We start from the raw sequence: 56,509 nt of genomic DNA, 5'->3' as shown, positions 1-56,509 counted from the left end.
ACGAAGCCCTCGGCCTGCATGGCGGCGAAGCCGATGCGGGGCAGGTCGGCGGGGGCCCGGTAGACCACGAACCGCGGTTCCCAGCGCGGCTGGAACTTGGCGTTGAACTTGTACAGCGACTCGATCTGGAACCAGCGCGAGAGGAACACCAGCAGCCCGCGCCAGGCACGCAGCACCGGGCCGGCGCCGATCTTCTCCCCGCGCGCGAGGGCGGAGCGGAACATCGCGAAGTTCAGCGAGACCCGGGTGATGCCGAACCTCCCGGCGGCCTGGAGGGCGGCGACGATCAGCAGCTCGTTCATGCCCGGGTCGGCGGAGCGGTCGCGGCGCATCAGGTCCAGCGAGACGCCGTCCTCGCCCCACGGCACGAAGTGCAGGATCGCCTTCAGGTCGCCGTACTCGCCCGGCTCGTCGTCCTGCTTGTGCGCGGTGGCGATCAGGCAGTCGCCGTCGGCCGGGTCGCCGATGCGGCCGAGCGCCATGGAGAAGCCGCGCTCGGTGTCCGTGCCGCGCCAGTCCTCCGCCGCCCGGCGGATCCGCTCCAGCTCGGTCTCGCCGAGGTCACGGATGCGCCGCACCCGGGTTTCGTAGCCGGCCCGCTCGATGCGCTTGACCATCTGGCGCACGTTGCGCATCGCGCGTCCGGCGAGCGAGAAATCCGCCACGTCCACCACCGCCTCGTCGCCCAGTTCCAGGGCGTCCAGGCCGGTCTCGCGGGTCCACACCTCGCCGCCGGTCTCCGAGCAGCCCATGACGGCGGGCGTCCAGGAGTGGGCCCGGGCCTCGTCCATGAAGCGTTCGATGGCGCCCGGCCAGGCCTCGACGTCCCCGATGGGGTCGCCGCTGGCGAGCATCACACCGGAGACGACCCGGTAGGTGACCGCGGCCTTGCCGCTGGGCGAGAACACCACCGCCTTGTCGCGGCGCAGCGCGAAGTGGCCGAGCGAGTCCCGCCCGCCGTGCCTGGCCAGCAGGGCGCGCAGCTTCTCCTCGTCCTCGTCGGTGAGACGGGCGGCCGGGTGCTCCGGGCGGAAGGCCAGGTAGATGGTGGTCACCGCGGTGATCCAGCCGAGGGCGCCGAGGGAGAAGGCGACCGTCCAGGACGTGTTGCCCTGGTAGTCGACCGGGCCCTCGAAGCCGAACAGGCCGTAGATGACGTGCGTCAGCCGGTCGGCCAGGCTCGGGTCGCCGATCGTCCGGCCCGGGTGGACGCTGACGATGACGAGCCCGAGGAGGACCGAACCGGCGCTCATGAGCACGAAGTTGGCGAGCGCGCGCCACCGGCTGCGCGGATCGGGCAGGGCGGCGAACTGGTCCCGGTGGCGCAGCAGCGGCACCAGCAGGGCGACCGCGATGAGCGCGCCGACGAGCGAGTGCCGGTACGCGAACTGGGCCGCCGCGCCCGCCGGGAGCAGTGCCACCGCGGCCCGCCACGCCCGGCGCTTGCGCCGCTTGAGCCCGTGCGCGAGCAGCAGCAACAGCACGCCCGCGCTGAGCGAGAGCGCCGCCGCGAACGGCCCGAACGAGCCCGGCAGCACCTCGGCCAGGGCGTGCATACGGCTGTGCCGGAAACGCGGGAAGACACCCGCGGCGATGTCCAGGAGGCCCACGAGCGTGGCCGCCCGGCCGACCAGAACGGGAACGGCCTCGGGACGCGGACCGCGCAGCAGGCGCCGCCCGCGGCTTGCCCGGCCCGGAACCCCGTCCGACACTTCCCCATCTATCCTGACAGACATCGCATCCCGTAGTTCGGCGAGAGACCTTGATTCCGGTGCCATCGGGGCATCCGGCGACATTGCGCCCTCTAGGACGGTGTCTGGGGGAGGGAGGTTCACTCCCCATCGGAAAGTCGGGTCAAAGGCCAAGGAAAGCCCCGGGCAAGCGCGCGCACCAGGCGTGGGTACGGCACGGGCGGAAAGCGCGGACAGGAAACAGCCCATGGGTCTCACGAGCAACAAAGTGCTGTGGCTGGCGATAGTGATCGCCGCCGTGCTGTTCATCGGCACGGTGTGGCTGTGGCCGCGCCTGGCCCGGCAGCACTGGCGGTCCGTCAGCGGGCGGGTGGGTCTGCTGCTGGCCACCCAGGTGGCGCTCTTCGCCTCCGTCGGCCTCGCCGCCAACCAGGCCTTCGGCTTCTACGCCAGCTGGGCCGACCTGTTCGGCACGGAGACCGGGCAGGGCGTGGTGGTCGACCACTCGGTGCACGGCAGCGGCGGTCCGCTCCAGGTGGTCTCCACCTCCGAGGTGCCCGGCGTGCGCGCCACGCGGCCGGAGCGGGGCGGGCAGATCCAGAAGGTGGACATCGTCGGCCGCAGGACGCACATCGCGACACCGGCGTACGTGTACCTGCCGCCGGAGTACTTCCAGCCGCAGTACCGCACGCGCACCTTCCCGACGACCGTCGTGCTGACCGGCTACCCGGGCACCGCGCGGTCGCTGGTGGACAAGCTGAACTACCCGAGCACCGCGCAGCGGCTGGCCAGGGACGGGAGCGTGCAGCCGATGATCCTGGTGATGCTCCGGCCGACCGTGGCGCCGCCCCGGGACACCGAGTGCGTGGACATCCCGGGCGGGCCGCAGACGGAGACGTTCTTCGCCAAGGACCTGCCGGACGCCGTCCTCGGTCACTACCGGGCCGGCAAGCGGCCGGGCGGCTGGGGCATCGTCGGCGACTCCACCGGCGGCTACTGCGCGCTCAAGCTCGCCATGCACCACCCGCGCGTGTACGCGGCCGGCGCGGGCCTGTCGCCGTACTACAACGCGCCGATCGACCCCACCACCGGCGACCTCTTCCACGGCGACGCCAAGCTGCGCCATCGCGCCGACCTGTTCTGGCTGCTGCGGCACGAGCCCGCGCCGGACACCTCCCTGCTCGTCACCAGCAGCAGGGAGGGCGAGCACAACTACAAGTCCACGATGGACTTCATCCAGCGGGTGCGGGCCACCGACCGGACCCGGATCTCGTCGATCATCCTCGACAGCGGCGGTCACAACTTCAACACCTGGCGGCGCGAGATCCCGCCCACGCTCCAGTGGATCAGCGGGCGGCTGACCGACCACTGAACCGGCGTACGGTCTGACGCCTCGTGAGGCCCCTGGTGTGGCCGTGTTTTTACGGGCCTGGGCCCACGATCCGCCTACGCGCGGTAAGTTTCTGGCCATGCCACGTGGACGCCACCGCCATTCCTCTCCCCTGCACCGGCTGTTGCCTCCCTCGGCGATCGCCGGCGTCTCCGTCGTCTGCGCGTCGGCTCCCTGGGTGTTCTCCGAGGCCACGCTGTTGCGCGCACTGGCCGCCGCGGCAGCGGCGACATCGGTCGTCGGCGCGTTCGTGATGCGCCGCTGGGACGTGCAGGCGGGCCGGCGGGTCGCCGAGCTGACGCGCGCGCGTGCCGGCGACGAATGGCGCTTCGAGGAACGGGTCGCCGAACTGGAGACCGACCTGGAGGAGTCCCGCGAACTGCGCGCGAAGCTGGAGCAGCGGCTGCGCGCCAAGCGCGCCGAGCTGGCCGGCCTGCGCAACGAGCACGCGGCCCTGCTGCGCCGGTACGCCACCGCCGAGACCGAGCGGGCCAGCGCCCTGGAGGGCCGCCGGCTGCTGGAGCTCGAGGCGACGGCGCCGGAGCCGGCCCCCGCGCGCCCGACGGCCCCCGCGCTGCCGCCCGCGCGCGGCGGCGAACCCTCCGGATCCGCCGGGGCCGCCCCGGCGGCACCCGCGGTGTTCTCCCCCGAGGGCGCCCGGCTGTACCGGCGGGCCCTGACGGCACTGGCCCGCTTCGAACGGCAGACTTCGGGCGAGCCCGAGGACGGTCCGGAGGGCCGGCGGGGCACGGCCACGGGGTCCGTTTCGGAGGGGGACGAGTCCGGGGCTGCCGAGGCCGGGGTTGCTGAGGCTGGGGCGACCGAGTCCGGGGTTGCCGAGTCCGGGGTGACCGAGGCCGGTTCGGGAGAGGCCGTGTCCCGGGAAGCCGTGACCGGGGAGGCCGTGACCGGGGAGGCCGGGGCGGTGGAGCCCTTGGCGGGGAAGTCTGGGGTGGTGGACCTCGGGGCGGGGACGTCGGGCGCGCTGGAGCCCGGGGCTGCTTCCGCCTCCGTTGCCGGGGTGCCCTCCGCGACCACCGGCCCCGCCCCCGAGGCCCAGGCCCCCACCTCCGGCACCCTGGCCGCTTCCGACTCCCCGGCCGCTCCCGACTCCCGGCCCGGTAGCGGCGACCCGGCGCGGGGCGGCGCGGACCGTCCGCGCGGTGCCGTCGACGCCGTATCCCCGGCCGGCGGGCCCGTGGTGCCGCCCGCCGGGAACCCCGGTGTGCCGTCGGCCGTGGCCGTCGTGCCGGCCGCGCCCGCGCGGCGGCCGGTGACCGAGGGCGGGTTCGACTTCTTCGGCACGCAGAAGGGCACCCCGAAGGCCGCGCTGGACTCCGTGCAGAACGAGGACCTGGCCGACGTCGTGGGCCCCGAGGCGCTCGCCGTGCACAAGGCCGAGGCCGAGGCCGGGTTCAAGCCCGCCGACGAGCGGTCCCGGGGGATCGGTCAGATCATCGACCTGACCGCGCACGACGAGACCGAGCAGATCGACGTCCAGGGGCTGCGCAGCGCGGCCTCCTGAGCCACCGGCGACAGCACCGCGACGGGCCCGGTCTCCCCCCGAGGGAGCCGGGCCCGAGGCATGCCGGCCCGCGGATCCCGCGCCGGTCAGCCCGCCGTCATCCAGCGGTCCGGCGGGGCGTCCCTGCGGCCCGTGCGGGACCTCTCCGCCTGCTCGGCGAGGAGCCGCGCGGCCTCCCCGGCGTCGCGCAGCCGGGCCGTGACGGTCTTGTCGGCGCCGGTGTCCACGTGGACGTCGGCGAGCCCCCAGCGCCGCTCCCAGGGCCCCTGGGTGAGCCGTACGCTCTGCACCTTGGCGTGCGGCACCAGCGAGAGCCGGCGGCACAGCAGGCCGCTGCGGGCGGCGAACACCGGGCCGGTGACCGCCAGCCGGTGCCCGCGCCACCACACCGGCACGCACCAGCGGGCCCGGCGCGGCGCGGGCGACAGCTCCGGCGGCACCGACGCCCCGGGCAGCACGCGCGCGAGGACCGCCTCGGCGATCGCGCGCGGGGCGACCGGCACCAGCACGGAGTTGTCGGATCCGGCCACATCGAGTTCGACCCGGACCCAGTCGCGCCGCCGCCACAGCAGCGGTTCCACGATCCGCACCGTCTGCACCCGGCCGGGCGGCACCGTCTCGTGGGCGCGGTCCAGCAGCCCGCGGTCGATGCGCAGCCCGTCCGGCGACTCGCTCACCGTCCAGTCGAACTCGGTGACGAACCGGCCCGCGCTGCTCGCCCCGGCGGTGCCGAGCAGCGGCAGGGCGGTGACGAGGACCGTCCACACGTTCTCCGTGAAGAGCCACAGCACGGTGGGGACGATCAGCGCGGCGCACAGCGAACCCCAGGTGGCGCCCGTCAGCACCAGGGAGCGCGCCAGCTCGCGCGGGGGCACGCGCAGCAGGACGTGCGCCGGTGCCTCTCCGACCTCACGCGCCGTCTCGGGCGCGAAACCGGCAGCGCGCGCGAGCAGCTCCGCGCGCAGGGCGCGCGCCTCGCGCTCGCTCAGAAAGGCCAGCTCGTCCTTGTCGTCGGTGCCTACGACGTCGATGCGCAGCTTGGCGACGCCCGCCACGCGCGCGAGGAGCGGACGGGAGACGTCCACGGCCTGGACGCGCTCCAGCCGGATGTGCGCGGTGCGCCGGAACAGCAGCCCGGTGCGTATCCGCAGCTCGGTGTCGGTGACCGCGTAGTGCGTGAACCACCAGGACAGGAAGCCGTAGAGGCCGGCCGCCGGCACCAGGACCGCGATGCCCAGCAGGAGCATGGTGTCCGTGAGCCGGGCGAGCTGCTCCTGCGCGCCGTTCGGGTCGTGCACCGCCCAGCCGGCCAGCACGGCGAGCGGCGCCCACGCCCGGCGCAGGGGCGTGACCGGGTGCAGCCGGCGCTCGACGACGGGCGCGCGCCCGGCCACGCCGGTTTCCGGATCCTCGCCCCGCCCGGGTATGCCGTCGTTCGCGCCCTCGGGCCGCTCCGGGGACGTCACAGGCCCGCCGATCGTGCCTCGCCCAGCTCGGTGAGCCGGTCGCGCAGCCGTTCCGCCTCGGCCGGGTCCAGGCCGGGGATGGTCGCGTCGGTCGCGGCGGCGGCCGTGTGCAGTTGTACGGTGGCCAGCCCGAAGCGCCGCTCCACGGGCCCCGAGGTCACCTCCACCAGCTGCATCCGCCCGTACGGCACCACCGTCTCCTCGCGCCACAGCACACCGCGGCTGATCAGCAGGTCGTCGGCGCGCTCGGCGTACCGCCAGGAGCGCCAGTTGCGTTCCAGCAGCCGCCAGCACGCGGCGGCGCACGCCGGTGGCAGCAGCGCGCACGCGGCCCACGCCGGGCCCGCGAGGAGTCCCGGCAGCAGCCCGGCCGCCACCGCGAGCACCCCCGCCCACACCGCCAGCAGCAGCCGCCGCACCCGCAACAGCCCCGGCTCCAGCCGCCGCCACACCGGCTGGTCCGCCGGCGCTCCGGTCCCGTCCAGGCTCCCCGTTTCCATGCGCCCAGCGTACGTAGGGGAAACTGGGCCCATGACTCCTACGACGGAGACCACGGTCGGCATCGGCGGTGCGGCGGAGAGCACCGACATGGTGCTCAACATCGGTCCCCAGCACCCCTCCACGCACGGTGTGCTGCGGCTCAGGCTCGTGCTGGACGGGGAGCGCATCGTGCGCGCGGAGCCGGTGATCGGCTACATGCACCGGGGCGCCGAGAAGCTCTTCGAGGCGCGCGACTACCGGCAGATCATCGTGCTCGCCAACCGCCACGACTGGCTGTCGGCGTTCTCCAACGAGCTGGGCGTGGTCCTCGCCGTGGAGCGGATGCTCGGCATGGAGGTCCCCGAGCGGGCGGTGTGGACGCGCACCCTGCTCGCCGAGCTGAACCGGGTGCTGAACCACCTGATGTTCCTCGGCTCCTACCCGCTGGAGCTGGGCGGGATCACGCCGGTGTTCTACGCGTTCCGGGAGCGCGAGGTGCTCCAGAACGTCATGGAGGAGGTCTCCGGCGGGCGCATGCATTACATGTTCAACCGCGTCGGCGGCCTCAAGGAGGACCTGCCGGCGGGCTGGACGGCGCGCGCGCGTGAGGCCGTCGCCGCGGTGCGCTCGCGCATGGACGTCTTCGACGACCTGGTGCTCGGCAACGAGATCTTCCGGGGGCGCACGCGCGGGGTGGGGGCGCTCGCGCCCGAGGCGGTGCACGCCTACGGCGTGAGCGGGCCCATCGCGCGCGCCTCGGGCGTCGACTTCGACCTGCGCCGCGACGAGCCGTACCTGGCCTACGGCGATCTCCAGGACGTGCTGGAGGTGGTGACCCGCGCCGAGGGCGACTGCCTCGCCCGCTTCGAGGTGCTGCTGGCGCAGACCCACAACGCCCTGGACCTCGCCGACGCCTGCCTGGACCGGCTCGCCCAGCTGCCGCCCGGGCCGATCAACCAGCGGTTGCCGAAGGTGCTGAAGGCGCCCGAGGGACACACGTACGCGTGGACCGAGAACCCGCTCGGCATCAACGGCTACTACCTGGTGAGCAAGGGCGAGAAGACCCCGTACCGGCTGAAGCTGCGCTCGGCCTCGTACAACAACATCCAGGCGCTGACCGAGCTGCTGCCGGGAACGCTGGTGGCGGACATGGTCGCGATCCTGGGCTCGATGTTCTTCGTGGTCGGTGACATCGACAAGTAGGCCGCGCCGGACCCGCCACGGGCCTACGCGTCCGGGCCCAGGGGGTCCGGGACGCCGACCGGCTGGAGCAGCCAGCCGAAGTCGCCGAGGCCGCCCGCCGCCGTGAGTTCGGCGGCCTCCCCGGCGCTCGCGAGGGCCCGTACGTAGCCGGCGGGGTCCGTGGAGGCCAGCGCGAGCGGGGGGCGTGCGCCGGTGATGTCCAGGGCGCGCAAAGCGGCGCGCTGCGTGAGCAGGCGCGGGCGGGGGAGTTCGCGCGCTGTCCCGGGAGTCCCGTGCGCCGCCTCGGAGGAGGACGCCCGCGCCGGAGCCGACGGCGGGTGCGGCGGGTACGGCGGGTTCGCCGGGTGCGGCGCGCTCGCTGCCGCCGCGCACGCGTCCAGCGCGACGTGCGCCGTGATGTCGCACGAGCCGTCCGGCACGGGCGCCGTCTCGCGCCCCTCCCGGAAGCCGGTGAGCGTCCCGAAGGGCGGGCGCGTGTCCACGGTGTGCGCGTAGTCCACGGCCACCGCGAGCCCCCGTGCCAGCCGTGCCACGGCCGACGCCCAGGCCTCGTCCCGGGGCAGCCCGATCTCCGCCCGCAGCCCCTCCTCGGCCGGCAGCGGCCACCAGCGCGCGAGCCAGTCGGCCGCCGCCCCCGTCACCGGCTCCCCGAGCCGCTCGGAGCCGTCCCGCGCGACGAGCACCAGCCGGGGCACACCGGCCGCGTCCACCTCCACGACGTCCACGGGGACGTTGTCCAGCCACTCGTTCGCGAACAGCAGCCCGGTAACCCCCTCCGGGATCTCGCTGCGCCAGACGATCCGTTCGTCCAAGCCGGCCGGGCGGCCGGCGATCTCGACGGCGTACACGCGCGTGCGCGCGGCCACCTCGGCCGGCAGCGCGGCGAGCACCCCGCGGGCCAGCTCGCCCCGCCCGGCGCCCATGTCGACGAAGTCCAGCACGGCGGGCCGGCCGAGTGCCGCGTCGACCCGGCACAGCAGCCGGGCCACGGCCCGTGCGAACAGCGGGGAGGCGTGCACGGAGGTGCGGAAGTGGCCGGCCGGTCCCTCCGGGCGCCGGTAGAAGCCGCCCGGCCCGTACAGCGCCGCCCCGGCCGCCGCGCGCCAGCCGCGCGGGCCGGGGTCCCCGGGGAGCGCCCCCGTCGTCTCATCCGTCACGGAGCCAGACTAGGCGCACAGGTGATCACGGCATCCACCTTGCGGAGTACGCGCGCCCGGCGCGGATCGGCCCTCCGGTTGACCCCTACACGCACCCGGTTTCCCTACGCTGGGTTACGTGCAGCGCCTCTATGACTTCCTCCGTCGCCACCCGACCTGGGTCGACACCTTCTGGGCCGTCGTCCTGTTCGGGATGTCCGGGATGAGCGAGGTCAGCATGGACGGCTCGCCGCATCACCACGGGTCGCTGCCCGCCGGTCTGGCCGTGTCCGCCGTCCTGTGCGTGGTCGTGGCGCTGCGCCGCCGCTTCCCGGAGCCGATGCTGCTGGCCGCCCTGGCGACCGGGCTGGCCCAGCTCGTCCTGGACGTCCAGACGACCGTCGCCGACTTCGCCATGCTGGTCATCACGTACACGGTCGCGGCGGTCGGGGCGCGCTGGGCCTCCCGGCTCGCGCTCGCCGTCAGCTTCTGCGCGGCGGCCGCGGCCCAGATCCGCTGGCCGCAGGAGCAGGCCAGTTTCGCCGGGCAGGTCGCCATCGCGGTCTTCCAGACGGTGCCCTTCGCCCTCGCCTGGGTGCTCGGTGACTCCATGCGCACCCGGCGCGCCTACTTCGCCCAGCTGGAGGAGCGCGCGTCCCGCCTGGAGAAGGAGCGCGAGGCGCAGGCGAAGGTCGCGGTCGCCGCCGAGCGCGCCCGTATCGCGCGCGAGCTGCACGACGTGGTCGCGCACAACGTGTCGGTGATGGTGGTGCAGGCCGACGGTGCCAACTACGTCATGGACACCGCGCCCGACCAGGCGAAGAAGGCCCTCGAGACGATCTCCTCCACCGGCCGCCAGGCCCTGGCCGAGATGCGCCGCCTGCTGGGCGTGCTGCGCACCGGCGAGCACCAGGAGACCGGGGAGTACGTCCCGCAGCCCGATGTCGGGCAGATCGACGACCTCGTCGAGCAGTGCCGCAGCTCCGGTCTGCCGGTCGACTTCAAGGTGGAGGGCACCCCGCGCCCGCTGCCCAGCGGGGTGGAGCTGACGGCGTACCGGATCGTGCAGGAGGCGCTCACCAACACCCGCAAGCACGGCGGGCCGGGCGCGGGCGCGAGCGTACGGCTGGTCTACTTCGACGACGGCCTGGGCCTGCTGGTGGAGGACGACGGCAAGGGCGCCCCGCACGAGCTGTACGAGGAGGGCGGCGCCGACGGCCGGGGGCACGGCCTGATCGGCATGCGCGAGCGCGTCGGCATGGTCGGCGGCACGCTGGACGCGGGACCGCGCCCCGGCGGAGGATTCCGCATCAGCGCCCTGCTGCCGCTCAAGCCGGCGCACTGACCTCGTCGCGCGCCCCCGCGCGCCCCACCGCCCCGCCAAGACGGCAACCTAGAAGACACGGAAGAGGACCCATGACGATCCGCGTGATGCTCGTCGACGACCAGGTGCTGCTGCGCACCGGGTTCCGGATGGTGCTCGCCGCCCAGCCGGACATGGAGGTCGTCGCGGAGGCGGGCGACGGCGTGGAGGCCCTCCAGGTGCTGCGGTCCACCGCCGTCGACGTCATCCTGATGGACGTCCGGATGCCGAAGCTGGACGGCGTGGAGACCACCCGGCGGATCTGCTCCGAGCCCGACCCGCCGAAGGTGCTCATCCTGACCACGTTCGACCTGGACGAGTACGCCTTCTCCGGGCTGAAGGCGGGCGCCTCCGGCTTCATGCTGAAGGATGTGCCGCCCGGCGACCTGCTGGCCGCGATCCGCGCGGTGCACAGCGGTGACGCGGTCGTCGCGCCCTCCACCACCCGGCGGCTGCTGGACCGCTTCGCGCCGCTGCTGCCCGCCACCGGCAAGGAGCCCCGGCACAAGGAGCTGGAACGGCTCACGGAGCGCGAGCGCGAGGTCATGGTGCTGGTCGCGCAGGGCCTGTCCAACGGCGAGATCGCGGCCAGGCTGGTGCTGAGCGAGGCGACGGTGAAGACCCACGTGGGCCGCATCCTGACCAAGCTCGGCCTCAGGGACCGGGTGCAGGTGGTCGTCCTGGCGTACGAGACGGGACTCGTGCGCGCGGGCGGCCACGGCTGACGGGAACGCCGGGCTCCGGGCGGTGGTTCGGCGTGGGGCCTCCTCGGCCGGTGCTGCGGGTTGCTCGGCGCGGGACACCTTTGGCCGGCTCCGGCCGGTGCTCAGCGCAGGACGCCCTCGATGAAGTCGCTGCCCAGCCGGGCCACCGCGGTCAGGTCCAGCTGGTGCTGGACGTACCGGCCGCGACGGCAGTCGGTGATCAGGCCCGCCTTCTTCAGCACCGACAGGTGCCGGGATATCTCGGGCGCGGTCATGCCGTGCGCGTCGGCCAGCTCGCTCGTGGTGTGCGGGGCGCGCGCGAGGTGCCGGCAGAGCCGCATCCGCACCGGGTGCGCCAGTGCCTCCAGCCGGCGCGTGAGCTGCTCCACGGACGGGCTCTGCGGCCGGGGACCGCTCGCCGGATAGGTGATCGTCGGCTGCCAGCCGTACCGGTGCAGGACCATCAGGTGCGGCCAGCCGAGGCTGGTCGGCACCAGCACCAGGCCGCCGTCGCCGGTGGCGGTGCGGCCCACCAGCAGCTTGTCGACCGTGATCACCCGGCCCTCCTCGTCCAGCGACACCGCCCCGGACAGGGAGGCGAGGGCTTCCCCGAGCCCCTTGCGGCGCAGCAGCTCGGTCTTGTGCCGGGCGTCCGCGGCCAGCTGGGGCTGGATACGGGCCCAGGTGTCGGCGAAGAACGCGTCGTCGCAGTCGAGCATCAGCTGCCGGAACCAGGCGCGCACGGCCGGCGGGTCCGTCAGCAGGCGGCGGGTGAACCGCTCCTGGACGGACCCGCGCGCGGCGGCCAGCTCCAGGGAGCGCCGGCGCAGCTCCGGATCGTCCAGCGGTCCGGTCTCCTGGACGTCGTAGCGCAACTGGCAGGTGAACTCCAGCGCCGCGTGGACGAACTGTTCGTCCGTCAGTTTGTCCAGCAGGTCCAGCTCTTCGGCGAGCGTGGCCCCGGGCATCGCGCGCCCGCCCGGGATGCCGGCGAACGGGGCGAAGACGTCCGAGAACGTCGTACGCCACAGGAAGTCCGCCTCGCACAGCCGGTCGGCCAGGCAGGGCTGAAGCCGGGAGGAGACGGCGGTCGCCCAGCCCCGCAGGTCGGGATGGTGGCCGGGCTCGCTCAGCGCGTGCAGCGCCATCCCCAGCTCCGCCAGCGGAGACGGCACGACGGCGACCCGCTCCAGGGGCAGTCCGGTGATGTCGATGGTCACGCTCATGCCCCCATCGTGCACCCGCCCACTGACAACGCCCCCGACGATTGACGGCTGCCGTCAATCGACGGGACAACCACGCGGGGCGGGCGGCAGGCTGAGGACACCGGGGCAGCCGCGGAGCCCGATCAGTCACCCGATCAGCCAACGTCCCGAGAAGGCGATCCGCCATGAGCATCACCCAGCAGTACCTCCTCGACAGCTACCGCGCCCGCCTGCACGGCGAGCCCGAACCGCCCGCGCCGGGCCGGCACGACCTGGACGCGCTGCGGGAAGTGCGGGAGTACCGGCGCTTCAGCGCCGTCGTCGCCGAGCGCCCGGCGCGCGGCCGGCTGCGGTACGCCCTGCGCCGGTGGCTGAGCCCGAGAACGCTGTGACGGCCCGCGCGGTGTGCCGTGGCGTGTCACGGCCATGGCGCGCGAGTGCCACAGCGCACCCGGCTCCCGCGTGCGGCCCCTTCCGCGCGCCGGTCAGGCGCCGGGCAGCCGGCGTGTGAAGTCGGCGACGGCCGCCCGTACGTCGTCCGCCGTCCAGTCCAGGCCCTCCGCACGCACCGAGACCTCGGTGAAGGCCAGCCCCGGACCGCCCCGGTCCCAGGCGTCGGCGAAGAGGAACGTGCCCGTCTCCTCGGCCTGGGACACGGCGGCCTCCATCAGGACGTCGGCGTCGTACGGCAGCCAGACCCGGAACTCGTTGGTGTGCGGCTCCTCGGGATGTACACGGGCCCACGGCACCCCGGCCTCCGTCAGACCCTCGCGCAGCGCGGCGGCGACCACGCGCGCGTGCCGCACGTACTCCGGCAGCCGGGGCAGCTCGCGCTCCAGCCCGACGAGCGCGGACAGGACGGTGGGGAACTGCTGGTAGACCGTGCCGCCGTACCGGTGCCGCCAGGTCCTGGCCTCCTCCACCAGCGTCCTCGGGCCCGCCAGCGCGGCCCCGCCGAAGCCGTCGAGGGACTTGTAGAACGACACGTAGACGCTGTCGGCGAGGCCCGCGATCTCCGCCAGGGGCCGGCCGAAGTGGAGCGTGCACTCCCACAGGCGCGCGCCGTCGAAGTGCACCACCGCGTCCCGCTCCCGCGCGGCCTCGACGACCTCGGTCAGCTCCTCCCAGGCGGGCAGCACGAAACCGGCGTCCCGCAGCGGAAGTTCCAGCATCAGCGTCCCGAAGGGCTCGGGGAAGTCGCGTATCTCGGCCGCCGTGGGCAGCCGGGGCTCCCCGGTCACGCGCACCGGCCGCAACCCGCTGACCTGGCTGAAAGCGTGCCGTTCGTGCACCTCGGGGTGGGCCAGGGCGTGCAGGGCCACCGTCGGGTTCCCGGTGCGGCCCGCCCAGCAGCGCAGGGCCACCTGCTGGGCCATCGTGCCGGTCGGGAAGAACGCGGCGGCCTCCGTACCGAGCAGGTCCGCGACCCGCCGCTCCAGGTCCTCCACGATCCCGTCGCCGTAAATGTCCGAGTACCGGTCCAGGTCGTACACCCCGGGCGCCGCGTCCAGGACCGCCAGCCGCTCGCGGACCGTGCGCCGGAACCCCGGCCGGCACAGCACCCGTCCGGCCTTCGCGAAGGCGGCCCTGCGCCGCTCCCGCATCCGCTCCGCCGCCGTGGGCTCCGCGCCCGCCCCCCGGTCGCCGGCCTCGTGTTCGTCAGGTACCACCGCATCAGTCATGGACGGATCATGCCGCCCCCCGCGCGCGCGGGCAGTCGGTTTTCCGCGCCGCAGCGTGTGGGTTTCCGTGCCGCAGCGTGTGGACAAACCCACAGCCTGTGGACAACCGGCCGCCGCCCGACCCGATAGCGTTAACATGACGAGAAATCGTCCGGTACCCAGAGCGGACTGGAACGGGAAGGCCGCCGTCGCGTGAGTACAGTCCACCAGCCAGACCTCAAGGACCGCCCCGCGCGGCTCACCGTCGGTGTCGTCGGCGCCGGCCGCGTGGGCCCCGCGCTGGCCGCGTCCCTCCAGCTCGCCGGGCACCGCCCGGTGGCCGTCTCCGGAGTCTCCGACGCCTCCCGCAGGCGCGCCGAGGCCATGCTCCCCGACGTCCCCCTGGTGTCGCCCGCCGAGGTGCTCCAGCGCGCCGACCTGGTGCTGCTCACCGTCCCCGACGACGCCCTGCCCGGCCTGGTCGCCGGCCTCGCCGGGACCGGCGCGGTACGGCCGGGACAGCTGCTGGTGCACACCTCCGGCCGGTACGGCGCGAAGGTCCTGGACCCCGCCCTGCGCGCGGGCGCGCTGCCGCTGGCCCTGCACCCGGCGATGACCTTCACCGGCACCCCCGTGGACGTGCAGCGTCTCGCGGGCTGCTCCTTCGGCGTCACCGCGCCCGAGGAGCTGCGGCTGGCCGCCGAGGCCCTGGTGATCGAGATGGGCGGCGAGCCGGAGTGGATCAGCGAGGAGAACCGCCCGCTGTACCACGCGGCCCTCGCCCTCGGCTCCAACCACTTGGTGACCCTGGTCGCCCAGGCGATGGAGCTGCTGCGCACGGCCGGCGTCGGCGCGCCCGACCGGATGCTCGGCCCGCTGCTCGGTGCCGCCCTGGACAACGCGCTGCGTTCCGGCGACGCCGCCCTGACCGGCCCGGTCGCGCGCGGGGACGCCGGCACGGTCGCCGCGCACATCACCGAGCTGCGCGCGCACGCCCCGCAGACCGTGGCCGGCTATCTCGCGATGGCCCGCGCGACCGCCGACCGCGCGTTGGCGGCCGGCCTGCTGAAGGCGGAGCTCGCCGAGGACCTGCTGGGGGTACTCGCCGACGGGGGCCAGACGGACCAGGGGGACGACGGCACGACCGGCACCGAGGGGAACGACCGATGACCACCGCCCTGCTGAGCACCGCCGAAGAGCTGCACGCGCGCGTGCGCCGCGGCCGCCGTGCCGTCGTGATGACCATGGGCGCGCTGCACGAGGGCCACGCGACGCTGATCCGCTCCGCGCGCGGGATCGCGGGCCCGGACGGCGAGGTCGTCGTCACCGTCTTCGTCAACCCGCTCCAGTTCGGCGCGGGCGAGGACCTGGACCGCTACCCGCGCACCCTGGACGCCGACCTGGAACTCGCCGGGCGGGCCGGCGCGGACGCCGTGTTCGCGCCCTCCGTGGATGAGGTGTACCCCGGCGGCGAACCCCAGGTGCGGGTCTCCGCCGGGCCCATGGGAGAGCGCCTGGAGGGTGCCTCGCGGCCCGGTCACTTCGACGGCATGCTCACCGTCGTCGCCAAGCTGCTGCACCTCACCCGCCCCGACGTCGCCCTGTTCGGGCAGAAGGACGCCCAGCAGCTGGCCCTGATCCGGCGCATGGTGCGGGACCTGAACTTCGGCGTCGAGATCGTCGCCGTACCGACCGTGCGCGAGGAGGACGGGCTCGCCCTGTCCAGCCGCAACCGCTACCTGTCGCCGGACGAGCGCCGGACCGCGCTCGCGCTGTCCCGCGCGCTGTTCGCCGGCCGGGACCGGCACGCCGCCCAGGAGGCACTGCGCGCGCGGGCCCGGGAAGTGCCCTCCACGCACGCGCGTGCCGAGGCGCTGAGCGCCATAGGCGAGTCCCGCGCGGCGGCCGACGCGCACGCCGTGGCCACCGCCGCGCCCGGCGGCCCGGCGGCCGTGCGCGCCGCCGCCGGCCAGGTGCTGGACGAGGCCGCCCGTCTCGACCCGCCGCTGCGGCTGGACTACCTGGCGCTGGTCGACCCCGCCGACTTCACCGAGATCGGCGACGACTTCACCGGCGAGGCCGTCCTCGCCGTCGCCGCCCGGGTCGGCTCGACCCGGCTGATCGACAACCTTCCTCTCACCTTCGGAGCCGCCTCGTGACCAGCACAGGCATACGACTGCACGCGCCCGCTCCCGGCTGGGCCATCTCCGCGGACGTGGTCGTCGTCGGCTCCGGGGTGGCCGGCCTGACCGCGGCCCTGCGCTGCCAGGCCGCCGGTCTCACCACCGTCGTGGTCACCAAGGCCCGGCTGGACGACGGCTCCACGCGCTGGGCGCAGGGCGGCATCGCCGCCGCCCTCGGCGAGGGCGACACACCCGAACAGCACCTCGAGGACACCCTCGTGGCCGGCGCGGGCCTGTGCGACGAGGAGGCCGTACGGATCCTCGTCACCGAGGGCCCCGACGCGGTCCGGCGGCTGATCTCCACCGGCGCCCACTTCGACACCGACGACGCGGGCGACATCCAGCTCGGCCGCGAGGGCGGCCACCACCGGCGCCGCATCGTGCACGCCGGCGGTGACGCCACCGGTGCGGAGGTCTCCCGCGCCCTGGTGGCGGCGGTACGCGCGCGCGGACTGCACACCATCGAGAACGCGCTGGTCCTGGACCTGCTGACGGACGCCGACGGCCGTACGGCCGGTGTCACCCTGCACGTGATGGGCGAGGGCCAGCACGACGGCGTGGGCGCCGTGCACGCCCCCGCGGTGGTCCTCGCGACCGGCGGCATGGGCCAGGTGTACGCCGCGACCACCAACCCCTCGGTGTCGACCGGCGACGGCGTGGCGCTGGCGCTGCGCGCGGGCGCCGAGCTGTCCGACCTGGAGTTCGTGCAGTTCCACCCGACCGTGCTGTTCCTCGGCGCGGACGCGGAGGGCCAGCAGCCGCTGGTCTCCGAGGCGGTGCGCGGCGAGGGCGCCCACCTGGTCGACGGCGACGGCGTGCGCTTCATGGTGGGCCGCCACGAACTGGCCGAGCTGGCCCCCCGGGACATCGTCGCCAAGGGCATCCTGCGGCGGATGCTGGAGCTGGACGCCGAGCACATGTACCTGGACGCCCGGCACTTCGGCGCCGAGATGTGGGAGCGGCGCTTCCCGACCATCCTGGCCGCCTGCCGCGCCAACGGCATCGACCCGGTCACCGAGCCCATCCCGATCGCCCCGGCCGCCCACTACGCCTCCGGAGGCGTCCGTACCGACGCCCACGGCCGCACCACCGTGCCCGGCCTGTACGCGTGCGGCGAGGTGGCCTGCACCGGCGTGCACGGCGCCAACCGGCTCGCCTCCAACTCCCTGCTCGAAGGGCTCGTCTACGCCGAGCGGATCGCCGCCGACATCGCCGCCGAGCGGGCGGACGACGGCCTGCGCGCGCGCGTGCCCGCGCCGGTCCCGCAGCCGGACCGGCCCGCCCACCCGCTGCTGGCCGCCGAGTCCCGGTTCGCCATCCAGCGGATCATGTCCGAGGGCGCGGGCGTGCTGCGCTCCGAGGAGTCCCTCGCCCGGGCCGCCGACCAGCTCCAGCGGCTGCACACCGAGGCCCGCCAGGCGCTGGAGGAGAACGGCAAGACCGCCGAGCCCGGCGTGGACACCTGGGAGGCCACCAACCTCCTGTACGTGGCCCGGGCCCTGGTCGCCGCCGCCCGGCTGCGCGAGGAGACCCGCGGCTGCCACTGGCGCGAGGACCACGCCGACCGCGACGACACCCACTGGCGCCGCCACATCGTCGTACGCCTCGACCCCGACCGGTCGCTGGCCGTACGCACCACCGACACCGCAGACTTCCCCCCGACCCGGCCGACCCAGCGCCCCCAGGAGCAGTGACAGACGTGAGCACCGACGACCTTCCTCTCGCCCCGACCGGCGGCTGCGGCGACGGCTGCGGCTGCGCCGCCGAGGGTGACGAGGAGTACCTGGAGTGCGGGCTGGACCCCGCGCTCGCCGAGCTGCTGGCCGCCGCCGGGCTCGACCCCGTCGAGGTCGAGGACATCGCCACCGTCGCCATCCAGGAGGACCTGGCCGGCGGCGTGGACGTGACCACGGTCTCGACCATCCCCGAGGAGGCGGTGGCCACCGGCGACTTCACCGCGCGCGAGGCGGGCGTCGTGGCCGGCCTCCGGGTCGCCGAGGCCGTGCTCTCCGTGGTCTGCACGGACGAGTTCGAGGTCGAGCGGCACGTGGAGGACGGCGACCGGGTCGAGGCCGGGCAGAAGCTGCTGTCGGTCACCACGCGCACCCGCGACCTGCTCACCGCCGAGCGCAGCGCCCTGAACCTGCTGTGCCGGCTGTCCGGCATCGCGACCGCCACGCGCGCGTGGGCGGACGCGCTGGAGGGCACCAAGGCGCGCGTGCGCGACACCCGCAAGACGACCCCGGGCCTGCGCGCGCTGGAGAAGTTCGCCGTCCGCTGCGGCGGCGGCGTCAACCACCGCATGTCGCTGTCCGACGCGGCCCTGGTGAAGGACAACCACGTGGTCGCCGCCGGCGGCGTCGCACCGGCCTTCAAGGCCGTACGGGAGGCCTTCCCGGACGTGCCGATCGAGGTCGAGGTCGACACCCTGCACCAGCTGCGCGAGGTGGTGGACGCGGGCGCCGACCTGATCCTGCTGGACAACTTCACGCCCGTCGAGTGCGCGGAGGCCGTCGGCATCGTCGGCGGCCGGGCGCTGCTGGAGGCCTCCGGCCGGCTGACGCTCGCGAACGCGCGCGCGTACGCCGACACGGGCGTGGACTTCCTGGCCGTCGGCGCGCTCACCCACTCCTCGCCGATCCTGGACATCGGCCTGGATCTGCGCGAAGCGGAGTAACGGCCATGCTGCTCACCATCGACGTCGGCAACACGCACACCGTCCTCGGTCTGTTCGACGGCGAGGACATCGTCGAGCACTGGCGCATCTCCACGGACGCGCGCCGCACGGCGGACGAGCTCGCGGTGCTGCTCCAGGGCCTGATGGGCATGCACCCGCTGCTCGGCGAGGAGCTGGGCGACGGCATCGACGGCATCGCGATCTGCGCGACCGTGCCGTCGGTGCTGCACGAGCTGCGCGAGGTCACCCGGCGGTACTACGGCGACGTCCCCGCCGTGCTGGTCGAGCCGGGCGTGAAGACGGGCGTGCCGATCCTCACCGACAACCCCAAGGAGGTCGGCGCCGACCGGATCATCAACGCGGTCGCGGCCGTCGAGCTGTACGGCGGCCCGGCGATCGTCGTCGACTTCGGCACGGCGACCACGTTCGACGCGGTCTCCGCGCGCGGGGAGTACGTCGGCGGGGTGATCGCGCCCGGCATCGAGATCTCCGTGGAGGCGCTGGGCGTCAAGGGCGCGCAGCTGCGGAAGATCGAGGTGGCCCGGCCGCGCAGCGTGATCGGCAAGAACACGGTCGAGGCCATGCAGGCGGGCATCGTGTACGGGTTCGCCGGCCAGGTCGACGGGGTGGTGGACCGGATGGCCCGGGAGCTGGCCGACGACCCGGACGACGTGACGGTGATCGCCACGGGCGGGCTCGCGCCGATGGTGCTGGGGGAGTCCTCGGTGATCGACGAGCACCAGCCGTGGCTGACGCTGATCGGGCTGCGCCTGGTCTACGAGCGGAACGTCTCCCGGCTCTGAGGCGGCGCCGGCGCCCTCGCGGGCGCCGGCCTGCTCCGGGGCGCCCGGCCGTCTCGCCGGTGGCCCCGGACGGGGGAACCGCGGAACGACACGCGGCGAAAGAGCATCCCGATCTGCGGCTTTTGTCCGATTAGCGATAGCGTCGCCGCATGCCCACGCCATACGGATCCCGCGGCGGCATGGCGTTCGGCGCGGAGGAGCTGCGTGTGCTCCGCCGCGCCCTCGCCCTCGCCCTCCACCCCGGCCACGCCTCCGCCGAGGACGTGCAGGACTGTCTCCGGCTCGCCGAATCGCTGGACGAGGCGCTGAGCGAGGGCGCCAGGCTGCGCGCCTTCCTCGTGGCCGATCTGGGCCGGTACCGGGCCGCTCTGCCGGGTACGGCCGCCGGATATCTCACCCTGCTGGAGGAGGCCCTCGGGGCCGGGCACCGGCCGACGCCGGACGATCTCGCCGCGCTGCGGGCGCTGCGCGGCAACCGGGTGGCGGCGGCGCTGCTGGACCGCTGCCAGACCCTGGCCGAACAGGACGTACGGGCGCGCTTCGCGCAAGGGGCGCGCAGGGTGCCGGCGCCCGCCGTGCCGCCCGCGCGGACCCGTCTGCTGGCCCTCGCGGGCGGTGCGGCGGAGCCCGGGGCGCGACGGGAGGACGGGGCGGCCGAGGAGCCGCCGGTGCCTCCGGCGGAGCGGCCGGGCCGGGAGCCGGGAAAGGGGAAGCCGGGGGAGCCGAAGCGGCCCATTCCCACGCCGGGGGAGGTCTTCCCGCGCCGCAAGCCGGCACCGCCGGCCGATCCGCGGCAACTGGCCGCGGTCTGACCCGGCCTCCGGCCGGGCTCGCCGTTCCCGCCCGCACCCCCTGTGCCGCTTTCGCGGCGGGGTGCGGGCGGCCCTGTTCGTGGACCGGGTGCCGTCGCCGGCCCCGGGCCGGTGGAGGCGTGTCGGGGGCCCGGGACACGTGGCGGGCGGTTCGCGCACCCCGCCCCTTTCGCCCGTTCCCCCGTGGCTACTCTGGAGGCATGGACTACGTCTCCGCGCTCGTGCCCCCGGTCGTCATGGCCGTGTTCTTCGTCGGTGTGGTCAGGGTGATCGTGAAGACCCAGGGCGGGGCCGCCAAGGCCAAGGAGGACGCGGCCGTCGACGCCGCGCTCGCCCGCGCGGAGGCCGCGCCCGAGAGCCCCGCCGCCGGCGCCTGAGCGGAACCCCCGGTCGGACAGAGCCCCCGCCGAGCCCCGCCTCGGCCCGGGGCGCCTCCCGCGTGCCCCCGGTCGTCCCGGTGTTCGCAACGGGTCCGCCCTTTCGACCGTGCGCCCTTTTTGATCAGGTTTGTGGCCATAGCGCACGTCCGGCACGCGATGGGGTGGTTCTCCCACTATTGTTCTGAGCTGTGCCTCGCCCATTGGGAGAACTCGAAGACGCGGTCATGACGCGGGTGTGGAAGTGGAACCGCCCGGTGACCGTTCGGGAAGTCCTGGAAGACCTCCAGCGGGAACGTTCGATCGCGTACACCACCGTGATGACCGTTTTGGACAATCTCCATCAGAAGGGCTGGGTGCGCCGTGAGGCGGAAGGCCGGGCCTATCGATATGAGGCCGTGTCGACACGCGCCGCCTACGCCGCGGCCCTGATGAACGACGCCTGGTCCCAGAGTGACAACCCGGCCGCCGCTCTCGTCGCCTTCTTCGGCATGATGAGCGAGGAACAGCGCCAAGCCCTCAGGGACGCCGTACGCATCGTCCAGGGCCCGGAAGAAACCCGGGAAGCGCCCGAAGCCAGGCAACCGGAAGCCGCCGAAGCCCGGCAAGAGGAGAACCCCGGCTCGGCAGAGGACGCCGACGGGCGATAGCGTCCGCTCATGTCAGCAGAGCGTCCCGAAGTCTCCGCAAAAGCCATCACCGTCCGGCGGGCCCGGACCAGCGATGTCCCGGCCGTGCGCCGCCTCCTCGACGCCTACGTCCGCGACCGCATCCTGCTCGACAAAGCGCCCGTCACGCTTTACGAGGACATCCAGGAGTTCTGGGTCGCCGAACGCGATGACAACGCCGAGGTGGTCGGCTGCGGTGCGCTGCACGTCATGTGGGAGGACCTGGCGGAAGTGCGCACTCTGGCGGTGAAGCCCGGCCTCAAGGGCGCCGGCGTGGGCCATCAGTTGCTGGAGAAGTTGCTGGAGACCGCGCGCTGGCTCGGCGTTCGCCGGGTTTTCTGCCTGACCTTCGAAGTGGACTTCTTCGGGAAGCACGGCTTCGTGGAGATCGGCGAGACGCCGGTCGACACCGATGTCTACGCGGAGCTGTTGCGTTCCTATGACGAGGGCGTCGCGGAGTTCCTCGGTCTCGAACGAGTGAAGCCGAACACCTTGGGCAACAGCCGGATGCTTCTGCATCTGTGATCGCCAATGCCCTGGTGCCCTATGTCCGAAACGCGCATGTTTCCGGGCGGGGCCGGGGTGCGGAGTCGACGCCGAGGGTTTGTGTTTTTCCGGCAAAAGCGGTTTGCTTTCCGACGTACTGCAGTACTGCATATAACAGGGGCGGCGAAACGGCGGACGCCGCACACCCCTGGTCCTCAACGTTATCGATGAAAGGAAATGCGGTGGCACAGAAGGTTCAGGTCCTTCTTGTCGACGACCTCGACGGCGGCGAGGCGGACGAGACCGTGACGTTCGCGCTGGACGGCAAGACGTACGAGATCGACCTCACGACCGCCAACGCGGACAAGCTGCGCGGTCTTCTGGAGCCCTATGTGAAGGGCGGACGCCGTACCGGTGGCCGTGCTTCCGGCGGGCGTGGAAAGGCGCGTGCCGCTTCCGGCGGCAACCAGGACACCGCGGCCATCCGCGCCTGGGCGAAGGAGAACGGTTACGAGGTCAACGACCGGGGCCGTGTCCCCGCGTCGATCCGTGAGGCCTACGAGAAGGCCAACGGCTGATCCCGCCGGCCGGCGGGACGCCCGGCACACCCGCGCCGCAGCCGGACCCGGTGACAGTGCGCTGCCACCGTGTCCACCAGCCGTACGAGATCGGGGGCGCTCCCCTCGCGCCCCACGGCCGGCGCGGCCGTCACACCCGGCATGCCCGGCATGGCCGGCAGCGAGGTCTCGACGTCCTCGCGTCCCGGCCCGGGGGGCCGCAGCCACACGGCGGCCCCCTGCGCTGACGCCGCCCGCCCGGACGCGCCCCCCGCGGGGCCGGCCGGTGCCGGAGCCTCCAGCGTGCCGCCGGGCCCCAGGGCCCGCAGGTCCAGGCAGACGGGGCCCCACTCCAGCCACTCCAGCAGTCCGGGCAGCTCCTCCGCGCTGCCCGCGGCCACCAGCAGCTCCATGCGGTCGCCCCGGAGGATCACCGGGGAGCCCGGCGCGAGATGCCGCAGCGCACGCGCGCCCGCCTCGGCCGGCATCTCCAGCACGTCGAACCGCACCCCCGTGACCAGCCGCAACGGCCGTCCGGGCACGGTCGGCCAGCCCAGTTCGTCCTCGTACCAGCGTCGGGCCCCGGCATCCGGGCCGGCGTCGGCGCCGGGACCGCCGGCCCCCGGTGCGTCCGGGACGACGGGCCGGCGGGGGAGGGGGATCGCGGGTGTCGCGGGGACCGGTCCAGCCATGCCAAGCGCAACCGCCGAAGTGGCATCCGGGTTACGCTGGGTGCCCCGCTGGCTGCTCTGTGTGCCGGAGGAGGGGGTGCGTGGGGGTCCGGGGAGGCGCAAGGTTGTTCGCCCATAGCGGAGGGAACCGGTGCGCGCGGCATGGAGTGTCAGTCCCTGCGGGTAAGACATCCCTAGTGGGAGGGGGCGACACGCAGGACAGGCCGTCTCACGTTCGCCAACGGCGTACTGGCGAGTGGGGTAACTGCCTGGCCTGCGGGAACATCGTCTCGCACCATCGGGTTGGAGCAGATGTCGGCGCACACGGTCAGGAGGCCATCGACGGTGTCGGCAGTTGGAATGAGCGGTCCCCGCTTGCGGGACTAAGCTGCGGAAGGACAGGGAGGGGAAGTTCCCCCCACTGCCTGACCGCTCTGAGGAGCGATTAACGATGTTCGAGAGGTTCACCGACCGCGCGCGGCGGGTTGTCGTCCTGGCTCAGGAAGAAGCCCGGATGCTCAACCACAACTACATCGGCACCGAGCACATCCTCCTGGGTCTCATCCACGAGGGCGAAGGTGTCGCCGCTAAGGCCCTGGAGAGCCTCGGCATTTCGCTTGAGGCGGTCCGCCAGCAGGTGGAGGAGATCATCGGTCAGGGCCAGCAGGCCCCGTCCGGCCACATTCCCTTCACCCCCCGTGCCAAGAAGGTCCTGGAGCTGTCGCTCCGCGAGGCCCTTCAGCTGGGCCACAACTACATCGGCACGGAGCACATCCTGCTCGGCCTGATCCGCGAGGGCGAGGGCGTCGCCGCCCAGGTCCTGGTCAAGCTGGGCGCAGACCTCAACCGGGTGCGGCAGCAGGTCATCCAGCTGCTCTCCGGTTACCAGGGCAAGGAGACCGCCACCGCGGGCGGCCCGGCCGAGGGCACCCCCTCGACCTCTCTCGTCCTGGACCAGTTCGGCCGCAACCTCACCCAGGCCGCCCGTGAGTCCAAGCTCGACCCGGTCATCGGGCGCGAGAAGGAGATCGAGCGGGTCATGCAGGTGCTGTCCCGCCGTACGAAGAACAACCCCGTCCTGATCGGTGAGCCGGGCGTCGGCAAGACCGCCGTCGTCGAGGGCCTCGCCCAGGCCATCGTCAAGGGCGAGGTTCCCGAGACGCTCAAGGACAAGCACCTCTACACGCTGGACCTCGGCGCGCTGGTCGCCGGCTCCCGCTACCGCGGTGACTTCGAGGAGCGCCTGAAGAAGGTCCTCAAGGAGATCCGCACCCGCGGCGACATCATCCTGTTCATCGACGAGCTGCACACGCTGGTCGGTGCGGGTGCCGCCGAGGGCGCCATCGACGCGGCGAGCATCCTCAAGCCGATGCTGGCCCGCGGTGAGCTCCAGACCATCGGTGCGACCACGCTGGACGAGTACCGCAAGCACCTGGAGAAGGACGCGGCCCTGGAGCGCCGCTTCCAGCCCATCCAGGTCGCCGAGCCGTCCCTGCCGCACACGATCGAGATCCTCAAGGGCCTGCGCGACCGGTACGAGGCGCACCACCGCGTCTCGATCACGGACGAGGCCCTGGTGCAGGCGGCCACCCTGGCCGACCGCTACATCTCGGACCGCTTCCTGCCGGACAAGGCGATCGACCTGATCGACGAGGCCGGTTCCCGGATGCGTATCCGCCGGATGACCGCTCCGCCGGACCTGCGCGAGTTCGACGAGAAGATCGCCGCCGTCCGCCGGGACAAGGAGTCCGCGATCGACTCGCAGGACTTCGAGAAGGCCGCCTCCCTGCGCGACAAGGAGAAGCAGCTCCTGGCCGCCAAGGCGAAGCGGGAGAAGGAGTGGAAGGCCGGCGACATGGACGTCGTCGCCGAGGTCGACGGCGAGCTGATCGCCGAGGTCCTCGCCACGGCCACCGGCATCCCGGTCTTCAAGCTGACCGAGGAGGAGTCCAGCCGCCTGCTCCGCATGGAGGAGGAGCTGCACAAGCGGGTCATCGGCCAGAACGACGCCGTCAAGGCGCTGTCGAAGGCGATCCGCCGTACGCGCGCGGGCCTGAAGGACCCGAAGCGTCCGGGTGGTTCGTTCATCTTCGCCGGCCCGTCCGGTGTCGGTAAGACCGAGCTGTCCAAGGCGCTCGCCGAGTTCCTCTTCGGTGACGAGGACGCGCTGATCTCCCTCGACATGTCGGAGTTCAGCGAGAAGCACACGGTCTCCCGCCTCTTCGGCTCGCCCCCCGGCTACGTGGGCTACGAGGAGGGCGGCCAGCTGACGGAGAAGGTCCGCCGCAAGCCGTTCTCGGTCGTCCTGTTCGACGAGGTCGAGAAGGCCCACCCGGACATCTTCAACTCGCTGCTGCAGATCCTGGAGGACGGTCGGCTGACCGACTCCCAGGGCCGGGTCGTGGACTTCAAGAACACGGTCATCATCATGACGACCAACCTCGGCACCCGGGACATCTCCAAGGGCTTCAACCTCGGCTTCGCCGCCGCGGGTGACACGAAGACCAACTACGAGCGCATGAAGAACAAGGTGTCGGACGAGCTGAAGCAGCACTTCCGCCCCGAGTTCCTCAACCGCGTGGACGACGTGGTCGTCTTCCCGCAGCTGACGCAGGAGGACATCCTGCGGATCGTCGACCTGATGGTCGGCAAGGTGGACGAGCGCCTGAAGGACCGGGACATGGGCATCGAGCTCTCCCAGTCCGCCAAGGAGCTGCTGTCCAAGAAGGGTTACGACCCGGTGCTGGGCGCCCGGCCGCTGCGCCGCACGATCCAGCGCGAGATCGAGGACACGCTCTCGGAGAAGATCCTCTTCGGCGAGCTGCGTCCCGGTCACATCGTGGTCGTGGACACCGAGGGCGAGGGCGACGCCGCCACCTTCACCTTCCGCGGTGAGGAGAAGGCGGCCCTGCCGGACGTCCCGCCGATCGAGCAGGCCGCGGGTGGGGCGGGTCCGAACCTGAGCAAGGACGCGTAAGCCTCCGGCGGTTCAGCCGGGTGAAGGGGCCGGTGCCTTCGGGCGCCGGCCCCTTCAGCCTTGTACGAGGGTCACTCGCGCCTGGGGGAAGAGAGCCTCGACGTGGGAGAGCGTGAAGTCGAGGTGGGTCACCACGCTGACCGAGCGCAGGCCCGGGAGCCTGGATGCCAGTACGGACAGCCCCTCCGCGCCGAATGCCGAGGAGACCCGCAAGCTCCGGATGCCGGGAAGTTCCGGTACGAGGCGCAAGCTCCAGCGGGGGCTCCACTCCAGGTGGAGCCGGACGAGCCCGGGCAGTTCGGCGACCCGGCTCCAGTCGTCGGCCGTCAGCTCCGTGGTCAGCAGGCCGAGACTCAGCGTGCGCAGATCCGTCCAGTGCTCCAGCCCGCGCAGCCCTGTGTTGTCGACGCTGCGCTCGCCGAGGTGGAGGAATTCCAGCGGAGCGTCGATGGGCAGGGTGAGGCGCAGATCGGTGCCCGGCAACGGCTGGCTCACGGCGAGCCTGGTGAGCGAGCGCAAGGCCCGCAGTCCGGTCGGGTCCGGAATGCCGGCGCAGTCGAACTGCACGAGCGGCAGCTCGGCGAGGCGGGCCACACCGCGTGCCTCGGGACAGCCGAAGACCGACAGAGCGCGCAGGGAACGGAACCGCGTCAGGGCTCCCAGATCCATGGGATACGGATTGGCCGACAGGGTGAGGGCGAGCACCGCCTCGGGGTCCGGCACCGTGGCGATGATGTCCTCGGTCAAGTGCTCGCCCCGGAAGTACAGGCGCTGCCAGGGGCGCATCCGGGCCAGTGCCGCGCGCTGCTCGGCCGACTCGCAGGTCAGGATGAGGTCCGTGCGGTCCAGGTGGTCCAAGACCTCGGTCGCGTAGACATCGGCGTCGAAACGCGGCCATGTCCCCACCAGTTGCCGCCGCACATCCAGGTCCGGATGGTCCCGGAACCGCCGCAGCACCGTCAGGGCCCCCTCCGGCTCCTCCTCGCCGAGGAGTGAGGCGGTGACCGTGACTCCGTGGGCCTCCTCGGCCGTGAGGTCCTCCGGGCTCGGCAGCAGCTCCAGTACCAGGGGACCCGCCTCCGCCAGGGCCTTCGCGTCCTCCGTCGTCCGGGGCGGGATCAGCGTGCCCGCCCGCTCCTCGGCCTCCGCCCGGACGCCCGGGTCCAGGGCCGTCGCGTGCTCCAGGCAGGCCAGGGCCAGCAGGGTCAGGCGAGGGGTGTCACGGGCCAGCAACTGCCGGAGCACCGACGCCCGTTCACGTGGTCTCGCGTGGGCCACCGCCATGCGGATGACGTCCTCCCACTGGGTGTCGTCGGCGTGGCTGACCAGGACCTCCAGGTGGCCCTCCTCCACCGCGTACCGCGCGCCCAGGTAGTCCTGGAAGGTGCGGTGGACGAAGTGGACCACGCCCTCCGCCGGCTGGCGCAGCAGGCCGCTGCGCAGCAGCAGGGCGCGCAGCACCGTCGCCGCGTCCCCGGGCGCCGACGCGATCGCGGGAAGGCAGCGCTCCACGATTCCCTCGGCCGTATCGAGGTCCATCTCCGTGCGGCCGCTCAGCACCAGCGCGTACGCCAGTCGCTGGAGCAGCTCCAGCTGGGCTTCCTCGCCCAGCTCGGTGTCCATGCCCCGCTCGCGGTCCCGGCGGGCGAGGAGCATCGTGAGGGCGGCGTCGTACAACTCCTTGCGGCCGGTGGGGAGATAGCCCCGGCGTTCGCGGTGCAGGGCGCAGATCAGGCCGCACATCAGGGGGTTGGTGGCCAGCCGGGCCAGGTCGCGTTTGGTGCGCAGCGAGTCCAGGAGCGGCTGTTCGTACTCCGGTGCCCGCGCGGCCTCGTGCCAGCGGCGCACGAAGGTGGCGACCTCGGTGCGGCGCATCGGGGCCAGGGTCAGTTCCCGGAAGCCCTCCTCGGCCAGCCAGTCGGGGCGTACGGCGGTCGGGCGGGAGGTCAGCAGGACGGCGTTGCCGGGGTAGGCCGCGAGCAGGGAGCGCAGCCAGTCGCGGGTGCGGTGGCGGTCGGCGGCCGGGATCTCGTCCAGGCCGTCGACGAGGATCAGGCCCCGGCCCGTGGCCAGGACGCGTTCGGCCCAGCCCTGGGGCGGGGTCAGCGGGCAGCCCACCGCCGCCAGGAAGCCGTCCGGCGCGGGCAGCGGGCCGGTGCGGATCAGGGTGCGCAGCGGGAGGACGTACGGGATCCGGCCGGCGGCGCGGGCCGCGGTGACCGCCAGCCACTGCACCAGCGTCGTCTTGCCGGAGCCGGCGTCCCCGCGCAGCAGTACCCGGGAGGCGCCGGCCAGCGCCGCCTCGGCGGGCAGCCGGCCGGGCGTGGCGGGCGGGTGCGCATGGGGCTCCAGGCCGGACGGCCGCTCGTCCTCGGTGGTCGCCTCCAGGCTCAGATAGGCGACTTCGAGCGGCCACCGGTCGGGGGAGTCGCGCAGGTCGATGCCGTAGATCGTGATGTGGTCGTGGCGGTCGGCGAGGTAGGGGAGGTAGCGGCGTTCGAAGGCCGCGTCGCGGGCGTCGGGGCGCGGGGTGCGGGCGATCAGCTCGTCCACTTTCGCTATGAGTTCCGTCTGCGCACGGCTCTGCTCGACCAGGGTGCGGGCCACGAAGGACGACCGCCGGGTGAAGAACTCCAGGATGTGCAGGCAGGCCCACTCGGTGGCGGAGTCGAGGAAGTGGCGGGCGTCCGCGGAGAGGGGCTCCGGGTTCACGTAACCGAGGTGGTGGCGCAGCCGCCGGGCGAGTTCCGCGGCGCCCAGCCGTACGGCCTGTACGTCGTCCATCTCCAGGTCGCCGAGGGCGAGCAGGCGGCGGGCGAGCGCGTCGGCGACGGCCGCCCGCTCGTCGGCGGGGAACGGGGGCTCGCCCGGCGACTCCACCGCCTGGGTCACGATCCGTTCGGCGAGCCGGTGGACCTCCTTCTCGCCCAGCGTCCGCTTCTCGCCCCGGAACGACACCAGCGCCGACAGCCGTACCGGCCGGTCGACCAGGCCCGCGCCCGGGCCGTCCTGGACGAACAGCTTCCGCACCAGCGGGCCGATCAAGCCGGAGACCAGCTTGCCGCCCAGTACGACCGGCTCCATCCGTCACCCCCGTGTGCGTACCGCGTACGGAGGGAGCCTAGCCAAGCGTGCGCGGGGAGGGTTACGACAACTGGCCGTCGTAGTCGGGCAGCTTGAAGGTCTTCTCGGCGTGGCCGCCGGAGAGGTCGGTGGCGTTGTTGCCGATGTTGGCGATGATCGTGTAGCCGTCGTTCTCGATGCCGGCGCGCTGGGCGGTCTTGTAGGCGGCGACGTCCTTGAAGAGGTCGGTCAGACCGCGCACGTGCAGGCCGGAGACCTCGTAGCCGTCGTGTTCGAGGTTGTACTCGGTGGGCCAGTACAGGACGCCGGGGCGGGCGGTGACGAAGAAGAGGGAGACGCCGTGCTCCTGGGCGTAGCGGGCGGCCTCCAGGACGGGCCGGTTGGCGGGCTGGGGGTAGCTGAAGCCGAAGTCGGTCTCCAGCGTGGTGTTGTCGATGTCGAAGACGATGGCCTGCTTCTCGCCGGGCCGGGCGGCGGCGATGCGCTGCCTCAGGTACGGCAGGGCCTGGTCCATGACCGCCTGGCAGTCCTTCTGCCAGGTGGCGTAGTCGACCTTCGCGGCGGTGGCGGTGGCGGTGGCGGCCGTGGAGCGGGCGGGGGTCGCCGCCGGGCCGTCCGCCGCCTGAGCGGCCGGGGCGGTCTGTACGGCCAGGGCGGCCAGCGCGGTCAGGGAGACGGCGGTCGCGGAGCCGCGGCGCGCCCAGGGGCGTCTGGTCATCGGTGGGGGTCCTCTCACGTCCGGACGCGCGTCCGTACGCGTCCTGAATGTCAGGGGCATGATCTGAGCCGAGGGTGGCGCGAGAGGAACCGTAGGGTTACCGGACGGTAGGTGGATAGAGGTCTGCGTCACAATTCCGCGCCCGCCGGTTTATCCGGCCGGTGATGTGCCGCACAGGACGTAAGTCACCTACTAAGGCGGCCAGTGGATGGAAATAGGCGGATAAAAGGGACTTTTGTCGCGGAAGTCGCGGCGGAGGGCGGGGGAAAGTCCGATGTCAGGGGCGGTGTCCGCCGGTCGGGGAGAGTGTCGGGAATTGCCCGTTTTGAGGCACCTACTACTCGTCGCCGTAGAGGGGCCCTTTGTCAGGCTTCGGGGTGCTCGGTTACCAAGTAATGGCCGCTTCGGTGGATGTCCTTATGGACCTCTGCGCACCGGGCGGCCGACCAGTCCCCGAATTCACGAGGTCACGATGTTCCGACGCTTCACGTCCCGCTCCGCCCGTACGTCCTCGCTCCGCACCCGCGTGGCCGTCCTGGCCGCCGGCTTCGGCGCCACGGCCGTGCTGGGCACCGGGGTCGCGAGCGCCGCCACCGCGTCCGCCACGTCCTGGGTCGACCCGGTGAGGCACTACACGCTCTCCGCCGGCTACATGCAGGCCGGCAGCCACTGGGTCGCCAAGCACAGCGGCCAGGACTTCGCGGTGCCCACCGGCACCGAGGTCGTCGCCGCGCACGGCGGCACCGTCGTCAAGGCCGGCCCCAACGGCGCCGGTGACGGCCCGGCGTACGGCAACGCCATCGTCATCAAGCACGGCAACGGCACCTACTCGCAGTACGCGCACCTGTCCCGCATCGACGTGCGGATCGGCCAGGTCGTGGCGACCGGCCAGCACATCGCGCTGTCCGGCTCCACCGGCAACTCCACCGGTCCCCACCTGCACTTCGAGATCCGTACCACCCCGAACTACGGCTCCGCCGTCAACCCCGTCGCGTTCCTGCGCACCCACGGTGTGACGGTCTGACCTAGCCCTCCTCGCGGCAGGCGTGTTCGTGCGCCTGCCGGACCATGTCCAAGGCGACTTCGAGAACGGCCTCGCGCCGTTTCCCGGGGTCGCCTTCGATGTCCTGCATCACGAACATCCCGGCGTGCAGCGTGAACATCGCGCTGACCGAGCGGACCTGGTCCACCAGCTCCGCCTCGGGGGTGATGAGGATGTCCCGCAGTCCGCGCATCCGGTCCTTGAAGGTGTCGCCGATGCGCAGTTCGCGCACCGTCGCCTGGTTCTCCTGCATGAACCGGAAGAGCGGTTCCGCGCCCGCGAGCGCCTCGCTGTAGCGGCGGATGATCTCCTCTTTGGTCTCCAGGGTGCCCGGCTGCCGTCTGCCCCACTCGATCAGGTCCTCGATCGGCTTCGTCAGGTCCTCGAAGAGGCTGACGATGATCTCTTCCTTCGTCTTGAAGTGGTAGTACAGCGCCGCCTTGGTGACGTCGAGGCGCTCGGCGATCTCCCGCAGGGAGGTCTTCTCGTAGCCCTGCTCCGCGAAGAGTCCGAGGGCAACGTCCTGGATGCGCTGGCGGGTGTTGCCGCGGCGCTGCTGCTTGGTGCCGTCCATGGTGCCGCCCATCCTCGTACTCCTCGCGCCCCCGCGGAAACTTACTTGACGCCCGGCTAGTAATCCCTCTACCTTGCCAGTGTACTGAGCACTAGCCGGGCGGCAAGTAAGTTCCGCCCAGGGGGAAACGGGAAGACGATGGCGGACACGGTAGAAGGCGTCATAGCGGGCAAACGCCCCAGAAGTGTGCGAGTAGTGCTGCTCGCGCTCATGATCGCGATGATGCTCGCGATGCTCGACAACATGATCGTCGGTACGGCGATGCCCACGATCGTGGGTGACCTGGGCGGTCTGGAGCACCTCTCCTGGGTGGTCACCGGTTACACCCTGGCCACCGCGGCCTCCACCCCGGTCTGGGGCAAGGTCGGCGACATGTACGGGCGCAAGGGCGCCTTCCTCGGCTCCATCGTGATCTTCCTCATCGGCTCGGCGCTGAGCGGCATGGCCCAGGACATGGGCCAGCTGATCGGGTTCCGGGCGGTGCAGGGGCTCGGCGCCGGCGGCCTCATGGTCGGCGTCATGGCGATCATCGGCGACCTGGTGCCGCCCCGGGAGCGGGGCAAGTACCAGGGCATGATGGCCGGCGTCATGGCGCTGGCCATGATCGGCGGTCCGCTGGTCGGCGGCACCATCACCGACAACTGGGGCTGGCGCTGGGCCTTCTACATCAACCTGCCGCTGGGTGCGGTCGCCCTCGCGCTGGTCACCGTCGTGCTCCAGCTGCCGAAGAAGCGGTCCAAGGCGGGCATCGACTACCTGGGCGTCGTCCTGCTGACCGTCGGCATCACCGCGATCGTGCTGGTCACCACCTGGGGCGGCACCGAGTACGCCTGGACCTCCGCGCGGATCATGGAGCTGACCGGCATCGGCGTGGCCGCGCTGATCGGGTTCGTGTTCTGGCAGACCAAGGCCGCCGAGCCGGTGCTGCCGCTGCACATCTTCAAGAGCCGCAACTTCACCCTGATGGCCGTCATCGGCTTCATCACCGGCTTCGTGATGTTCGGCGCCACGCTCTTCCTGCCGCTGTACCAGCAGGCGGTGCAGGGCGCGTCCGCGACCAACTCCGGTCTGCTGCTCCTGCCGATGCTCGGCGCGATGCTCGTGACCTCGATGATCGCCGGACGGATCACCACCAACAGCGGCCGGTACAAGATGTTCCCGATCGCCGGCGGCGCCTTGATGATCGTCGGCCTGTACCTGCTGTCGACGATGGACACCGGCACGAGCCGGTTCACCTCCGGCGTCTTCATGGCCGTGGTCGGCGCGGGCATGGGCTGCCTGATGCAGATCACCATGCTGGTCGCGCAGAACAGCGTGCAGATGAAGGACATGGGCGTGGCCTCCTCGTCGGCCACCCTGTTCCGCACGCTCGGCTCCTCCTTCGGTGTCGCCATCATGGGTGCGCTCTTCAACCACCGCGTCCAGGACGTCATGGCCGAGCGGGCCGGTTCGCTCGGCTCGCAGATCACCGCGAAGTCGGCGCAGCTGGACGCGGACAGCCTGAACAAGCTGCCGGCGGCGGCCCGCGAGGCCTACCAGCACGCGGTGTCCTCGGGAACGCACTCCGCGTTCCTGCTCGGCGCCGTGATCGCGGTGCCGGTGCTGATCGCGGCCCTGTTCGTGAAGGAAGTGCCGCTGAAGGGCGGGCCCAAGGCGGCCGGCGAGGGCGCCGACGCGGCACCGCAGCCGATGGCCGAGGCCCTCTGACCCTCCCGGCCCGATCCTTGAGGCCCTCCGATTCGTGAGGTCCCCCAGTTCCGAAGGCCCCGGTGCGTGTCCGCCACCGGGGCCTTCGGCCGTCCCCCGGCGCCTTCATGTCGTCCCCCGGCGCCTTCGGGGCGTCCGTCTCCCACGGCGTTTGTGCTGGTCGGTGCCGCTCTGACCGCGATGTCAGACCCTCGTGCCACCATCGGCATCGAGGCGATCTTCCGCGACGACAACGGCAACTGGTACTCGCTGACCGAGCGCAGCGCGGAGCTCGACTTCTCCAAGGACTTCGGATGACCGCGGGCCGGCGCCGGCTCGACCGCCAGACCGCGCCCCAGCCCCTCGATCGCGGCGTTGCAGGCCGCGTAGGCGGGCGCGGGGACCGGCGGCCGGGCACCGGCCGCGCCGGACATCAGGACCACCGAGCCGTCGACGGCCGGCTTCGGCGCGGCGGCGGCCAGCCGTTGCGCCGTCCGCCCGCCGAGCACCACCTCCGCACCCGCCGCCACGACCTGGTGCGCCACCCGCAGCCCGATGCCCGAACCCCCGCCGATCAGGACCACGGTCCGCCCCCGGGGCGCCCGGCACGGCGCCGGGGCCGGGGGCGTGCTCGCTCATCGGCGCTCCGTACGGTCCGCGGGCGGGCGGGGACGACCGTGATCAACCGGCCCGCCCCAGCGGTATTCCGGCTCCCCGAGGGTTCTAGTTCGCCCCGGACACCGGCAGCACCGGATAGCTGCCCGTGTTGGTCGGGGCGTGCTCCGGCAGCCACAGGACGGCCACCGCGCCCTCCGCGGGCTGGTCGGCGGGCGTGCCGACGGGGCGTACGTTGCGGAAGGTGAGCCGGGCGCCGAGGACGCGTGCCTGGCCGGCCGCGATGGTCAGCCCCAGCCCGTGGCCCTGCCCGGCGCGGTCCTTGCTGCCGGTGCGGAACCGGCTCGGTCCCTCGGCCAGCAGTTCCTCGGGGAAGCCGGGGCCGTGGTCGCGGACCCGGATGACCCGGCCCTCCACGGTGACCTCGATCGGCGGCCGGCCGTGCCGGGCGGCGTTGGCGAGCAGATTGAACAGCACCCGCTCCAGCCGCCGCGGATCGGTGGTGACCTCCGACTCGTGCACCACCCGTACGGCGACGTCCGGGTCCTTGGCCGCCACCCGGCGCGCCACGAACTCGCCCAGCATGAGGTCCTGGAGTTCCGCCCGCTCCGAGGCACTGTCCAGCCGGGCCACCTCCAGCACGTCCTCGACCAGGGTGCGCATCGCCTTCGCCCGGTCCAGGACGAGCTCCGTGGGCCGGCCGGGCGGCAGCAGCTCGGCCGCCGTCAGCAGTCCGGTGACCGGGGTGCGCAGCTCGTGCGCGATGTCGGCGGTGACCCGCCGCTCGGCCTCCAGCCGCTGCCGCAGCGCGTCCGCCATGGCGTCCACCGCGCGCGCCAGATCGTCGGTCTCGTCCCGTACGACCCCGCCGATGGCCTCCCGCACCCGCACGTCGGTCTCGCCCTTGGCGACCCGGTTCGCCGCCGCCGCGGCCTTGCGCAGCCGGCGGGACAGCTGGCCGCCGATCAGCACGCCGAGCGCGCTGCCGCCGAGGACCACCGCGACCGAGCCGATGACCAGGGCCTGGTCCAGGTCCTTCAGCATGTCGGTGCTGCGGTCGGGCAGATGCATGTGCACGGACAGCACATGGCCGCCCTTGACCGGCACGGCCGCCCAGATGTCCGGGTCCTCGCCGTGCCGGGAGACGTCACTGGCCCGCCGGCTGCGCCCGACGCTCTCGCGCAGCGCGTCCGGCAGCTCCGGGTCGTCCACCTTGACGTAGGGGAAGACCGGCCCCCGGTTCAGCTCGTAGTTGCGCTGGGCCAGCACCAGGCGGTCGTTGGCCAGCTCGCGCGCGTTGTCCAGCATCGACACCCGGGCCGCGTTGTGCACGACCAGGCTGAGCACGACCGCGACCAGACCGGCCACCAGCGCGATCGCCGCGCTCAGCTTCCATCTGAGCCCCGTACGCAGTCCCGCGCGCTCCATGCGCCGGACCGGGGTCCGCAGGATCCCCCGCATAACCGCCCCGCTCAGGCCTTCAGCTTGTAGCCGAAGCCGCGGACCGTCTCGATCCGGTCCTGGCCGATCTTCTGCCGCAGCCGCTGGACATGCACGTCCACGACCCGGGTGTCCCCGCCCCAGCCGTAGTCCCACACGCGTTCCAGCAGCTTGTCGCGGGAGAGCACGGTGCCCGGCGCGGAGGAGAACTCCAGCAGCAGCCGCATCTCGGTCGGGGTGAGCGCCACCGGCCGCCCGGCCCGCCGCACCTCCATGCCGTCGGTGTCGATCTCCAGGTCCCCGAAGGCCAGCGTGCCGGTGACCGCGGCCCCGGGCTCCTGCGCCCGCTCCCCGCCGGCGTGCCCGAAGCGGCGCAGCACGGCGCGGATCCGGGCGACCAGCACGGCACCGTCGAACGGCTTGGTCACATAGTCGTCGGCGCCCGCCTCCAGGCCGAGCACGACATCGATGGAGTCGGCGCGCGCCGACAGCATGATCACGGGAACGGTGGACTCGTCCCGGATCCGCCGGCACAGGCTGACCCCGTCCAGGCCCGGCACCATGACGTCCAGCAGGGCGATGTCGGGGCGGTTCGCCCGGAACGCCTCCAGGCCCGACAGGCCGTCGGGCATCGCGGTGACCGCGAAGCCGTCCCGCTCGAGGGCGAGCTGGGTGGCCTCGCGGATGACATCGTCGTCCTCGACGAACAGGACGTGGGTCTGGTCTGCCATCCCGGTGCTCTCAGTCCTCGTGGTGTGCGTGTGGGGGGATCAGGTGGCCGGCACGGGCCGCGGGGACCCGTCGGCGGACTTGCCGTACTCGTTGCGGGTGGGTTTGCCCGGGACGAACCGCCCGGACTTCCAGGTGTAGGGGGTCACGACGTCCCCGGACGGGCTGGAGATCGGGTCGTCCTGCTCGTAATACTGCCTGGTCACCGACAGCGTGCCGCGGTCGATCTCCGCGTAGACCGGGGACTCCTCGCTCTTGAAGACGTTCTTGAACACGCCCTTGTCGTCCCGGTACACGTACGAGCCGATGCCGACCCAGTCCGCGCAGGTCATCACGTTGATGACGACGTCGTCCACCGGGGCGTCGGTGAGATCGCCGTACGAGACGTCCACCTGGTAGTCGTCGCCGTCGCACGGCTTCAGCTCCCGCTTGACCGCCGGTGACACCTGGGGGTCGCGTTTGAGCAGCGCCACCGCGTCCACCCGCCGGAACTTGCCGAAGGCGCTCGCGGAGGGGGAGGCGCCGGCCACCGCCGCGGCCGAGGCGTGCGCCGGGCCCTCGTCCCGGGCGCCGGTGCCGCCGCTGCCGCAGGCGGCGAGGAAAAGGGCGAGGGCGGCGAGCGCGGCCCCCACCGCGATCACCGCCTGTGAACTCCTTCGGACCCCTTCGGGTCCGGCCCCGGTCAGGCCGCGCAACGCTCCCGCTCCTCACGCTCCAGCGCGCGTGCGTCCAGATCGCGGGCCTCCAGCTCCTCCCGGAGCCGGGCGAGCGCCCGGTGCAGCGTGCTCTTGACCGTACCGGCCGACATGCCGAGGGCCGCGGCCGTCTCCTCTGTGGACATCTGCTCCCAGTGTCGCAGCACCACGACACTGCGCTGCTTCGGTGCGAGCACCTTCAAGACGTCCATCAGCAGGGCCCGGTCGGCGTGCTGCTCGGTGGCGTCGTCCACGGAGGCGTCCGGCAGCTGCTCGGTCGGCACCTCCTCCAGCTTGCGCGCCCGCCACCACTCGGTCCGCGTGTTGATCATGACCCGGCGCAGATAGGCGTCGGCGAGCCGCTTGTCGGCTATGCCCTCCCAGCGGCCGTACGTCCGCACCAGCGCGGTCTGCAGCAGGTCCTGGGCGTCGACCGGGTCCGGGACCAGCCGGCGTGCGCTGCGCAGCAGCGCGTCCTGCCGGGTGCGGACGTACTCCTCGAATTCGAGCACCTCGCCCTGCGCCATGATCAATCGCCTCCCGTTCCCCGTCGCGCCTCCGGCTCGTGCCGGAAGTCCCGCTGTTCTCCGCGCCCGGTGGTCCGCCGGGCACGGAGAAGAAGCTACGGATCGGTTGTCACGGGGCTGTGCGGACCAGCCTGCGGCCGGCAATCGGCTATCCGTCGGTTGTGTAACGGAAGCCGCAACGGGGTAGAGCGCACGGGAGTTACGCCCGATTATGGGAGGCTTTGCCGTATCGGATCCTTCGTAACGGACGCCGTCGGCACTGTGGCTCGGCTGTGCGTCAGCCCAGCGGCAGCCGGTACAGACCGCCGGGCAGCGGCTCCACCAGCCCGTCCGCCACCAGCCCGTCCAGCGCGCGGGCCCGCTGCACCGGCTCGTGCCACACCCGGTCCAGCACCGCCTGCGGCACCGGCACATGCGCCTCCCGCAGCACGGCCAGCAGCTTGCCGCGCACCTGCCGGTCCGTACCGGCGTACGTCTGCCCGCGCCGCGGCGGCCCGGAGTGCTCCGGCTTGCCCGCCAGCCGCCAGGCGCACTGCCCGGCGATCGGGCACCGCCCGCACCCCTCGTTCTTCGCCGTGCACACCAGCGCGCCCAGCTCCATGGAGGCGGCGGCCCAGCGCGCGGCGGTCCGCTCGTCCGCGGGCAGCAGCTCCCGCGCCAGGCGCCGCTCGGCGGCCGTGGTCGCGTTCGGCGGGTACTGCACCCCGGTCACCGCCCGCGCGATCACCCGCCGCACATTGGTGTCCAGCACCGCGTGCCGCTGCCCGTACGCGAACGAGGCGACGGCCGCCGCCGTGTACTCCCCGATCCCGGGCAGCGCCAGCAACTGCGCGTGGTCCGTCGGCACGTCCCCGCCGTGCCGCTCCGTTATGGCGACCGCGGCGCCGTGCAACCGCAGGGCGCGGCGCGGGTAGCCGAGCCGGCCCCAGGCGCGCACCGCCTCGCCCGGCGCCTCCTTCGCCAGGTCGGCGGGGCGCGGCCAGCGGGCCAGCCATTCCTCGTAGACGGGCAGGACCCGGTTCACCGGGGTCTGCTGGAGCATGAACTCGCTGACCATCACGCCCCACGGGCCCGCCTCCGGGCGGCGCCAGGGGAGGTCACGGGCATGGGCGTCGAACCAGGCGATCACGGGGGCGTGGAGCTTCTCAGTCATGGCCCTTCGATCCTGCCACGGGTGGCCGGGCGTCGTGCGTGAGGGCGCGGTCACCGAGCGTGGCGGAACATGAAGAACCGTGCCTTCCAACGCAGTTACCGAAATGATGATCCGGAAAAGTTGGCGCGGGCACGGCGGGTGACGCGAGCGAGCGCGACGATCTCTCGTACAGTTTGCGCGTGGGATCTCTGCGCAATCCGGTCGGGCCGCTTCCCTCCTCCATCTACTGGCGTCGGAGGGTCGTACTGCTGTCCGTGGTCGCCCTGTTGGCGCTCGTGATCACGCTGATCGTCACCACCGGTGGCGGGGGCGGCAAGAAGGACACCGCCGGGTCCGACGGCAAGAACCCCACGCACGTCATCACGCCCGGACCGGGCCAGTCCGGCCCCGCGATCAGCCAACACCCCGGCGGACGCGACGAGTCGGGCGGCGACGGCACCGGCGGCGGCACGGGATCCGGGGGCTCCGGCGGCGGCGCGACCGGGTCGGCCGGGTCGGCCGGGAGCTCCGGCGGCTCGTCCGGCGCCGGTGGTTCCTCCGGCACGGCCGGTTCCTCCGGCGCGGGTGCGGGCCCCGGTGCCGCCGTCGCCGCGGGCGACGCGCTCCCCGGATCCTCCACGCTGCCCGACTGCCCGTCCGGCGCGGTGGAGTTGGGCCTGCGCAGCGTACGCAACTCCTACTCGCCGGACCAGACGCCGACCTTCGAACTCACCGCGAAGAACGGCTCGTCGGCGGACTGCAAGGTCGATCTCGGCCCGGACCACGCGGTGTTGACGATCACCCCGGCGGACGGCGACGACACCTTCTGGTCCTCGGACGACTGCGTCAAGGGCCCGGGCAGCCTGGCCTTCCGGGTGCCGGCCGGCCAGAGCGTCACCTACACCGTCAAGTGGGACCGCAAGCCGAGCGCCCCCCACTGCGGCACCCCGACCGGCGGCCCGGCCAAGCCCGGCACGTACCTGCTGGAGGCCAAGACCCCCGGCCACGGCGAACTTCAGGCGTCGTTCGTCCTGTCGGCGGACTGACGGCGTCCCGAAGGGGCGCGGGGCCGTGACAACATGCGGCTCCGCCGCGTGGGCGCGAGCAACCACAACGCACCCGCAGCCGCCAAGCGACCGGCGGACCCGATCTCTCAGGCGCCCGGCCGAAACCTCAGACGTACCGCTCCAGGATCGACGACTCGGCCAGCCGCGACAGCCCCTCCCGTACGCTGCGCGCCCGCGCCTCGCCCACGCCGTCCACGGTCTGCAGGTCGTCCACGCTCGCGGCCAGCAGCTTCTGCAGGCCCCCGAAGTGCTCCACCAGCCGGTCGATGATCGCGCCCGGCAGCCGCGGCACTTTCGCCAGCAGCCGGAAGCCACGCGGCGAGACCGCCGAGTCGAGCGACTCGGGCGACGCGGTGTAGCCCAGCGCACGCGCCACCGTGCCCATCTCCAGCAGCTCCGCGTGGGTCAGCGCGTCCAGCTCGGCCAGCGCCTCCTCGACCGTGCGGGACCGCTTCGCCGTCGGCTCGGGCACGTAGTCGCGGACGACCAGCTCGCGGTCCGGCTCGACCCCCGCGATCAACTCCTCCAGCTGGAGCGCGAGAAGCCGGCCGTCGGTGCCCAGCTCGACCACGTACTCGGCGATCTCGGTGGCGATCCGGCGGACCATCTCCAGCCGCTGCGCGACCGCCGAGACGTCCCGGACCGTCACCAGGTCCTCGATCTCCAGCGCCGACAGGGTGCCCGCGACCTCGTCCAGCCGCAGCTTGTACCGCTCCAGGGTCGCCAGCGCCTGGTTCGCGCGGGAGAGGATCGCCGCCGAGTCCTCCAGGACGCGCCGCTGACCGTCCACGTACAGGGCGATCAGCCGCATCGACTGGGAGACCGAGACCACCGGGAAGCCGACCTGCTTGCTCACCCGGTCCGCCGTGCGGTGCCGCGTGCCCGTCTCCTCCGTGGGGATCGTCGGGTCCGGCACCAGCTGGACGCCCGCGCGCAGGATCTTCGACAGGTCCGACGACAGCACGATGCCGCCGTCCAGCTTGCACAGCTCCCGCAGCCGGGTGGCCGTGAACTCGACGTCCAGCACGAACCCGCCCGTGCACATCGCCTCGACCGTCTTGTCCGAGCCGAGGACGATGAGACCGCCGGTGTTGCCGCGCAGCACCCGCTCCAGACCGTCCCGCAGGGGCGTGCCCGGCGCCACGGCGCTCAGCGAGGCGCGCATCAGACCGTCGGAACCGGCACTCCCACCGGACTTGCCGGGAGCCGCTGCCCGGTCGTTGGCTGCCACTGCACTCCTCCGGTCGCAGGTTCTGACGCGCCCCCGTACCCGCACTCGGTTCGTACGGACGGGCGAGACCAGGGCAAAGTCTACCGGCGCTCCTCCGCCTCCCGTGGGGCCTCTCGGCGACGGGAGCGCGGCAGAACCCGCAGCGCGTCCCCTATGTCGGCGACCTCCAGCACCTTCATACCGGGCGGCACCTTCCCCGGGTCGGACGGCACGAGGGCGTGCGTGAAGCCCAGCCGGTGCGCCTCGGCGAGCCTGCGCTGCACCCCCGTGACCCGTCTGACCTCCCCGGCCAGGCCCACCTCACCGATCGCCACCAGGTTCTTCGGCAGCGGGGTGTCGCTGGCGGCGGAGGCCAGGGCGAGCGCCACGGCGAGGTCGGCGGCGGGCTCCGACAGCTTCACCCCGCCGACCGTCGCGGAGTAGATGTCCCGCTTGCCGAGCGCGCTGATCCGGCCGCGCTGCTCCAGGACGGCGAGCATCATCGACACCCGCGAGGTCTCCAGGCCGGACGTCGTACGCCGGGGAGAGGGGATCTGCGAGTCCACGGTCAGCGCCTGCACCTCGGCCACCAGCGGACGGCGGCCCTCCAGGGTGACGGTCAGGCAGGTGCCCGGCACCGGCTCGGCGCGGCGGGTCAGGAACAGGCCGCTGGGGTCGGCGAGGCCCACGATGCCCTCGTCGTGCAGCTCGAAGCAGCCGACCTCGTCCGTCGCCCCGTACCGGTTCTTCACACCCCGCACCAGGCGCAGGCGCGCGTGCCGGTCGCCCTCGAAGCTCAGGACGACGTCCACCAGGTGTTCCAGGAGGCGCGGGCCGGCGATGGCGCCGTCCTTGGTGACGTGGCCCACCAGCAGCGTGGACATGCCGCGCTCCTTGGAGGCGCGGATCAGGGCGCCGGCCACCTCCCGGACCTGCGCCATGCCGCCGGGCGCGCCGTCGATCTCCGGCGAGGCGACCGTCTGCACCGAGTCGAGGATCAGCAGGGACGGCTTGACCTCGTCCAGGTGGCCGAGGACGGCGGCCAGGTCGGTCTCCGCGGCCAGGTACAGATGGTCGTCCAGGGCGCCGATGCGGTCGGCGCGCAGCCGCACCTGGCTCGCGGACTCCTCGCCGGTGACATAGAGGGTGCGGTGCTCGGCGCTCGCCGACTTGGCGGCCACGTCCAGCAGCAGCGTGGACTTGCCGACGCCCGGCTCGCCCGCGAGCAGCACCACCGCGCCGGGCACGAGACCGCCGCCGAGCACCCGGTCCAGCTCGGGCACGCCGGTGGAGCGGGCGGTGGCCTGCCGGCCGTCGACCTGCCCGATGGGCAGCGCCGAGGTGCTCACCCGGCCCGGCGCCGTCGTGCGGACCGCGGGCGCGCCGTACTCCTCGACCGTGCCCCACGCCTGGCATTCGGGGCAGCGGCCGAGCCACTTGGCCGTCTGCCAGCCGCACTCCGTGCAGCGGTACGACGGGCGGTCCTTGGTGGTCTTGGTACGGGCAGCCATGCGCAAACCGTAGCCCGCGGCACTGACAACGCGGCGGTAGCGATCAATTCCCGGCCGTTCCCTACCGGGTCCGGCCGTGGAACAAAGCCTTCCTGTCCCCTTATGAGGGATCGTTTCACCCGTATGGATTAAAACTGCTCAAGGTTCCGGAACGGGCACTCCACCGGCGCCTACGGTCGCACGGGTGATGAGCAGCAGCCCGGAGACCACCACCCGCACGACGGGGGCGCGCCAGGCGCACAGCGAGGCGTGTGACGCACGACGAGAGGCACGTGAGGCTGGACAAGCTCGCGAGGCCCAAGAGGCTCGACAGGCACGTGACACCCGTGAGGCGCGGGACCGTGCCGCCGCGCGCGCCATCGCCCAGCGCACGCCGGCTCGCTACGAGCCGTATCTGGACGGCCTGTTCACCTACTGCCTGTCGGTGCTGTGCGACCACGACGCGGCCACCGCCGCCCTAGCCGACGCCCTCACGGTGGCCGAACGGCGCGGCCACCGCCTCCCCGGCTCCGCCGACGACCTCAGAGCCTGGCTGTACGCCCTGTCCCGCTGGTCGTGCCTGCGCAAACTGGCCGAGCCGAAACAGAGACGCCAGGGCGCGCACGCGGCGGGCCGGGGCGGAGCGGAGAGGGGCGCGGGGAGAGGGGCCGGGGTCGATGCCGGTGCCGGCAGAAGCGTGGGGAGAGGCAGCGGAAGAGGGGACGGGAACGGTGTCCCGCAGGCGGCTGCCGCACCGGAGGCCGAGGAGCGGCGGCACCGCGAACTCGCCCTGCTGGCCTGGCCGGAGGCGGCCGGGACCACTCCCGAGCAGCGCGAGGCCCTGGAGCTCGCCGTCCGCCACCACCTCCCCGCCCACGAGGTCGCCGCCGTCCTCGGCATGCAGCCCGCCGCCGCGCGCGAACTGCTCGCCTCCGCCGCCTGCGAGGTCGAGCGCACTCGCGCGGCCCTCGCCGTCGTGGAGGCGGGCGGCTGCCCCGGCGTGACCCACCTCGCCGGCGACGGCCGGCTGGTCCTGGGCGCCGCCCTGCGCCGGGAGCTGGTCCGGCACGTGGACGACTGTCCGCGCTGCCGTCGTACCGCCGAGCGCGCGGTCCCCGGCCGCTGGCCCGGTGCCATGGTCACCCCCGCCGAACTGCCTGTCCTCCAGGCCCCGCGCGCGGCCCTCCACATGGCCCTGGCGCACCAGCCGCGCGCGCGGGGCGCCGCCGTACCCCGGTTCGACCGGCGTGGCTTCCCGATGGGCCCCAAGGACCGGGCGGCCCGCCGGGAGCGGATGCGGGCGCGGGCCGTCACGACGACGGTGGTCGCCACGGTCGTCGCGGCGCCCGTCCTGGCGCTGTGGGCCGCGTACCGGGGCGGGCCGGCCGGGGAGGGCGACGGCCCGTCCGCGACCGCGCGCGAGGCACAGGGCCCCGACGTGCTCGGCGACGGCCCGGCCGGTACCTACGAGAACGCCGGGAGCAGCAGGGCCAAGGCGGGCCCGCGCATCCGCAGCGACGGCAAGGCGGACGTCTCCGTGCAGGTCGTGAGCGTCGGCGGACCGGGGCGCGGGGACGCGGCACGGCTGACGGTCGGCGCGGCGAACGACGGCGACACCACGCTGATCACCCTCACGGCGTCCTCCGGCGCGTCCGACATCCGCTGGTCGGTCTCCACCTCGGCCGCGTGGCTGTACTTCAGCCGGTCCTCGGGGACCCTCGCCCCGGGCCGGACGCTGACGGTCAAGGTGTACGTCGATCACCTCCGCGAGCCGTCCGGCCCCTGGCACGCGCGCGTGGCGGTGGCCCCGGCGGGCGCGGTGGTCTCCATCGACGGCTACGGCACGGCACCGTCCCGCCCGGCCCCGGGCCCGTCGTCCGCACCGCCCTCTCCGGCCCCGTCCGCACCCGCCACCCCGCCACCGGCGAGCTCCTCCCCACCCCCGGACCCGACCCCGCCCCCGTCGAGCCCGCCCCCGTCCACCCCGGAGACCCCGGCCCCGACCGCACCCGGAACGGAGACACCGAGTCCTGCGGGGAGTTAGGGGCGGGTGCACACGGGCGGCGGGGGCAGGCGGGTGGGCGAAGGGTGTACTCGCCCGCCCTCGGGACGGGCGTACTCGCCCGCCCCCGGGACCGGCCCACCGCCCCCGCGGCAATGGCTCGCGCGAATCAGCCAGCCGGATCCGCAGGATGCGGTGCCACCAGCGGGAGCTGGGATGCCAGGCGCTGTTCGCACAGTTCCACCAGGCGGTCGTAGCCGGCCTTGCCCATCAGTTCCGTCAGTTCGGCGCGGTAGGAGACGTAGACCGGCTCGCCCGCCCCGTGGGCCGAGGTCGCCGAGGTGCACCACCAGTGCAGGTCGTGGCCGCCCGGTCCCCAGCCCCGGCGGTCGTACTCGCCGATGGACACCTGGAGCACGCGCGTGTCGTCCGGACGGTCGATCCAGTCGTACGTCCGCCGGATGGGCAGCTGCCAGCACACGTCCGGCTTGGTCTCCAGCGGCTCCCGGCCCTCCTTGAGGGCCAGGATGTGCAGCGAGCAGCCCGCGCCGCCCGCGAACCCCGGCCGGTTCTGGAAGATGCACGAGCCCTGGAACGGCCGCGTCTGCCGGGAGCCCTCCTCGTCCTCGGAGATCCAGCCGCCGCGCGTGCCCTCGTCGTGGTGCTGCCAGATCTCCGGGGTGAGCCGCGCCACGTGCTCGGCGACCCGCTTCTCGTCGTCCTCGTCGGAGAAGTGCGCGCCCAGCGAGCAGCACCCGTCGTCGGCGCGGCCCGCCTGGATGCCCTGGCAGCCGCTGCCGAAGATGCAGTTCCAGCGGGAGGTCAGCCAGGTCAGGTCGCACCGGAAGACCTGCTCGTCGTCCGCCGGGTCCGGGAACTCCACCCAGGCGCGGGCGAAGTCGAGCCCCTTCTCGTCGCTCACCCTCGCCTCCTCGGGAGCCACGGCGGACTTGAGCTTCTTGCCCGCCTTGTCGGCCTTGCCAGTCTTGTCGGACTTGGCCTTTTTCGTCTTTGGCACCCGTCCAGGGTAAGTGGCCGGGGACCACCGGGAACACCGAGGACGCTCACTCTGGCAGTAGCGTTCCGTATATGAGACTCGGTGTCCTGGATGTGGGTTCGAACACGGTGCACTTGCTGGTGGTGGACGCCCACCCCGGCGCGCGCCCGCTGCCCGCGCACTCCCACAAGGTCGAACTCCGGCTCGCCCAGCTCCTCGACGACAGCGGCGCCATCGGCGACGACGGCATAGACAGGCTGATCGACGTCGTACAGGACGCGCTCCAAGCCGCCGAGGACAAGGGCGTCGAGGACCTGCTGCCGTTCGCGACCTCCGCCGTCCGCGAGGCCGGCAACGCCGACGACGTGCTCAAGCGCGTGGCCGACAAGACCGGCGTACGGCTCCAGGTCCTCAGCGGCGCCGAGGAGGCCCGGCTCACCTTCCTCGCCGTACGCCGCTGGTTCGGCTGGTCCGCCGGAAAGCTGCTGGTGCTCGACATCGGCGGCGGCTCCCTGGAGATCGCCTACGGCATCGACGAGGAGCCGGACGCGGCGGTCTCCCTGCCGCTCGGCGCCGGCCGCCTCACCGCCGGCTGGCTGCCCGGCGACCCGCCCGCCCCGGAGGACGTCCGCGCCCTGCGCCGCCACGTCCGCACCGAGATCGCCCGCACGGTCGGCGAGTTCGCCCGCTTCGGCGCCCCCGACCACGTGGTGGCCACCTCCAAGACCTTCAAGCAGCTCGCCCGCATCGCCGGCGCCGCCCGCAGCACCGACGGCCTCTACGTCCAGCGGGAACTCAAACGCCAGTCCCTGGAGGCCTGGGTCCCGAAACTCGCGGGCATGACCGCCGCCCAGCGCGCCGGACTCCCCGGGGTGTCGGAGGGCAGGGCCGGCCAGTTGCTCGCGGGCGCCCTGGTGGCCGAGGGCGCGATGGACCTCTTCGACGTGGAGAGGCTGGAGATCTGTCCGTGGGCCCTGCGGGAGGGCGTGATCCTGCGGCGCCTCGACCACATGGGCTCCGCCTAGCGTCTGCCAAGCGCCGCGGAGCCGTACCGGTACGCGGCTGCGCCACATGGTCGCGGCCGGTCACGACGCACCCGCACCCGCGCAAATGGCGAACGTCACAACGGCGAACGGGCACCCGGCATCCGGGCCTCCCGACGCCGTAAGGTGACGAGCGTGGCTGAACCAACGGACGTGCGCATCGCGCTCTCGACCGCCTCCGTCTACCCGGAGTCCACGGCGACGGCCTTCGAGATCGCCGCGCGCCTCGGTTACGACGGTGTCGAAGTCATGGTGTGGACCGACCCGGTGAGCCAGGACATCGAGGCCCTGCGCCGCCTGTCGGACTACCACGGCGTTCCCGTCCTGGCCGTGCACGCCCCCTGTCTGCTGATCACCCAGCGGGTGTGGACCACCGACCCCTGGACGAAGCTGCGCCGGGCCCGGGCGGCGGCGGAGAAGCTCGGTGCCTCCACCGTCGTCGTCCACCCGCCGTTCCGCTGGCAGCGGCAGTACGCCCGGGGCTTCGTCGAGGGCATCTGGCGGATGGCGGACGAGACGGACGTGCGGTTCGCCGTCGAGAACATGTACCCCTGGCGCTACCGCGACCGCGAGATGCTCGCCTACGCCCCCGACTGGGACGTCACCCACGACGACTACCGCCACTTCACGATCGACCTCAGCCACACGGCGACGGCCCGCACCGACGCCCTGGACATGGTCGAGCGCATGGGCGACCGGCTCGGGCACGTCCACCTCGCCGACGGCCGGGGCTCGGCGAAGGACGAGCACCTGGTGCCCGGCCGTGGCACCCAGCCCTGCGCCGAATTGCTGGAACGCCTGGTGCGCACCGGCTTCGACGGCCATGTGGTGATCGAGGTCAACACCCGGCGCGCGATGTCCGGCGCCGAGCGCGAGGCCGACCTCGCCGAGGCCCTGGCCTTCACCCGCGCCCACCTGAGCGCGGCAGCCGTACGGGTGCCCCGCCGATGACCCCGCCCCACCCTCCGGCGACGGACAACGACGCGACGGACAACGACGCTCCCCGCCCCCCGGCCACGGACACCGCCGCCCCCCGGCCCCCCGCCCGCCGTCGCGGCCGCCCCCCGCGTACCGAGTCCGCCGGCACCCGGGACCGTATCCTCGCCGCCGCCCGCGAGGAGTTCTCCGCGCGCGGGTACGAGAAGACGTCCGTACGCGGCATCGCCAAGGCCGCCGGGGTGGACTCCGCGCTGGTGCACCACTACTTCGGCACCAAGGAGCAGGTCTTCGCGGCGGCGATCGAGGTGGCCTTCGCCCCCGCGCTGGACGCGCCCGACGCGGTCGCCGAGGGCCCGGCGGACGAGGTCGGCGAGCGGCTGACCCGGTTCGTGCTCGGCATCTGGGAGGACCCCGCCACCCGGGCCCCGCTGCTGGCCGTCGTGCGTTCGGCCGTCGACAACGACACGGCCGCCGCCGTCCTCCGCCGCCTGGTCGCCGCCCAGCTGATGCGCCGCATCGCCGCCCGGCTGGAGCTTCCGGACGCGGAACTGCGCGCCGAACTGGCCGCCGCCCAGCTGGTCGGCTGTGCCATGCTGCGGTACGTGATCCGGCTGGAGCCGCTGGCGTCGGCGGACCTGGAGCAGATCATCGCCCGCGTCGCACCCGTCGTACAGACCCACCTGACGGCGCCGTAAGGAATCGTCCGGCTGTGGCGCCGGTGAAACAGGTGTCCCGGGATGCGGACACCTCGTCCCGCCAGCTGGATGAGCGGCGTACGCTCGACAGCAGGCACACCCGTCTGAAGGAGCGAGCGACGATGCCCGAGCTGAGGTCCCGCACAGTCACCCACGGTCGCAACATGGCGGGTGCCCGCGCCCTTATGCGCGCCTCCGGTGTACCCGGTGCGGACATCGGCCGGAAGCCGATCATCGCCGTGGCGAACTCCTTCACCGAGTTCGTGCCCGGCCACACCCACCTCCAGCCGGTGGGCCGGATCGTCAGCGAGGCGATCAGGGAGGCCGGGGGCATCCCGCGCGAGTTCAACACGATCGCGGTCGACGACGGCATCGCCATGGGCCACGGCGGCATGCTGTACTCCCTGCCGTCGCGCGACCTGATCGCGGACTCGGTCGAGTACATGGTCGAGGCGCACTGCGCCGACGCCCTGGTCTGCATCTCCAACTGCGACAAGATCACCCCGGGCATGCTGATGGCGGCCCTGCGCCTGAACATCCCGACGGTGTTCGTCTCCGGCGGCCCCATGGAGTCCGGCCGCGCCACCCTGGTCGACGGCACGGTCCGCACGCTCGACCTGGTCGACGCGATCTCCGACGCCGTCAACGACAAGATCTCCGACGAGGACATCCTCCGCATCGAGGAGAACGCCTGCCCGACCTGCGGCAGCTGTTCCGGCATGTTCACCGCCAACTCGATGAACTGCCTGACCGAGGCCATCGGCCTGTCCCTGCCGGGCAACGGCTCGGTCCTCGCCACCCACACCGCCCGCCGCGCCCTGTACGAGAACGCGGCCCGCACGGTCATGGACCTCACCCGCCGCTACTACGAGCAGGACGACGACACCGTCCTGCCCCGCAACATCGCCACCTTCCAGGCCTTCGAGAACGCCATGGCCCTGGACATCGCGATGGGCGGCTCCACCAACACGATCCTGCACCTGCTGGCCGCCGCCCAGGAGGCGGGCGTCCCGTTCGGCCTGGACGAGATCGACGCCGTCTCCCGCCGCGTGCCCTGCCTGGCGAAGGTCGCCCCGAACGTCGCCAAGGACCGCACGTACTACATGGAGGACGTGCACCGCGCCGGCGGCATCCCGGCCCTGCTGGGCGAGCTGCACCGGGCCGGCCTGCTCAACGAGGACGTGCACGCCGTGCACAGCCCGTCCCTGGCCGACTGGCTGAAGACCTGGGACGTCCGCGGCGGCTCGCCCTCGCCCGAGGCGGTCGAGCTGTGGCACGCGGCACCCGGCTGCGTCCGCTCCGCCGAGGCCTTCTCCCAGTCCGAGCGCTGGGAGGCCCTCGACGAGGACGCGGAGAACGGCTGCATCCGCTCCGCCGAGCACGCGTACTCCAAGGACGGCGGCCTGGCGGTGCTGCGCGGCAACCTCGCGGTCGACGGCTGCGTGGTGAAGACCGCCGGCGTGGACGAGTCGATCTGGACCTTCGAGGGCCCGGCGGTCGTCTGCGAGTCCCAGGAGGAGGCCGTCCAGCGGATCCTCACCCAGGAGGTCAAGGACGGCGACGTCGTCGTCATCCGCTACGAGGGCCCCAAGGGCGGCCCCGGCATGCAGGAGATGCTGTACCCGACCTCGTACCTGAAGGGCCGGGGCCTCGGCAAGACCTGCGCCCTGATCACCGACGGCCGCTTCTCCGGCGGTACCTCGGGCCTGTCCATCGGCCACGCCTCCCCCGAGGCGGCCTCCGGCGGCACGATCGCCCTGGTCCAGGACGGCGACCGCATCCGCATCGACATCCCGAACCGCACGATCGAGCTGCTGGTCGACGACGCCGAGCTGGCCCGCCGCGAGCAGGCCCTGAACGGCGTCTACGCCCCGAAGAACCGCGACCGCAAGGTCTCCGCCGCCCTGCGCGCCTACGCCGCGATGGCCACGAGCGCCGACAAGGGCGCGGTGCGCGACGTCTCCCGCCTCGGCTGACCGCTGACCGACAAGGGCCGCCTCCACCGGGAGGCGGCCCTTTCGCCGTCGGTCACGGCCTCACCAGGTATCCGGCGCGCGGCCGTCCACGGTGAACACCGTGCCGTCGGGCGCGGTCGCGCAGACCCGGCCGCCGACGGGCACCGGAGCGGGCGGTGTGCTCATGACCTGCGCCGAGTCGGCGCCCAGCCGCGCGGGCGTCTGCCCCACCAGCCGTCCCTTCGCCGCGTCCACGGCGAGCAGCCGGCCGTCGCCCGAGGTCAGATACACCCGACCGTCCCGCGCGACCGGCAGCGAACCACGGCTCACCGACGTCTCCAGATGCCACAGCCGCCTGCCCGCGGCCACGTCCACGGCGTCCAGGGAACCGCCGGTGGCCAGCACGTAGACGACGTCCCCGCGCACGGTGGCGTGCGCGCCGTCCAGCACGGCGGGCAGCGCCACCCGCCGGGTCGCGCCCGTCGCGGGGGTGTAGCGGACCACCTCCCGGGCGCCGTAGCCGCTGTCCATCGCCAGGAAGAACACCGACCCGTCGGCCGCCCGCGCGCCGACCGGCTTGAGCCAGCCGCGCAGCCGCACGTCCCATCGCACCCGCCCGCTCGCCGGATCCACGGCGGTCACCCGGGTGTGCCCGCCGTCGGCGGTCGTCCGGGTCGCGTAGACCGGCAGGCCGCCGGGGAACGCGACCAGGGACGGGGCGCCCTGCCCGGGCACGGCCCCGTGCCAGCGGGTACGGCCGGTGGCGCCGTCCACGCCGGTGACCGTGCCGTCGGCGCCGGTGAGCAGGGCCGTGTCACCGGCGTACCGCACCGTCGTGCCCACGGGCAGCCGGCGCCGCCACACCTCCTCGCCCGTGGCCGGGTCCAGCCCGGCGAGCCGGGGACCGCCGTCGGTGTACGGCTGCACCAGACCGCCGGAGACGACCGGCGGACCGCTCGTGGCCCGGGTGTCCACCGCCTGCCGCCACAGCAGCCGCCCGTCGGCCGCGCCGAGCGCGAAGACGACGCCCGGCCGCGCGCAGAACAGCTTCCCGGAGTCGTACGAGCACTGCGGCATGCCCTCGCCGCCGACCGCCGGCCGGGCCGCCCAGCCACCGGAAGCCGCCGTCAGGGCCGGCGCGCGCCGGGGAGCCTGATCGTTTCGCCCGGCCCCCCACACCGCGGCGAGCCCTCCGGCCAGCGCCAGCCCGAGCACCGCCGCCAGCCCCGCCGTCCACCGGCGCCCGAGCCGCCACCCCGGGCGCCGCCCGGGACGAACGGAACCGGACAGCGGCACGGGGCCGTCCCCACCCGTCCGCTGCGCCGGTATGAACGCCTGGGTGTCGTACGAGGCCGCCACCGAGCGCAGTTCCCGCATCAGCTCGTCCGGTGTGGGCCGGTCCTCGGGCTCCTTGGCCAGGCACCGCCGCACCAGCGGCGCGAGCCCCGGCGGCACACCGGTCAGATCGGGCTCGTCGTGGACGACCTGGTAGGCGACGACGTAGGGACTGTCGGAGTCGAACGGGCCGCGCCCGGTGGCCGCGTGCACCATCACCGAGCCCAGCGCGAAGACATCGGCGGCCGGACCCACCTCGCGGGGCCGCCGGAACTGCTCCGGCGCCATGAACGGCGGGGTGCCGATCAGCTTTCCCGTCTCGGTGCGCAGTTCGCTGTCCTTGGGCCGGGAGATCCCGAAGTCGATGACCTTCGGCCCGTCCTCGGCGAGCAGCACGTTGCCGGGCTTCAGATCCCGGTGGACCACCCCGACCCGGTGGATGTCCCGCAGTGCCTCGGCCAGCCCCGCCATCAGTCGGCGCAACTGCTCCGCGGCCATGGGGCCGTTCCGCTTCACGTGTTCCGACAGGGTCGGCCCGGGGATGTGCAAGGTGGCCATCCAGGGCCGCTCGGCCTCCGGGTCGGCGTCGACGACGGGCGCGGTGAAGGCGCCGCTGACCCGGCGGGCGGCGGCCACCTCCTGCCGGAAACGGCCCCTGAACTCGGGATCCCGGGCGAACTGCGCGTGCACGACCTTCACCGCGAGCTTCATCCCCGAGGTGCTGCGGGCGAGGTGGACGACCCCCATGCTGCCGGAGCCCAGGCAGGACTCCAGCCGGTAGTGGCCGGCGTATTCCGGAAGTTCCGCTTCCGCATTCGCTTCCGCATTCGCTTCCACGTTCGCTTCCGCGTCCGCTCCGGCGTTGCGCTGTGGCGCCATGGACCACCCCCGTGCTGTTCGTCCGTGCGCGCGACGCACGGAGCCTAGTCGATGACTCGTACGGGACAGAGGCGGCTTGCTAGCGTCTGCCCCCGAGTCGCGCACACGTTTCGCGCCGGCTCTCACCGAGTTCGCGAGCGACGGGGGAGGACCACTTTCATGTCTGTCGACACACAAGAGGCCGGGGGCGTGGACGAGGGCCAGGACGGCCTGACCACGCAGGCGGCCGCGGCCGTACGCACCTACGCCGTCGCCCCGGGCGTCCGGCTGAACGTCCGCAGCGGCCCCGGCACCCAGTACAACCTGGTCCGCGTGCTCCCGGAGGGCGTCCGCCTGCCGATCTACTGCCAGACCCCCGGCACCACGGTCTCCGGCCCCTACGGCACGACCAATATCTGGGACCTCATCGACAACGGCGAGTACGTCTCGGACGCCTACGTCCACACCGGCAGCGACGGCTACATCGCCCCCCGCTGCGGCTGACGGCGCGCACCAGGCCGGGCCCCGGCCGGGAGGCCGTCCACGGCCGGGGCGATAATCGTGCCGTGAGCGACGAAACCGGCACCCCGGACAGCGCGGCGGGCTCCACCGGCGACACCGAGCCGAACGGCGGCCCCCGCCCCGAGCCCCTGCGCTTCTTCGGCACCTCCTGGGTCGGCCACGACAACGGCTACGCGGCCCGCCGCGCCGGTGTCGCCGTCGGCTCCCTCGCCGCCGCGGCCGTCTCCTGCCTGGTGCTCCGCCTCGCCTACCAGGGCATCCGGATCGCCGACACCGGCCCCTTCGTGAGCGTCCTCATCGTCGTGATGTTCGCGATCTGCAGCGCCTTCGCCTTCCGCAACACCTGGGAGGGCTTCGGCAAGCGGCACGACCCGCAGCGCCAGGCCTCCCTGCGCGGAATGCTCGCCATCGGCTTCGTCGGCTCCCTCCTCGCCTACTTCGTCCGCTCCCTCGTCGAGGCACCGGGCGAGAAACTGCACCGCGAGGAGTACGAGCGGGCCCGCGAGGCCCACGCCCGCCGCACCACCCGCCGCACCGGCAACCCGCCCCGCAAGAAGCGCCGCCGCTGAACCGACCGCGCGCCCTGCCAGGCCGCGCGCCGGGACCTGCTCCTCGCCCGGCTGCCGGCCGCGCGTTCCCGGCCCGGACGCGGACCGGCTCCCGGCCCGGGTATCGCCCGCGACCGGGTGGCGGACGACCGCCCGGGCCCCTGGCGACGCACCACACCGTCGTCCGCCCGTCCCGGCCCGCGAGGGGTTCCCGGGATCACCGTCATGCCGTAGACCTGAGCGCATGACAGCCGACCCGCCGCCGCCCGCCGGCCCGCGCGCCCGCCATGCCGCCCGGGCCGGTTCCTTCGACGCCGTCGCCGCTCAGTACGCCGCGAACCGGCCCTCCTATCCGCCCGCCCTCCTGGACGCCGTCGAGGAACTGGCCGGCCGCCCCCTGTCCGGCATCAAGGCCGTGGACGTCGGCGCCGGCACCGGTATCGCCAGCAGCCTGCTGCACGCCCGCGGCGCCGACGTCCTCGCCGTCGAACCCGGCGCGGGCATGGCCGCCGAGTTCCGCCGCGCGCTGCCGCACATCCCGCTCGTCCGGGGCAACGGCAACGCCCTGCCCCTCGCCGACGCCACCGCCGACCTGATCACCTACGCCCAGGCCTGGCACTGGACCGACCCGGCGCGCTCGGTGCCGGAGGCGCTCCGCGTCCTGCGCCCGGACGGCGCGCTGGCCCTGTGGTGGAACACCAACGCCCTGGACGTCGACTGGATCGCCGAGGCCGCCGGCCGGGCCGGCCGCTTCCTCGGCATCGACATCGCCGCCGAACAGCGCAAGGCCGGCGAACGCGTCGAACAGGCCGACCCCAGCGGACGCCTGGACTTCACCCGCCGCACGGTCCGCTGGAGTCGCCGGGTACCGATCGGCACCCACCTCGCCAACATCGCCACCCACTCCGCCCTCCTCATCACCCCCGAGGAACGCACGGCCGCCTTCCTGGAGCGGGAGCGAGCCCACCTCCTGGAGGTCTTCCCGGACGGCATGGTCGAGGAGACCTACGACGTCCTCCTCATCGTCGCCCGCACCCCCTGACCCGCCGCCGTTCCGCCCACCGGACAACCGGCCCGCACGGCGCACCCCGGTGCCAGACTGATCCGCATGAGCCAGAAAGTCGCAGTCCTCGGCACCGGCAAGATCGGCGAAGCCCTGCTCAGCGGAATGATCCGGGCCGGCTGGGCCCCGGCCGACCTCCTGGTCACCGCCCGCCGCCCCGAACGCGCCGAAGAACTCCGCGCCCGTCACGGCGTCAACCCGGTCACCAACACCGAGGCCGCCAAGACCGCCGACACCCTGATCCTCACGGTCAAGCCGCAGGACATGGGCACCCTCCTGGACGAACTCGCCCCGCACCTGCCCGCCGACCGCCTCGTCATCAGCGGCGCCGCCGGCATCCCCACCTCCTTCTTCGAGGAGCGCCTGGCGCCGGGCACCCCCGTCGTCCGGGTCATGACCAACACCCCCGCCCTCGTGGACGAGGCCATGTCGGTCATCTCCGCCGGCAGCCACGCCACCGAGCAGCACCTCGCGCACGCCGAGGAGATCTTCGGCGGTGTCGGCAAGACCCTGCGCGTCCCCGAGAGCCAGCAGGACGCCTGCACCGCGCTGTCCGGCTCCGGCCCGGCCTACTTCTTCTACCTGGTCGAAGCCATGACCGACGCCGGCATCCTGCTCGGCCTGCCCCGCGACAAGGCCCACGACCTCATCGTCCAGTCCGCGATCGGCGCCGCCGTGATGCTCCGCGACAGCGGCGAGCACCCCGTCAAGCTCCGGGAGAACGTCACCTCCCCGGCCGGCACCACCATCAACGCCATCCGCGAGCTGGAGAACCACGGCGTACGAGCCGCGCTCATCGCCGCCCTCGAAGCCGCCCGCGACCGCAGCCGCGAACTCGCCTCCGGCAAGAAGGACTGACCGGCCCCGTGCCCCGCGGGCGGCGGTGGCCCACCGCCGCCCGCGGGCCGGAGAAACCCTCCGAGGAGCAGCGCTCAGCGAGGCTCCGCCACGGGCGGCAGCAGCCCGATCGCCCGGTAGGCCGCGTCGACCGTCGGCCGGGCCAGCGCCCGCGCCTTCTCCGCGCCGTCCCGCAGCACCCCCTCCACGTACGCCGGATCGGCGCACAGCTCCCGGTGCCGGTCCCGCACCGGCCGCAGCACCTCCACCACGGCCTCCGCGGTGTCCTTCTTCAAGGCGCCGTACGAGTCGTAACCGGCCGCGAGCGACTCGGGGCTCCCGCCCGCGCACGCCGCGAGGATGTCCAGCAGGTTCGCGAGGCCCGGCCGCGCCCCCCGGTCGTAGACGACCTCCCGCCCGCTGTCCGTCACGGCCCGCAGCACCTTCTTGCGCACCACGTCCGGCTCGTCCAGCAGATAGACGACCCCGGCCCCCGACTCGTCCGACTTCCCCATCTTCCGCGTCGGGTCCTGGAGGTTCATCACCCGCGCGGCCACCGGCGGCAGCGTCGTCCGCGGCACCGCGAACGTGTGCCCGTAGCGCTGGTTGAACCGCACCGCCACATCCCGGGCCAGCTCCACGTGCTGCGTCTGGTCCTCGCCGACCGGCACCTCGTCCGCGCCGTACGCCAGGATGTCCGCGGCCATCAGCACCGGGTACGTCAGCAGCGACAGCCGCAGGCTCCCCCCGCGCTCCCGCTGCTTCGCGGCCTTCTCCTTGTACTGGATCATCCGCCGCATCTCGCCGTCGGTCGCCACGCACTCCAGCAGATACGACAGCCGCGTGTGCTCGTCCACATGGCTCTGCAGGAACAGGGTGCACACCTCGGGATCGAGTCCGGCCGCCAGCAGCAGCGTCGTCGTCTGCCGGCTGAGCCTGCGCAACCGCGCCGGATCGTGGTCCACGGTCAGCGCGTGCAGGTCCACCACGCAGAACAGCGAATCGGCCCGGTGCTGGTCCACCTCGGCCCAGCGCCGCATGGCCCCCAGGTAGTTGCCGAGGGTCAGGTGCCCGGTCGGCTGGATCCCGCTGAAAACCCGGGTCATGTCCACTCCACCTTCTGGTCGGGACCGCCGCCCCTGCGGCCGGCCCCCTCAGACCCGGAGGGAGAGACGAGAACGGCCGCCGAAGCGGCGGCCGTCGAGTGCATACGTGAGTACGGCCGCCGTCAGGCGGCCCACCACAGCTGGGTACACGTACGCGTCATCACGTCGCCCACCGTACGCCTCCGGAGGGCTCCACGGCAGTGAGTTGACACGCCTCCCGCCGATCCGTACTGTTCTCCGAGTTGTCCGACGTGAGCGCCGACTCCGGTCGGTCCCCGGACAGCCATTCCACAAGTACCACCCACTCATCGACGCTCCGGCGCCGACTGCATTGGCGTGCGTATTTGCGAAATGAGGAATCCGCGTTCGAAAGGGCGCGGCCCCCGATTAGCTCGGGGGCCGGGAATCCGCTAAAGTCTCACTCGTCGGAACGGCCCAACAGCCGCGAAGACAAACCCCGCTGACCGGGGATCAGACGCCGAAAGGATCTGATAGAGTCGGAACCGCCGGAAAGGGAAACGCGAGAGCGGGAACCTGGAAAGCACCGAGGAAATCGGATCGAGAA

49 protein-coding genes and 1 pseudogene (1 of these 50 cut by a window edge) are annotated in these 56,509 nt (G+C 73.1%); 30 read left to right on the top strand and 20 right to left on the bottom strand.

Annotated features, from left to right (window positions below; genetic code table 11):
• Window positions 1-1,736: the 5' portion of a phosphatidylglycerol lysyltransferase domain-containing protein gene (locus IH25_RS0109965; protein ID WP_394298422.1), read on the bottom strand. The gene continues 100 nt to the left of window position 1, outside the view; 1,736 of the gene's 1,836 nt are visible here — the first part of the coding sequence; its start codon is at window positions 1,734-1,736; its stop codon lies beyond the left edge, outside the window.
• A gap of 202 nt (window positions 1,737-1,938) precedes the next feature.
• Between IH25_RS0109965 and IH25_RS0109960 the strand changes: the two genes are divergently transcribed.
• Window positions 1,939-3,063 (top strand): alpha/beta hydrolase, encoded by a 1,125-nt coding sequence (locus tag IH25_RS0109960; RefSeq protein WP_030606169.1) that lies wholly within the window; start codon window positions 1,939-1,941, stop codon window positions 3,061-3,063.
• Between the two features lie 97 nt (window positions 3,064-3,160).
• Window positions 3,161-4,606, top strand: a complete 1,446-nt coding sequence (locus IH25_RS0109955) for a hypothetical protein (protein WP_030606167.1) — start codon at window positions 3,161-3,163, stop codon at window positions 4,604-4,606.
• A gap of 86 nt (window positions 4,607-4,692) precedes the next feature.
• Here the strand turns inward: IH25_RS0109955 and IH25_RS0109950 are convergent, their stop codons facing one another.
• Entirely contained in the window at window positions 4,693-6,072 is a 1,380-nt protein-coding gene (locus tag IH25_RS0109950) for a PH domain-containing protein (protein ID WP_030606165.1), read from the bottom strand.
• Window positions 6,069-6,572: a PH domain-containing protein gene (locus tag IH25_RS0109945; RefSeq protein ID WP_030606163.1), complete on the bottom strand. Its 504-nt coding sequence runs from the start codon at window positions 6,570-6,572 to the stop codon at window positions 6,069-6,071. The genes IH25_RS0109950 and IH25_RS0109945 overlap by 4 nt, the downstream gene beginning before the upstream one ends.
• A 31-nt stretch (window positions 6,573-6,603) precedes the next feature.
• Between IH25_RS0109945 and IH25_RS0109940 the strand changes: the two genes are divergently transcribed.
• On the top strand, window positions 6,604-7,755 hold the full coding sequence (locus tag IH25_RS0109940; protein WP_030606160.1) for an NADH-quinone oxidoreductase subunit D: 1,152 nt from the start codon (window positions 6,604-6,606) through the stop codon (window positions 7,753-7,755).
• A 23-nt stretch (window positions 7,756-7,778) separates the two neighbouring features.
• Here IH25_RS0109940 and IH25_RS0109935 read toward each other — a convergent pair whose 3' ends face one another.
• Window positions 7,779-8,912 carry an SAM-dependent methyltransferase gene (locus tag IH25_RS0109935; RefSeq protein ID WP_209445296.1) on the bottom strand — a complete coding sequence of 378 codons (1,134 nt, stop codon included), beginning with the start codon at window positions 8,910-8,912 and terminating at the stop codon, window positions 7,779-7,781.
• A 118-nt stretch (window positions 8,913-9,030) separates the two neighbouring features.
• Between IH25_RS0109935 and IH25_RS0109930 the strand changes: the two genes are divergently transcribed.
• Complete coding sequence (locus IH25_RS0109930; protein WP_030606156.1) at window positions 9,031-10,236, top strand: sensor histidine kinase; 1,206 nt, start codon at window positions 9,031-9,033, stop codon at window positions 10,234-10,236.
• Between the two features lie 71 nt (window positions 10,237-10,307).
• Window positions 10,308-10,979: a response regulator gene (locus IH25_RS0109925; RefSeq protein WP_030606154.1), complete on the top strand. Its 672-nt coding sequence runs from the start codon at window positions 10,308-10,310 to the stop codon at window positions 10,977-10,979.
• 101 nt (window positions 10,980-11,080) lie between these two features.
• Here the strand turns inward: IH25_RS0109925 and IH25_RS0109920 are convergent, their stop codons facing one another.
• Entirely contained in the window at window positions 11,081-12,184 is a 1,104-nt protein-coding gene (locus tag IH25_RS0109920) for a DUF5937 family protein (protein ID WP_030606152.1), read from the bottom strand.
• Between the two features lie 164 nt (window positions 12,185-12,348).
• On the opposite strand from IH25_RS0109920, the gene IH25_RS0109915 reads away from it, so the two are divergent.
• Window positions 12,349-12,555, top strand: a complete 207-nt coding sequence (locus IH25_RS0109915) for a hypothetical protein (RefSeq protein ID WP_030606150.1) — start codon at window positions 12,349-12,351, stop codon at window positions 12,553-12,555.
• Window positions 12,556-12,648: 93 nt separating this feature from the next.
• On the opposite strand, the gene IH25_RS0109910 is transcribed toward IH25_RS0109915, so the two are convergent.
• Window positions 12,649-13,845 (bottom strand): threonine aldolase family protein, encoded by a 1,197-nt coding sequence (locus IH25_RS0109910; protein WP_030606147.1) that lies wholly within the window; start codon window positions 13,843-13,845, stop codon window positions 12,649-12,651.
• A 192-nt stretch (window positions 13,846-14,037) separates the two neighbouring features.
• Between IH25_RS0109910 and IH25_RS0109905 the strand changes: the two genes are divergently transcribed.
• The 10 genes from IH25_RS0109905 to IH25_RS0109860 all read left to right on the top strand — a co-directional run bounded on the left by IH25_RS0109905 (window position 14,038) and on the right by IH25_RS0109860 (window position 22,408).
• Complete coding sequence (locus IH25_RS0109905; protein WP_030606144.1) at window positions 14,038-14,994, top strand: Rossmann-like and DUF2520 domain-containing protein; 957 nt, start codon at window positions 14,038-14,040, stop codon at window positions 14,992-14,994.
• A complete protein-coding gene (panC, locus tag IH25_RS0109900; protein WP_030606142.1) occupies window positions 14,991-15,983 on the top strand; it encodes a pantoate--beta-alanine ligase in 993 nt (330 codons plus the stop codon). The genes IH25_RS0109905 and panC overlap by 4 nt, the downstream gene beginning before the upstream one ends.
• On the top strand, window positions 15,980-17,701 hold the full coding sequence (locus IH25_RS0109895) for an L-aspartate oxidase (protein ID WP_030606140.1): 1,722 nt from the start codon (window positions 15,980-15,982) through the stop codon (window positions 17,699-17,701). The genes panC and IH25_RS0109895 overlap by 4 nt, the downstream gene beginning before the upstream one ends.
• A gap of 5 nt (window positions 17,702-17,706) precedes the next feature.
• Window positions 17,707-18,684 carry a carboxylating nicotinate-nucleotide diphosphorylase gene (gene nadC / locus IH25_RS0109890; protein ID WP_030606138.1) on the top strand — a complete coding sequence of 326 codons (978 nt, stop codon included), beginning with the start codon at window positions 17,707-17,709 and terminating at the stop codon, window positions 18,682-18,684.
• 5 nt (window positions 18,685-18,689) lie between these two features.
• On the top strand, window positions 18,690-19,487 hold the full coding sequence (locus tag IH25_RS0109885; protein ID WP_030606136.1) for a type III pantothenate kinase: 798 nt from the start codon (window positions 18,690-18,692) through the stop codon (window positions 19,485-19,487).
• A 179-nt stretch (window positions 19,488-19,666) separates the two neighbouring features.
• Window positions 19,667-20,299 carry a hypothetical protein gene (locus IH25_RS0109880; RefSeq protein ID WP_030606134.1) on the top strand — a complete coding sequence of 211 codons (633 nt, stop codon included), beginning with the start codon at window positions 19,667-19,669 and terminating at the stop codon, window positions 20,297-20,299.
• Between the two features lie 200 nt (window positions 20,300-20,499).
• Entirely contained in the window at window positions 20,500-20,676 is a 177-nt protein-coding gene (locus IH25_RS41570) for a hypothetical protein (protein ID WP_030606132.1), read from the top strand.
• Window positions 20,677-20,903: 227 nt separating this feature from the next.
• Window positions 20,904-21,326 carry a BlaI/MecI/CopY family transcriptional regulator gene (locus IH25_RS0109870; RefSeq protein WP_030606130.1) on the top strand — a complete coding sequence of 141 codons (423 nt, stop codon included), beginning with the start codon at window positions 20,904-20,906 and terminating at the stop codon, window positions 21,324-21,326.
• A 9-nt stretch (window positions 21,327-21,335) separates the two neighbouring features.
• Entirely contained in the window at window positions 21,336-21,869 is a 534-nt protein-coding gene (locus tag IH25_RS0109865) for an amino-acid N-acetyltransferase (RefSeq protein ID WP_030606128.1), read from the top strand.
• Window positions 21,870-22,072: 203 nt separating this feature from the next.
• Window positions 22,073-22,408 (top strand): histone-like nucleoid-structuring protein Lsr2, encoded by a 336-nt coding sequence (locus tag IH25_RS0109860; protein ID WP_030606126.1) that lies wholly within the window; start codon window positions 22,073-22,075, stop codon window positions 22,406-22,408.
• Here IH25_RS0109860 and IH25_RS37445 read toward each other — a convergent pair.
• Complete coding sequence (locus IH25_RS37445) at window positions 22,387-23,079, bottom strand: SCO3374 family protein (protein WP_030606123.1); 693 nt, start codon at window positions 23,077-23,079, stop codon at window positions 22,387-22,389. The two genes, IH25_RS0109860 and IH25_RS37445, sit on opposite strands and share 22 nt — an antisense overlap.
• A gap of 430 nt (window positions 23,080-23,509) precedes the next feature.
• Between IH25_RS37445 and IH25_RS0109850 the strand changes: the two genes are divergently transcribed.
• On the top strand, window positions 23,510-26,035 hold the full coding sequence (locus IH25_RS0109850) for an ATP-dependent Clp protease ATP-binding subunit (protein ID WP_030606122.1): 2,526 nt from the start codon (window positions 23,510-23,512) through the stop codon (window positions 26,033-26,035).
• Window positions 26,036-26,089: 54 nt separating this feature from the next.
• Here IH25_RS0109850 and IH25_RS0109845 read toward each other — a convergent pair whose 3' ends face one another.
• Both IH25_RS0109845 and IH25_RS0109840 read right to left on the bottom strand, forming a co-directional pair.
• Window positions 26,090-29,119 carry an NACHT domain-containing protein gene (locus tag IH25_RS0109845; RefSeq protein ID WP_030606120.1) on the bottom strand — a complete coding sequence of 1,010 codons (3,030 nt, stop codon included), beginning with the start codon at window positions 29,117-29,119 and terminating at the stop codon, window positions 26,090-26,092.
• Window positions 29,120-29,180: 61 nt separating this feature from the next.
• A complete protein-coding gene (locus IH25_RS0109840; protein WP_030606118.1) occupies window positions 29,181-29,837 on the bottom strand; it encodes an HAD family acid phosphatase in 657 nt (218 codons plus the stop codon).
• A 472-nt stretch (window positions 29,838-30,309) separates the two neighbouring features.
• Here IH25_RS0109840 and IH25_RS0109835 point away from each other — a divergent pair, with 472 nt between their 5' ends.
• Window positions 30,310-30,861, top strand: a complete 552-nt coding sequence (locus IH25_RS0109835; RefSeq protein ID WP_030606116.1) for a M23 family metallopeptidase — start codon at window positions 30,310-30,312, stop codon at window positions 30,859-30,861.
• A 1-nt stretch (window position 30,862) separates the two neighbouring features.
• Here the strand turns inward: IH25_RS0109835 and IH25_RS0109830 are convergent, their stop codons facing one another.
• Window positions 30,863-31,465 (bottom strand): TetR/AcrR family transcriptional regulator, encoded by a 603-nt coding sequence (locus IH25_RS0109830; RefSeq protein ID WP_030606114.1) that lies wholly within the window; start codon window positions 31,463-31,465, stop codon window positions 30,863-30,865.
• Between the two features lie 126 nt (window positions 31,466-31,591).
• Between IH25_RS0109830 and IH25_RS0109825 the strand changes: the two genes are divergently transcribed.
• Both IH25_RS0109825 and IH25_RS42955 read left to right on the top strand, forming a co-directional pair.
• The gene (locus IH25_RS0109825) at window positions 31,592-33,160 is read left to right on the top strand and encodes an MDR family MFS transporter (protein WP_030606111.1); all 1,569 of its coding nucleotides are present in this window, start codon (window positions 31,592-31,594) and stop codon (window positions 33,158-33,160) included.
• A 204-nt stretch (window positions 33,161-33,364) separates the two neighbouring features.
• Window positions 33,365-33,457, top strand: a pseudogene (locus tag IH25_RS42955) (VOC family protein); the annotation flags it as partial.
• A gap of 405 nt (window positions 33,458-33,862) precedes the next feature.
• Here IH25_RS42955 and cseC read toward each other — a convergent pair.
• From cseC to IH25_RS0109795, 5 genes are all read right to left on the bottom strand, one after another.
• Window positions 33,863-35,215 carry a two-component system sensor histidine kinase CseC gene (cseC, locus tag IH25_RS0109815; protein WP_030606109.1) on the bottom strand — a complete coding sequence of 451 codons (1,353 nt, stop codon included), beginning with the start codon at window positions 35,213-35,215 and terminating at the stop codon, window positions 33,863-33,865.
• An 11-nt stretch (window positions 35,216-35,226) separates the two neighbouring features.
• Window positions 35,227-35,925: a two-component system response regulator CseB gene (gene cseB / locus IH25_RS0109810; protein ID WP_030606107.1), complete on the bottom strand. Its 699-nt coding sequence runs from the start codon at window positions 35,923-35,925 to the stop codon at window positions 35,227-35,229.
• 39 nt (window positions 35,926-35,964) lie between these two features.
• Window positions 35,965-36,564, bottom strand: coding sequence for a hypothetical protein (locus tag IH25_RS0109805; RefSeq protein WP_030606105.1), 600 nt, complete (start codon window positions 36,562-36,564; stop codon window positions 35,965-35,967).
• A gap of 41 nt (window positions 36,565-36,605) precedes the next feature.
• A complete protein-coding gene (locus IH25_RS0109800; RefSeq protein ID WP_030606104.1) occupies window positions 36,606-37,145 on the bottom strand; it encodes a SigE family RNA polymerase sigma factor in 540 nt (179 codons plus the stop codon).
• A 277-nt stretch (window positions 37,146-37,422) separates the two neighbouring features.
• Window positions 37,423-38,298, bottom strand: a complete 876-nt coding sequence (locus tag IH25_RS0109795; protein ID WP_030606102.1) for an HhH-GPD family protein — start codon at window positions 38,296-38,298, stop codon at window positions 37,423-37,425.
• A gap of 179 nt (window positions 38,299-38,477) precedes the next feature.
• Here IH25_RS0109795 and IH25_RS0109790 point away from each other — a divergent pair, with 179 nt between their 5' ends.
• Window positions 38,478-39,323, top strand: a complete 846-nt coding sequence (locus tag IH25_RS0109790; RefSeq protein WP_209445295.1) for a hypothetical protein — start codon at window positions 38,478-38,480, stop codon at window positions 39,321-39,323.
• A gap of 127 nt (window positions 39,324-39,450) precedes the next feature.
• Here IH25_RS0109790 and disA read toward each other — a convergent pair whose 3' ends face one another.
• The gene (gene disA, locus IH25_RS0109785; RefSeq protein WP_030606098.1) at window positions 39,451-40,575 is read right to left on the bottom strand and encodes a DNA integrity scanning diadenylate cyclase DisA; all 1,125 of its coding nucleotides are present in this window, start codon (window positions 40,573-40,575) and stop codon (window positions 39,451-39,453) included.
• 80 nt (window positions 40,576-40,655) lie between these two features.
• Entirely contained in the window at window positions 40,656-42,065 is a 1,410-nt protein-coding gene (radA, locus tag IH25_RS0109780; protein WP_030606095.1) for a DNA repair protein RadA, read from the bottom strand.
• 184 nt (window positions 42,066-42,249) lie between these two features.
• Between radA and IH25_RS0109775 the strand changes: the two genes are divergently transcribed.
• A complete protein-coding gene (locus IH25_RS0109775; RefSeq protein ID WP_394298421.1) occupies window positions 42,250-44,088 on the top strand; it encodes a BACON domain-containing protein in 1,839 nt (612 codons plus the stop codon).
• Between the two features lie 127 nt (window positions 44,089-44,215).
• Here IH25_RS0109775 and IH25_RS0109770 read toward each other — a convergent pair whose 3' ends face one another.
• On the bottom strand, window positions 44,216-45,064 hold the full coding sequence (locus IH25_RS0109770; protein ID WP_030606091.1) for a hypothetical protein: 849 nt from the start codon (window positions 45,062-45,064) through the stop codon (window positions 44,216-44,218).
• Window positions 45,065-45,135: 71 nt separating this feature from the next.
• Here IH25_RS0109770 and IH25_RS0109765 point away from each other — a divergent pair, with 71 nt between their 5' ends.
• From IH25_RS0109765 to ilvD, 4 genes are all read left to right on the top strand, one after another.
• Window positions 45,136-46,068: a Ppx/GppA family phosphatase gene (locus IH25_RS0109765; RefSeq protein ID WP_030606089.1), complete on the top strand. Its 933-nt coding sequence runs from the start codon at window positions 45,136-45,138 to the stop codon at window positions 46,066-46,068.
• Window positions 46,069-46,212: 144 nt separating this feature from the next.
• Window positions 46,213-47,037: a sugar phosphate isomerase/epimerase family protein gene (locus tag IH25_RS0109760; RefSeq protein ID WP_245172743.1), complete on the top strand. Its 825-nt coding sequence runs from the start codon at window positions 46,213-46,215 to the stop codon at window positions 47,035-47,037.
• Window positions 47,034-47,720, top strand: a complete 687-nt coding sequence (locus IH25_RS0109755) for a TetR/AcrR family transcriptional regulator (RefSeq protein ID WP_051753860.1) — start codon at window positions 47,034-47,036, stop codon at window positions 47,718-47,720. Before IH25_RS0109760 ends, IH25_RS0109755 begins: the two co-directional genes overlap by 4 nt.
• Before the next feature lie 122 nt (window positions 47,721-47,842).
• Window positions 47,843-49,696 (top strand): dihydroxy-acid dehydratase, encoded by a 1,854-nt coding sequence (ilvD, locus tag IH25_RS0109750; protein ID WP_030606083.1) that lies wholly within the window; start codon window positions 47,843-47,845, stop codon window positions 49,694-49,696.
• Between the two features lie 60 nt (window positions 49,697-49,756).
• Here ilvD and IH25_RS0109745 read toward each other — a convergent pair whose 3' ends face one another.
• Complete coding sequence (locus tag IH25_RS0109745; protein WP_030606082.1) at window positions 49,757-51,889, bottom strand: serine/threonine-protein kinase; 2,133 nt, start codon at window positions 51,887-51,889, stop codon at window positions 49,757-49,759.
• A 159-nt stretch (window positions 51,890-52,048) separates the two neighbouring features.
• Between IH25_RS0109745 and IH25_RS0109740 the strand changes: the two genes are divergently transcribed.
• The 4 genes from IH25_RS0109740 (at window position 52,049) to proC (ending at window position 54,859) form a co-directional block, all read left to right on the top strand.
• Window positions 52,049-52,372 (top strand): SH3 domain-containing protein, encoded by a 324-nt coding sequence (locus IH25_RS0109740; RefSeq protein ID WP_030606080.1) that lies wholly within the window; start codon window positions 52,049-52,051, stop codon window positions 52,370-52,372.
• 62 nt (window positions 52,373-52,434) lie between these two features.
• The gene (locus IH25_RS0109735; RefSeq protein ID WP_030606077.1) at window positions 52,435-52,959 is read left to right on the top strand and encodes a hypothetical protein; all 525 of its coding nucleotides are present in this window, start codon (window positions 52,435-52,437) and stop codon (window positions 52,957-52,959) included.
• 223 nt (window positions 52,960-53,182) lie between these two features.
• Window positions 53,183-53,980, top strand: coding sequence for a class I SAM-dependent methyltransferase (locus IH25_RS0109730; RefSeq protein ID WP_030606075.1), 798 nt, complete (start codon window positions 53,183-53,185; stop codon window positions 53,978-53,980).
• A gap of 66 nt (window positions 53,981-54,046) precedes the next feature.
• Window positions 54,047-54,859: a pyrroline-5-carboxylate reductase gene (gene proC / locus IH25_RS0109725; protein WP_030606073.1), complete on the top strand. Its 813-nt coding sequence runs from the start codon at window positions 54,047-54,049 to the stop codon at window positions 54,857-54,859.
• A 74-nt stretch (window positions 54,860-54,933) separates the two neighbouring features.
• Here proC and trpS read toward each other — a convergent pair whose 3' ends face one another.
• Window positions 54,934-55,944: a tryptophan--tRNA ligase gene (trpS, locus tag IH25_RS0109720; protein WP_030606071.1), complete on the bottom strand. Its 1,011-nt coding sequence runs from the start codon at window positions 55,942-55,944 to the stop codon at window positions 54,934-54,936.
• Between the last annotated feature and the right edge of the window lie 565 nt (window positions 55,945-56,509).

Origin of the sequence: Streptomyces achromogenes subsp. achromogenes (assembly GCF_000720835.1) — a bacterium.
GTDB lineage: Bacteria > Actinomycetota > Actinomycetes > Streptomycetales > Streptomycetaceae > Streptomyces > Streptomyces achromogenes.
The sequence above is the reverse complement of the archived record's forward strand: the minus strand, read 5'-3'. Positions and strand labels throughout refer to the sequence as shown.

What these genes read in the sequence shown, in the direction of transcription:
- IH25_RS0109960 (WP_030606169.1), top strand. Translation starts at nt 1,939, where the DNA reads ATGGGTCTCACGAGCAACAAAGTGCTGTGGCTGGCGATAGTGATCGCC.
- IH25_RS0109955 (WP_030606167.1), top strand. Translation starts at nt 3,161, where the DNA reads ATGCCACGTGGACGCCACCGCCATTCCTCTCCCCTGCACCGGCTGTTG.
- IH25_RS0109945 (WP_030606163.1), bottom strand. Translation starts at nt 6,572, where the DNA reads ATGGAAACGGGGAGCCTGGACGGGACCGGAGCGCCGGCGGACCAGCCG.
- IH25_RS0109940 (WP_030606160.1), top strand. Translation starts at nt 6,604, where the DNA reads ATGACTCCTACGACGGAGACCACGGTCGGCATCGGCGGTGCGGCGGAG.
- IH25_RS0109925 (WP_030606154.1), top strand. Translation starts at nt 10,308, where the DNA reads ATGACGATCCGCGTGATGCTCGTCGACGACCAGGTGCTGCTGCGCACC.
- IH25_RS0109920 (WP_030606152.1), bottom strand. Translation starts at nt 12,184, where the DNA reads ATGAGCGTGACCATCGACATCACCGGACTGCCCCTGGAGCGGGTCGCC.
- IH25_RS0109915 (WP_030606150.1), top strand. Translation starts at nt 12,349, where the DNA reads ATGAGCATCACCCAGCAGTACCTCCTCGACAGCTACCGCGCCCGCCTG.
- IH25_RS0109910 (WP_030606147.1), bottom strand. Translation starts at nt 13,845, where the DNA reads ATGACTGATGCGGTGGTACCTGACGAACACGAGGCCGGCGACCGGGGG.
- panC (WP_030606142.1), top strand. Translation starts at nt 14,991, where the DNA reads ATGACCACCGCCCTGCTGAGCACCGCCGAAGAGCTGCACGCGCGCGTG.
- IH25_RS0109885 (WP_030606136.1), top strand. Translation starts at nt 18,690, where the DNA reads ATGCTGCTCACCATCGACGTCGGCAACACGCACACCGTCCTCGGTCTG.
- IH25_RS0109880 (WP_030606134.1), top strand. Translation starts at nt 19,667, where the DNA reads ATGGCGTTCGGCGCGGAGGAGCTGCGTGTGCTCCGCCGCGCCCTCGCC.
- IH25_RS41570 (WP_030606132.1), top strand. Translation starts at nt 20,500, where the DNA reads ATGGACTACGTCTCCGCGCTCGTGCCCCCGGTCGTCATGGCCGTGTTC.
- IH25_RS0109870 (WP_030606130.1), top strand. Translation starts at nt 20,904, where the DNA reads ATGACGCGGGTGTGGAAGTGGAACCGCCCGGTGACCGTTCGGGAAGTC.
- IH25_RS0109865 (WP_030606128.1), top strand. Translation starts at nt 21,336, where the DNA reads ATGTCAGCAGAGCGTCCCGAAGTCTCCGCAAAAGCCATCACCGTCCGG.
- IH25_RS37445 (WP_030606123.1), bottom strand. Translation starts at nt 23,079, where the DNA reads ATGGCTGGACCGGTCCCCGCGACACCCGCGATCCCCCTCCCCCGCCGG.
- IH25_RS0109850 (WP_030606122.1), top strand. Translation starts at nt 23,510, where the DNA reads ATGTTCGAGAGGTTCACCGACCGCGCGCGGCGGGTTGTCGTCCTGGCT.
- IH25_RS0109845 (WP_030606120.1), bottom strand. Translation starts at nt 29,119, where the DNA reads ATGGAGCCGGTCGTACTGGGCGGCAAGCTGGTCTCCGGCTTGATCGGC.
- IH25_RS0109840 (WP_030606118.1), bottom strand. Translation starts at nt 29,837, where the DNA reads ATGACCAGACGCCCCTGGGCGCGCCGCGGCTCCGCGACCGCCGTCTCC.
- IH25_RS0109835 (WP_030606116.1), top strand. Translation starts at nt 30,310, where the DNA reads ATGTTCCGACGCTTCACGTCCCGCTCCGCCCGTACGTCCTCGCTCCGC.
- IH25_RS0109830 (WP_030606114.1), bottom strand. Translation starts at nt 31,465, where the DNA reads ATGGGCGGCACCATGGACGGCACCAAGCAGCAGCGCCGCGGCAACACC.
- IH25_RS0109825 (WP_030606111.1), top strand. Translation starts at nt 31,592, where the DNA reads ATGGCGGACACGGTAGAAGGCGTCATAGCGGGCAAACGCCCCAGAAGT.
- cseC (WP_030606109.1), bottom strand. Translation starts at nt 35,215, where the DNA reads ATGCGGGGGATCCTGCGGACCCCGGTCCGGCGCATGGAGCGCGCGGGA.
- cseB (WP_030606107.1), bottom strand. Translation starts at nt 35,925, where the DNA reads ATGGCAGACCAGACCCACGTCCTGTTCGTCGAGGACGACGATGTCATC.
- IH25_RS0109800 (WP_030606104.1), bottom strand. Translation starts at nt 37,145, where the DNA reads ATGGCGCAGGGCGAGGTGCTCGAATTCGAGGAGTACGTCCGCACCCGG.
- IH25_RS0109795 (WP_030606102.1), bottom strand. Translation starts at nt 38,298, where the DNA reads ATGACTGAGAAGCTCCACGCCCCCGTGATCGCCTGGTTCGACGCCCAT.
- radA (WP_030606095.1), bottom strand. Translation starts at nt 42,065, where the DNA reads ATGGCTGCCCGTACCAAGACCACCAAGGACCGCCCGTCGTACCGCTGC.
- IH25_RS0109765 (WP_030606089.1), top strand. Translation starts at nt 45,136, where the DNA reads ATGAGACTCGGTGTCCTGGATGTGGGTTCGAACACGGTGCACTTGCTG.
- IH25_RS0109755 (WP_051753860.1), top strand. Translation starts at nt 47,034, where the DNA reads ATGACCCCGCCCCACCCTCCGGCGACGGACAACGACGCGACGGACAAC.
- ilvD (WP_030606083.1), top strand. Translation starts at nt 47,843, where the DNA reads ATGCCCGAGCTGAGGTCCCGCACAGTCACCCACGGTCGCAACATGGCG.
- IH25_RS0109745 (WP_030606082.1), bottom strand. Translation starts at nt 51,889, where the DNA reads ATGGCGCCACAGCGCAACGCCGGAGCGGACGCGGAAGCGAACGTGGAA.
- IH25_RS0109740 (WP_030606080.1), top strand. Translation starts at nt 52,049, where the DNA reads ATGTCTGTCGACACACAAGAGGCCGGGGGCGTGGACGAGGGCCAGGAC.
- IH25_RS0109730 (WP_030606075.1), top strand. Translation starts at nt 53,183, where the DNA reads ATGACAGCCGACCCGCCGCCGCCCGCCGGCCCGCGCGCCCGCCATGCC.
- proC (WP_030606073.1), top strand. Translation starts at nt 54,047, where the DNA reads ATGAGCCAGAAAGTCGCAGTCCTCGGCACCGGCAAGATCGGCGAAGCC.
- trpS (WP_030606071.1), bottom strand. Translation starts at nt 55,944, where the DNA reads ATGACCCGGGTTTTCAGCGGGATCCAGCCGACCGGGCACCTGACCCTC.